The sequence below is a fragment of the Enterobacter cloacae complex sp. IR5422 genome (assembly GCF_049238165.1).
Classification (GTDB): Bacteria; Pseudomonadota; Gammaproteobacteria; order Enterobacterales; family Enterobacteriaceae; genus Enterobacter; species Enterobacter roggenkampii.
Genome location: NZ_JBMKHT010000007.1, coordinates 57370 through 114643, shown reverse-complemented (window position 1 = coordinate 114643; position 57274 = coordinate 57370). Strand labels below are relative to the sequence as shown.

Annotated in this window: 55 protein-coding genes and 2 tRNA genes (2 of these 57 running past the window's edge); 26 read left to right on the top strand and 31 right to left on the bottom strand. The window is 55.3% G+C overall.

Going from position 1 to position 57274, the window contains the following annotated elements; all coding sequences use genetic code 11:
* The 4 genes from infB to ACOTXT_RS05765 form a co-directional block, all read right to left on the bottom strand.
* On the bottom strand, nt 1-335 hold the start of the coding sequence (infB, locus tag ACOTXT_RS05780) for a translation initiation factor IF-2 (RefSeq protein WP_008501472.1). Its footprint begins 2353 nt before the window's first position; 335 of the gene's 2688 nt are visible here — the first part of the coding sequence; its start codon is at nt 333-335; its stop codon lies beyond the left edge, outside the window.
* 24 nt (nt 336-359) lie between these two features.
* Nucleotides 360-1862 (bottom strand): transcription termination factor NusA, encoded by a 1503-nt coding sequence (gene nusA / locus ACOTXT_RS05775; RefSeq protein ID WP_003861798.1) that lies wholly within the window; start codon nt 1860-1862, stop codon nt 360-362.
* A 28-nt stretch (nt 1863-1890) separates the two neighbouring features.
* Complete coding sequence (gene rimP / locus ACOTXT_RS05770; protein WP_014833432.1) at nt 1891-2343, bottom strand: ribosome maturation factor RimP; 453 nt, start codon at nt 2341-2343, stop codon at nt 1891-1893.
* 207 nt (nt 2344-2550) lie between these two features.
* Nucleotides 2551-2627: transfer RNA gene (locus tag ACOTXT_RS05765), tRNA-Met, on the bottom strand.
* A gap of 287 nt (nt 2628-2914) precedes the next feature.
* Between ACOTXT_RS05765 and argG the strand changes: the two genes are divergently transcribed.
* On the top strand, nt 2915-4261 hold the full coding sequence (gene argG / locus ACOTXT_RS05760; RefSeq protein ID WP_023294661.1) for an argininosuccinate synthase: 1347 nt from the start codon (nt 2915-2917) through the stop codon (nt 4259-4261).
* 179 nt (nt 4262-4440) lie between these two features.
* Here argG and ACOTXT_RS05755 read toward each other — a convergent pair.
* From ACOTXT_RS05755 to rlmE, 6 genes are all read right to left on the bottom strand, one after another.
* Nucleotides 4441-4527 (bottom strand) — tRNA-Leu (locus ACOTXT_RS05755).
* A 9-nt stretch (nt 4528-4536) separates the two neighbouring features.
* Entirely contained in the window at nt 4537-4869 is a 333-nt protein-coding gene (gene secG / locus ACOTXT_RS05750; RefSeq protein WP_021242256.1) for a preprotein translocase subunit SecG, read from the bottom strand.
* A gap of 223 nt (nt 4870-5092) precedes the next feature.
* On the bottom strand, nt 5093-6430 hold the full coding sequence (glmM, locus tag ACOTXT_RS05745) for a phosphoglucosamine mutase (RefSeq protein WP_008501469.1): 1338 nt from the start codon (nt 6428-6430) through the stop codon (nt 5093-5095).
* Nucleotides 6423-7271, bottom strand: coding sequence for a dihydropteroate synthase (gene folP / locus ACOTXT_RS05740; RefSeq protein WP_008501468.1), 849 nt, complete (start codon nt 7269-7271; stop codon nt 6423-6425). Before folP ends, glmM begins: the two co-directional genes overlap by 8 nt.
* Before the next feature lie 98 nt (nt 7272-7369).
* Entirely contained in the window at nt 7370-9304 is a 1935-nt protein-coding gene (gene ftsH, locus ACOTXT_RS05735; protein WP_013098921.1) for an ATP-dependent zinc metalloprotease FtsH, read from the bottom strand.
* A 102-nt stretch (nt 9305-9406) separates the two neighbouring features.
* The gene (gene rlmE, locus ACOTXT_RS05730) at nt 9407-10033 is read right to left on the bottom strand and encodes a 23S rRNA (uridine(2552)-2'-O)-methyltransferase RlmE (RefSeq protein WP_003861812.1); all 627 of its coding nucleotides are present in this window, start codon (nt 10031-10033) and stop codon (nt 9407-9409) included.
* Nucleotides 10034-10160: 127 nt separating this feature from the next.
* Here rlmE and yhbY point away from each other — a divergent pair, with 127 nt between their 5' ends.
* Nucleotides 10161-10454, top strand: coding sequence for a ribosome assembly RNA-binding protein YhbY (yhbY, locus tag ACOTXT_RS05725; protein ID WP_003861814.1), 294 nt, complete (start codon nt 10161-10163; stop codon nt 10452-10454).
* Between the two features lie 151 nt (nt 10455-10605).
* Here the strand turns inward: yhbY and greA are convergent, their stop codons facing one another.
* On the bottom strand, nt 10606-11082 hold the full coding sequence (gene greA / locus ACOTXT_RS05720; RefSeq protein ID WP_003861815.1) for a transcription elongation factor GreA: 477 nt from the start codon (nt 11080-11082) through the stop codon (nt 10606-10608).
* 228 nt (nt 11083-11310) lie between these two features.
* Between greA and dacB the strand changes: the two genes are divergently transcribed.
* From dacB to pmrB, 3 genes are read left to right on the top strand one after another with little or no spacing between them, the layout of a single operon-like run.
* Nucleotides 11311-12744 carry a serine-type D-Ala-D-Ala carboxypeptidase gene (dacB, locus tag ACOTXT_RS05715; protein WP_021242259.1) on the top strand — a complete coding sequence of 478 codons (1434 nt, stop codon included), beginning with the start codon at nt 11311-11313 and terminating at the stop codon, nt 12742-12744.
* Between the two features lie 2 nt (nt 12745-12746).
* Entirely contained in the window at nt 12747-13409 is a 663-nt protein-coding gene (gene pmrA / locus ACOTXT_RS05710; RefSeq protein ID WP_008501465.1) for a two-component system response regulator PmrA, read from the top strand.
* Complete coding sequence (gene pmrB, locus ACOTXT_RS05705; RefSeq protein ID WP_023326166.1) at nt 13406-14449, top strand: two-component system sensor histidine kinase PmrB; 1044 nt, start codon at nt 13406-13408, stop codon at nt 14447-14449. Before pmrA ends, pmrB begins: the two co-directional genes overlap by 4 nt.
* 34 nt (nt 14450-14483) lie before the next feature.
* On the opposite strand, the gene cgtA is transcribed toward pmrB, so the two are convergent.
* From cgtA to rplU, 4 genes are all read right to left on the bottom strand, one after another.
* On the bottom strand, nt 14484-15659 hold the full coding sequence (cgtA, locus tag ACOTXT_RS05700; protein ID WP_021242261.1) for an Obg family GTPase CgtA: 1176 nt from the start codon (nt 15657-15659) through the stop codon (nt 14484-14486).
* Between the two features lie 15 nt (nt 15660-15674).
* Nucleotides 15675-16640, bottom strand: coding sequence for a DMT family transporter (locus ACOTXT_RS05695; protein ID WP_014833443.1), 966 nt, complete (start codon nt 16638-16640; stop codon nt 15675-15677).
* Between the two features lie 96 nt (nt 16641-16736).
* Nucleotides 16737-16994: a 50S ribosomal protein L27 gene (gene rpmA / locus ACOTXT_RS05690; protein WP_004385076.1), complete on the bottom strand. Its 258-nt coding sequence runs from the start codon at nt 16992-16994 to the stop codon at nt 16737-16739.
* Nucleotides 16995-17013: 19 nt separating this feature from the next.
* The gene (rplU, locus tag ACOTXT_RS05685) at nt 17014-17325 is read right to left on the bottom strand and encodes a 50S ribosomal protein L21 (RefSeq protein ID WP_003025032.1); all 312 of its coding nucleotides are present in this window, start codon (nt 17323-17325) and stop codon (nt 17014-17016) included.
* A 257-nt stretch (nt 17326-17582) separates the two neighbouring features.
* Here rplU and ispB point away from each other — a divergent pair, with 257 nt between their 5' ends.
* Nucleotides 17583-18554, top strand: a complete 972-nt coding sequence (gene ispB / locus ACOTXT_RS05680) for an octaprenyl diphosphate synthase (RefSeq protein WP_008501461.1) — start codon at nt 17583-17585, stop codon at nt 18552-18554.
* A gap of 229 nt (nt 18555-18783) precedes the next feature.
* On the top strand, nt 18784-19071 hold the full coding sequence (gene sfsB / locus ACOTXT_RS05675; protein WP_008501460.1) for a DNA-binding transcriptional regulator SfsB: 288 nt from the start codon (nt 18784-18786) through the stop codon (nt 19069-19071).
* 60 nt (nt 19072-19131) lie between these two features.
* On the opposite strand, the gene murA is transcribed toward sfsB, so the two are convergent.
* The 7 genes from murA to mlaF all read right to left on the bottom strand — a co-directional run bounded on the left by murA (nt 19132) and on the right by mlaF (nt 23925).
* A complete protein-coding gene (gene murA, locus ACOTXT_RS05670) occupies nt 19132-20391 on the bottom strand; it encodes a UDP-N-acetylglucosamine 1-carboxyvinyltransferase (protein WP_008501459.1) in 1260 nt (419 codons plus the stop codon).
* 50 nt (nt 20392-20441) lie between these two features.
* Nucleotides 20442-20696 (bottom strand): BolA family iron metabolism protein IbaG, encoded by a 255-nt coding sequence (ibaG, locus tag ACOTXT_RS05665; protein ID WP_008501458.1) that lies wholly within the window; start codon nt 20694-20696, stop codon nt 20442-20444.
* 126 nt (nt 20697-20822) lie between these two features.
* Nucleotides 20823-21116 (bottom strand): lipid asymmetry maintenance protein MlaB, encoded by a 294-nt coding sequence (gene mlaB / locus ACOTXT_RS05660; protein WP_021242262.1) that lies wholly within the window; start codon nt 21114-21116, stop codon nt 20823-20825.
* Nucleotides 21116-21751, bottom strand: a complete 636-nt coding sequence (gene mlaC / locus ACOTXT_RS05655; protein ID WP_021242263.1) for a phospholipid-binding protein MlaC — start codon at nt 21749-21751, stop codon at nt 21116-21118. Before mlaC ends, mlaB begins: the two co-directional genes overlap by 1 nt.
* A gap of 18 nt (nt 21752-21769) precedes the next feature.
* Nucleotides 21770-22318: an outer membrane lipid asymmetry maintenance protein MlaD gene (gene mlaD, locus ACOTXT_RS05650; protein WP_008501455.1), complete on the bottom strand. Its 549-nt coding sequence runs from the start codon at nt 22316-22318 to the stop codon at nt 21770-21772.
* Nucleotides 22319-22322: 4 nt separating this feature from the next.
* Complete coding sequence (gene mlaE / locus ACOTXT_RS05645; protein ID WP_008501454.1) at nt 22323-23105, bottom strand: lipid asymmetry maintenance ABC transporter permease subunit MlaE; 783 nt, start codon at nt 23103-23105, stop codon at nt 22323-22325.
* A gap of 7 nt (nt 23106-23112) precedes the next feature.
* A complete protein-coding gene (gene mlaF / locus ACOTXT_RS05640) occupies nt 23113-23925 on the bottom strand; it encodes a phospholipid ABC transporter ATP-binding protein MlaF (protein WP_008501452.1) in 813 nt (270 codons plus the stop codon).
* 227 nt (nt 23926-24152) lie between these two features.
* Between mlaF and ACOTXT_RS05635 the strand changes: the two genes are divergently transcribed.
* From ACOTXT_RS05635 to npr, 11 genes are all read left to right on the top strand, one after another.
* A complete protein-coding gene (locus tag ACOTXT_RS05635; RefSeq protein WP_008501451.1) occupies nt 24153-25130 on the top strand; it encodes a calcium/sodium antiporter in 978 nt (325 codons plus the stop codon).
* Between the two features lie 13 nt (nt 25131-25143).
* Nucleotides 25144-26130: an arabinose-5-phosphate isomerase KdsD gene (gene kdsD / locus ACOTXT_RS05630; protein ID WP_021242265.1), complete on the top strand. Its 987-nt coding sequence runs from the start codon at nt 25144-25146 to the stop codon at nt 26128-26130.
* A 14-nt stretch (nt 26131-26144) separates the two neighbouring features.
* Nucleotides 26145-26711: a 3-deoxy-manno-octulosonate-8-phosphatase KdsC gene (kdsC, locus tag ACOTXT_RS05625; protein ID WP_008501449.1), complete on the top strand. Its 567-nt coding sequence runs from the start codon at nt 26145-26147 to the stop codon at nt 26709-26711.
* Nucleotides 26708-27283, top strand: coding sequence for an LPS export ABC transporter periplasmic protein LptC (lptC, locus tag ACOTXT_RS05620; RefSeq protein ID WP_021242266.1), 576 nt, complete (start codon nt 26708-26710; stop codon nt 27281-27283). Before kdsC ends, lptC begins: the two co-directional genes overlap by 4 nt.
* Complete coding sequence (gene lptA, locus ACOTXT_RS05615; RefSeq protein WP_008501447.1) at nt 27252-27806, top strand: lipopolysaccharide ABC transporter substrate-binding protein LptA; 555 nt, start codon at nt 27252-27254, stop codon at nt 27804-27806. The genes lptC and lptA overlap by 32 nt, the downstream gene beginning before the upstream one ends.
* Nucleotides 27807-27812: 6 nt before the next feature.
* Nucleotides 27813-28538, top strand: a complete 726-nt coding sequence (lptB, locus tag ACOTXT_RS05610) for an LPS export ABC transporter ATP-binding protein (protein ID WP_008501446.1) — start codon at nt 27813-27815, stop codon at nt 28536-28538.
* A 47-nt stretch (nt 28539-28585) separates the two neighbouring features.
* A complete protein-coding gene (rpoN, locus tag ACOTXT_RS05605) occupies nt 28586-30019 on the top strand; it encodes an RNA polymerase factor sigma-54 (protein WP_008501445.1) in 1434 nt (477 codons plus the stop codon).
* A gap of 22 nt (nt 30020-30041) precedes the next feature.
* Nucleotides 30042-30329 carry a ribosome hibernation promoting factor gene (gene hpf, locus ACOTXT_RS05600; protein WP_421625292.1) on the top strand — a complete coding sequence of 96 codons (288 nt, stop codon included), beginning with the start codon at nt 30042-30044 and terminating at the stop codon, nt 30327-30329.
* Nucleotides 30330-30411: 82 nt separating this feature from the next.
* Nucleotides 30412-30903 carry a PTS IIA-like nitrogen regulatory protein PtsN gene (ptsN, locus tag ACOTXT_RS05595; protein WP_008501443.1) on the top strand — a complete coding sequence of 164 codons (492 nt, stop codon included), beginning with the start codon at nt 30412-30414 and terminating at the stop codon, nt 30901-30903.
* Nucleotides 30904-30948: 45 nt separating this feature from the next.
* Nucleotides 30949-31803: an RNase adapter RapZ gene (gene rapZ, locus ACOTXT_RS05590; RefSeq protein WP_008501442.1), complete on the top strand. Its 855-nt coding sequence runs from the start codon at nt 30949-30951 to the stop codon at nt 31801-31803.
* Entirely contained in the window at nt 31800-32072 is a 273-nt protein-coding gene (gene npr / locus ACOTXT_RS05585) for a PTS phosphocarrier protein NPr (RefSeq protein ID WP_003861872.1), read from the top strand. Before rapZ ends, npr begins: the two co-directional genes overlap by 4 nt.
* Nucleotides 32073-32113: 41 nt before the next feature.
* On the opposite strand, the gene mtgA is transcribed toward npr, so the two are convergent.
* The 5 genes from mtgA to lptF form a co-directional block, all read right to left on the bottom strand.
* Complete coding sequence (gene mtgA / locus ACOTXT_RS05580) at nt 32114-32839, bottom strand: monofunctional biosynthetic peptidoglycan transglycosylase (RefSeq protein ID WP_008501440.1); 726 nt, start codon at nt 32837-32839, stop codon at nt 32114-32116.
* On the bottom strand, nt 32836-33489 hold the full coding sequence (gene elbB, locus ACOTXT_RS05575) for an isoprenoid biosynthesis glyoxalase ElbB (RefSeq protein WP_021242267.1): 654 nt from the start codon (nt 33487-33489) through the stop codon (nt 32836-32838). The genes mtgA and elbB overlap by 4 nt, the downstream gene beginning before the upstream one ends.
* Before the next feature lie 232 nt (nt 33490-33721).
* A complete protein-coding gene (gene arcB / locus ACOTXT_RS05570) occupies nt 33722-36055 on the bottom strand; it encodes an aerobic respiration two-component sensor histidine kinase ArcB (RefSeq protein WP_008501438.1) in 2334 nt (777 codons plus the stop codon).
* A 135-nt stretch (nt 36056-36190) separates the two neighbouring features.
* The gene (gene lptG, locus ACOTXT_RS05565) at nt 36191-37273 is read right to left on the bottom strand and encodes an LPS export ABC transporter permease LptG (protein WP_008501437.1); all 1083 of its coding nucleotides are present in this window, start codon (nt 37271-37273) and stop codon (nt 36191-36193) included.
* A complete protein-coding gene (gene lptF / locus ACOTXT_RS05560) occupies nt 37273-38373 on the bottom strand; it encodes an LPS export ABC transporter permease LptF (RefSeq protein WP_021242268.1) in 1101 nt (366 codons plus the stop codon). Before lptF ends, lptG begins: the two co-directional genes overlap by 1 nt.
* A gap of 266 nt (nt 38374-38639) precedes the next feature.
* Between lptF and pepA the strand changes: the two genes are divergently transcribed.
* From pepA to ahr, 5 genes are all read left to right on the top strand, one after another.
* On the top strand, nt 38640-40151 hold the full coding sequence (pepA, locus tag ACOTXT_RS05555) for a leucyl aminopeptidase (protein WP_008501434.1): 1512 nt from the start codon (nt 38640-38642) through the stop codon (nt 40149-40151).
* Nucleotides 40152-40268: 117 nt separating this feature from the next.
* Nucleotides 40269-40712 carry a DNA polymerase III subunit chi gene (gene holC, locus ACOTXT_RS05550; RefSeq protein ID WP_025912557.1) on the top strand — a complete coding sequence of 148 codons (444 nt, stop codon included), beginning with the start codon at nt 40269-40271 and terminating at the stop codon, nt 40710-40712.
* The gene (locus ACOTXT_RS05545) at nt 40712-43567 is read left to right on the top strand and encodes a valine--tRNA ligase (RefSeq protein ID WP_055321273.1); all 2856 of its coding nucleotides are present in this window, start codon (nt 40712-40714) and stop codon (nt 43565-43567) included. Before holC ends, ACOTXT_RS05545 begins: the two co-directional genes overlap by 1 nt.
* A gap of 123 nt (nt 43568-43690) precedes the next feature.
* On the top strand, nt 43691-44194 hold the full coding sequence (locus tag ACOTXT_RS05540; RefSeq protein WP_008502817.1) for a GNAT family N-acetyltransferase: 504 nt from the start codon (nt 43691-43693) through the stop codon (nt 44192-44194).
* An 83-nt stretch (nt 44195-44277) separates the two neighbouring features.
* On the top strand, nt 44278-45297 hold the full coding sequence (gene ahr, locus ACOTXT_RS05535; RefSeq protein ID WP_021242270.1) for an NADPH-dependent aldehyde reductase Ahr: 1020 nt from the start codon (nt 44278-44280) through the stop codon (nt 45295-45297).
* Between the two features lie 43 nt (nt 45298-45340).
* Here the strand turns inward: ahr and ACOTXT_RS05530 are convergent, their stop codons facing one another.
* A complete protein-coding gene (locus tag ACOTXT_RS05530) occupies nt 45341-46981 on the bottom strand; it encodes a dihydroxyacetone kinase subunit DhaK (protein ID WP_333164458.1) in 1641 nt (546 codons plus the stop codon).
* Between the two features lie 137 nt (nt 46982-47118).
* Here ACOTXT_RS05530 and ACOTXT_RS05525 point away from each other — a divergent pair, with 137 nt between their 5' ends.
* On the top strand, nt 47119-48621 hold the full coding sequence (locus tag ACOTXT_RS05525) for a helicase HerA-like C-terminal domain-containing protein (RefSeq protein ID WP_008502820.1): 1503 nt from the start codon (nt 47119-47121) through the stop codon (nt 48619-48621).
* Here the strand turns inward: ACOTXT_RS05525 and ACOTXT_RS05520 are convergent.
* Nucleotides 48601-49542 carry a TIGR01212 family radical SAM protein gene (locus ACOTXT_RS05520; protein ID WP_100245852.1) on the bottom strand — a complete coding sequence of 314 codons (942 nt, stop codon included), beginning with the start codon at nt 49540-49542 and terminating at the stop codon, nt 48601-48603. The two genes, ACOTXT_RS05525 and ACOTXT_RS05520, sit on opposite strands and share 21 nt — an antisense overlap.
* 687 nt (nt 49543-50229) lie before the next feature.
* Between ACOTXT_RS05520 and gltB the strand changes: the two genes are divergently transcribed.
* A complete protein-coding gene (gene gltB / locus ACOTXT_RS05515; RefSeq protein WP_023326177.1) occupies nt 50230-54690 on the top strand; it encodes a glutamate synthase large subunit in 4461 nt (1486 codons plus the stop codon).
* A gap of 9 nt (nt 54691-54699) precedes the next feature.
* Entirely contained in the window at nt 54700-56118 is a 1419-nt protein-coding gene (gene gltD, locus ACOTXT_RS05510) for a glutamate synthase subunit GltD (protein WP_055321271.1), read from the top strand.
* Nucleotides 56119-56299: 181 nt separating this feature from the next.
* Here the strand turns inward: gltD and ACOTXT_RS05505 are convergent, their stop codons facing one another.
* Nucleotides 56300-56860: an outer membrane protein gene (locus tag ACOTXT_RS05505; protein ID WP_023294675.1), complete on the bottom strand. Its 561-nt coding sequence runs from the start codon at nt 56858-56860 to the stop codon at nt 56300-56302.
* Nucleotides 56857-57274, bottom strand: the 3' portion of a protein-coding gene (locus tag ACOTXT_RS05500) for a fimbrial biogenesis usher protein (protein ID WP_241427012.1). The gene runs 1934 nt beyond the window's last position; 418 of the gene's 2352 nt are visible here — the last part of the coding sequence; the start codon falls outside the window, past its right edge; its stop codon occupies nt 56857-56859. Before ACOTXT_RS05500 ends, ACOTXT_RS05505 begins: the two co-directional genes overlap by 4 nt.

The following is a 57274-nucleotide window of genomic DNA, read 5'->3' as shown; positions in this document are numbered from 1 at the left end:
TCACGCTGTGCCTGCTCTTCCGCGGCAAGGCGTTCTGCCTCTTGCGGATCACGTTTTACAAAGGTGCGCGTCTTGCGGACTTCAATTTGTACCGATTTGCTTTTGCCACCGGTACCAGGGATGTTTAACGTGCTACGCGTTTTGCGCTGCAGCGTTAACTTGTCAGGCGTAGAGCCGTGTTCACGGTTCAGGTGCGTTAACAAGGTTTGTTTTTCTTGCGCGGTCACCGAGTCATCAGCGGACTTCGGGATCCCTGCATCAGCAAATTGCTGTACCAGGCGGTCCACGGAGGTCTGAATCTCAGCAGCCAGCGATTTTACAGTTACATCAGTCATGCTGTTCCTTCCTGCTACAGTTTATTACGCTTCGTCGCCGAACCAGCAAATATTACGTGCGGCCATGATGAGCTCGCCGGCTTTCTCGTCGGTTAAACCTTCGATATCAGCCAGGTCATCAACGCCTTGCTCAGCGAGATCTTCCAGCGTACAAACACCACGGGCAGCCAGCTTGAACGCAATCGCACGATCAAGACCTTCCAGATTCAGCAGGTCATCAGCCGGCTTCTTATCGCCAAGGCTTTCTTCCTGAGCCAGTGCCAGGGTGGTCAGTGCGTTTTTAGCGCGTTCACGCAGGGCTTCAACGGTTGGTTCATCCAGACCGTCAATTTCCAGCAGCTCTTTCATTGGCACATAGGCCAGTTCTTCCAGCGTAGAGAAACCTTCTTCAACCAGAACAGTGGCGAAATCTTCGTCAATATCCAGGTATTTGGTGAAGGTATCGATCGCCGCATGGGCTTCAGCCTGATGCTTAGCCTGCAGGTCATCAACGGTCATGACGTTGAGTTCCCAGCCGCTCAGCTGTGACGCCAGGCGTACGTTCTGACCGTTACGGCCGATTGCCTGCGCCAGGTTGCCCGCTTCAACAGCGATATCCATGGTGTGTTTGTCTTCGTCAACAACGATAGACGCCACATCAGCCGGAGCCATTGCGTTGATCACGAACTGCGCCGGGTTGTCATCCCACAGAACGATATCAATACGTTCGCCGCCCAGCTCAGTAGAAACTGCCTGGACACGCGCACCGCGCATACCGACGCAAGCACCGACCGGGTCGATACGCTTGTCGTTGGTTTTCACCGCAATTTTCGCACGGGAGCCCGGATCGCGAGCCGCCGCTTTAATTTCGATAACTTCTTCACCGATTTCCGGTACTTCGATACGGAACAGTTCTACCAGCATTTCTGGTTTAGAACGGGTCACGAACAGCTGCGCACCGCGAGCTTCTGGACGCACAGCGTACAGAACACCACGAATACGGTCGCCCGGACGGAAGTTTTCACGCGGCAGCATATCTTCACGCAGGATCACGGCTTCAGCGTTACCCGGCAACCCTTCGGATTTGATCTCCAGGGAGATGTTGTCGCGGTTCACTTTCTTCACCACGCCAGTGATGATTTCGCCTTCCTGATCGCGGAACTGATCGACAACCAGCGCGCGCTCGGCTTCGCGCACTTTCTGCACGATAACCTGTTTAGCGGTCTGGGTAGTGATACGGTCGAAGGTCACAGACTCAATCTGATCTTCAACGTAGTCACCCACGTTCAGACTTTCGTCTTCAAAACGGGCGGCTTCCAGCGTGATCTCTTTAGTCGGCTGGGTCACTTCTTCAACGATTACCCAACGACGGAATGTATCGAAGTCACCGCTTTTACGATCGATTTCTACGCGAACATCGATCTCTTGTTCGTATTTTTTCTTGGTTGCTGTAGCCAGTGCACTTTCCAGCGCTTCAAAAATCTTCTCACGCGGCAGTGATTTCTCGTTGGAGACGGCTTCAACAACAGCCAAAATTTCTTTGTTCATCGCGGGCTTTTCACCTCAATCCAGACTGTTAAAAGTGGGGAACCAGGTTCGCCTTCTGGATATTACTCAGCGCGAACACTTCATCTTTGCCTTCGACTGTCACCGTGATCATTTCACCATCAACGGCTTTGATAATTCCCTGCCATTTACGGCGGTTCTGTACGGCCATACGCAGAACGAGAGCCACTTCTTCACCGGTAAAGCGCACATAGTGCTCGGCCGTGAACATCGGGCGATCGAGGCCAGGTGAGGAAACTTCCAGGTTGTACGCAACGGTAATTGGGTCTTCAACATCAAGAACCGCACTCACCTGGTGGCTGACATCAGCGCAATCATCAACATTGATGCCATCTTCACTATCAATATAGATGCGCAGCGTCGATGTACGGCCGCGAACGAATTCGATGCCGACCAGTTCGTAGCCCAGTGCTTCGACCGGTGCAGTAATCATCTCTGTTAATTTTTGCTCTAATGTGGACAAGCCCACCCCCAAGACATAAAAAAAGGGCGTAAAGCCCAGTTATTCTGTAGTCAGATAACAAAAAACCCCGATAAATCGGGGCTTTAGATAACTGAACCCTATAGCCACAACTGTGGCCTGGAGCACTCTCCGAAAGAATTTTTTCAAATCCAGCTACGAAGGCTCTAAGTCTTCACAGTATATTTGAAAAAGAACTTTATGGGAAAGTGGTTGCGGGGGCCGGATTTGAACCGACGACCTTCGGGTTATGAGCCCGACGAGCTACCAGGCTGCTCCACCCCGCGCCTGAAACGTGGCAAATTCTACGCGTTTTGGACAGAATTTGCAAATAATGCTGGGATTTGGTACCGAAGACGGGACGTAAAATCGGCGTTTAGTATATTGATAGTTGACCCCACCTGTCAAGGCGACTTCCGCCAGATCGATCAGACCAAAATTTTTACAAAAAACGCACGAGTCTCTTCCGGTCTTCGCCAAAAGATGATTAAATGAATACTCACTTATTTTGCATAAAAATGCACAAGAGAGCGAAAGCGGTCTCTAATCAGTCAATCAAGCAGGGTTTTATTCTATGACGACGATTCTCAAGCATCTTCCGGTAGGACAACGTATTGGCATCGCTTTCTCAGGTGGCCTGGATACCAGCGCTGCACTGCTGTGGATGCGCCAGAAGGGAGCGGTTCCGTATGCTTATACTGCGAACCTGGGTCAGCCGGATGAGGACGACTATGATGCCATTCCTCGTCGCGCGAAAGAGTATGGTGCAGAGAACGCGCGCCTGATTGACTGCCGTAAGCAACTGGTCGCGGAAGGTATCGCGGCGATTCAGTGTGGTGCATTCCATAACACCACCGGCGGCCTGACCTATTTCAACACCACCCCGCTGGGCCGTGCGGTCACCGGTACCATGCTGGTTGCCGCCATGAAAGAAGACGGCGTCAACATCTGGGGTGATGGCAGCACCTATAAAGGAAACGATATTGAACGTTTCTATCGTTATGGCCTGCTGACCAACGCCGAATTGCAGATCTACAAACCGTGGCTGGATACCGACTTCATCGACGAGCTGGGTGGTCGTCATGAGATGTCCGAGTTTATGATCGCCTGCGGTTTTGACTATAAGATGTCCGTCGAGAAAGCCTACTCCACTGACTCCAACATGCTGGGTGCGACGCACGAAGCAAAAGACCTGGAATTCCTGAACTCCAGCGTGAAGATCGTTAACCCAATCATGGGCGTGAAGTTCTGGGATGAGAACGTGAAGATCCCGGCAGAAGAAGTGACCGTGCGTTTCGAACGTGGTCATCCGGTTGCGCTGAACGGCAAAACCTTCTCTGATGACGTTGAGCTGATGCTGGAAGCTAACCGTATTGGTGGTCGTCACGGCCTGGGCATGAGCGATCAGATTGAAAATCGTATCATCGAAGCGAAAAGCCGTGGCATCTATGAAGCTCCGGGAATGGCGCTGCTGCATATTGCTTACGAGCGTCTGCTGACTGGTATTCACAACGAAGACACCATTGAGCAGTATCACTCTCATGGCCGTCAGCTGGGCAAACTGCTGTATCAGGGCCGCTGGTTCGATCCGCAGGCGCTGATGCTGCGTGATGCGCTGCAGCGTTGGGTGGCGAGTGCAATTACCGGTGAAGTGACCCTGGAACTGCGTCGCGGTAACGACTACTCCATCCTGAACACCGTGTCTGATAACCTGACCTATAAAGCAGAGCGTCTGACCATGGAGAAAGGTGAGTCAGTGTTTTCACCGGACGATCGTATTGGCCAGCTGACCATGCGTAACCTGGACATCACCGATACCCGTGAGAAGCTGTTCAACTATGTTGAGAATGGCCTGCTCTCTGCGAATTCAGGTAACGGCCTGCCGCAGGTTGAAAACCTGGAACACAGCGATAAGAAGTAATCGATAATGAAACATGCAAAAGGCGCCCAATGGGCGCCTTTTTGTTCGGCTTTTGTAGGGCGGGTAAGCGCAGCGCCACCCGCCATTTTGCCCGGTGGCGCTGCGCTTACCGGGCCTACGAACGGCAAAAGCTACAGACGAAAAAAAAGACGTCTTTCGACGTCTTTCTTCTGGAATATTGGTACCGAGGATGGGACTCGAACCCACAAGCCCGTTAGGGCACTACCACCTCAAGGTAGCGTGTCTACCAATTCCACCACCTCGGTACGGAATACTTACTGCGGGATATCGCTGGTTGGCTTAGCCGGTGCAGCTGGCTGAGTCTGCTCAGTTTTTGCTGGCGCGCTCAGGTTTTCCCACTCGCTTCCTTTGCTGGTCTTGTTGCTGTTGATATTGCCAAGCACCAGACTGATGATGAAGAACAGCGTCGCCAGAATCGCCGTCGTGCGGGTCATGAAGTTCGCAGAACCACTTGAACCGAACAGCGTACCGGAAGCACCTGCTCCGAAGGAGGCTCCCATATCAGCGCCTTTACCTTGCTGCAGCATAATCAGCGCTACGAGAGCGATGGCTACAATAAGGAAAACAACTAAAAGAGCTTCGTACATAATCAACCTGTTCCTTGCGGATTTGCCGCATACCAATGCTTCGACCAATTAGCAGGATTTCTGTTTCCCACTGAAGCGGGTGTGAATACTAACCAAAGCGAATCACCTTCGCAAGGGCATTTTCGACGCATTGTATCAACTGCGGAAAAAAACAGCAAAAAGCCATTAATTGCTTAAAACAAAGGCGGCAAACGCCGCCTTTTTAAACATTTAGCGTGCAAGATTATGCAGCTTTAACAGCATCCGCAATACGGTGCGCAAATTCGGTTACCTGCGCTTCGTCTTCGCCTTCCACCATCACGCGGATCAGCGGTTCAGTACCAGACTTACGCAGCAGCACGCGTCCACGGCTGCCCAGGGCCGCTTCAACGTCAGCCATTACCGCTTTCACGTTCTCATTTTCCAGCGGATCGCCTTTGCCGGCAGTGAAACGTACGTTTACCAGGATCTGTGGGAACATTTTCATGCCGCTGCACAGATCGTGCAGGCTCATATGGTTTCGCGCCATGGCGGCAACCACCTGCAACGCGGCCACAATACCGTCACCGGTGGTGGTTTTGTCGAGCAGGATCACGTGACCTGAATTCTCAGCGCCGATACGCCAGCCTTTCTCCTGCAATTTTTCCAACACATAGCGGTCACCCACTTTCGCGCGAACGAACGGAATACCGAGCTGTTTCAGCGCCAGTTCCAGGCCCATGTTACTCATCAGCGTCCCGACCGCACCGCCGCGCAGCTGGCCCTGACGCAGACCTTCACGCGCAATAATGTAGAGGATCTGGTCGCCGTCGACCTTGTTACCTTCGTGATCAACCATGATCACGCGGTCACCGTCGCCGTCCAGCGCAATGCCCAGATCGGCTTTTTCTGCCAGCACGCGCGCCTGCAGGGCACGAACGTCAGTTGCCCCCACCTGCTCGTTAATGTTCAGACCATCCGGCTCGCAGCCAATGGTGATTACTTTCGCACCCAGCTCGCGGAAGACATTCGGGGCGATGTGATAGGTCGCGCCATTAGCACAGTCCACCACAATTTTGAGGTGGGCCAGGCTCAGCTCATTCGGGAAAGTGCCTTTACAGAATTCGATATAGCGACCCGCCGCATCAACGATACGGTTCGCTTTACCCAGCTCGGCGGAATCAACACAGGTGATCTCTTTTTCCATTTCAGCTTCAATGGCTTCTTCCACCTCATCCGGCAGCTTGGTGCCATCAATAGAGAAGAACTTAATGCCGTTGTCGTAGAACGGGTTGTGAGAGGCCGAGATGACAATCCCCGCTTCCGCACGGAAGGTGCGCGTCAGATACGCGACCGCAGGCGTTGGCATTGGGCCTGTAAAAGAGGCGGACAGTCCAGCCGCCGCCAGCCCCGCTTCCAGCGCGGACTCCAGCATATAGCCGGAAATACGGGTGTCTTTACCGATGATAATTTTACGTGAGCCATGACGCGCCAGAACCTTGCCGGCAGCCCAGCCGAGCTTCAGGACGAAATCAGGGGTGATGGGAGCATCGCCTACGCGCCCACGGATACCGTCGGTACCAAAATATTTACGATTACTCATAGCGTTTGTTTTCCTTCGCTGCCAGTGTGGCTTCCACCACACGCATGGCTTCTACTGTTTCTTTGACGTCATGGACACGAATGATGTGCGCACCCTGCATCGCCGCAATCACCGCGCAGGCCAGGCTGCCGCTCAGGCGTTCGCTCGGGCCTACATTCAGCAACTGGCCAATCATCGATTTCCTCGACATCCCCACCAGCAGCGGCAGGCCAAAGTGATGAAATTCCGATAAGCGCGCAAGCAGCGCATAGTTGTGTGAGAGATTTTTACCGAAACCGAACCCCGGGTCGAGCAGCAATTTCTCTTTTGGGATACCGGCACGTTCACAACGTTCGATATGCTCAATAAAGAAGCGATTTACGTCGGCAAAGACATCGTCATACTTCGGCGCGTCCTGCATGGTTTTCGGTTGCCCCTGCATATGCATCAGGCAAACCGGCAGCCCGGTTTCCGCAGCCGCCTCAATCGCCCCCGGCTCAGTAAGTGAACGAATATCATTGATAATGTGAGCGCCCACTTTCGCCACTTCTCGGATCACTTCCGGTTTGGAGGTATCTACAGAGATCCACACTTCAAACCGCTGCGCGATTGCTTCAACGACCGGCACCACGCGCGCCAGCTCTTCTTCCACAGACACGTCCGCCGCACCGGGACGCGTCGATTCGCCGCCAACGTCAATAATGGTGGCACCTGCATTAATCATTAAATTCGCATGCTTAACCGCCTCGATAAGCGTGTTATGCGTGCCGCCGTCAGAGAAGGAGTCAGGGGTAACATTCAGGATCCCCATCACATGGGGATGTGAAAGATCGAGATGCGAGTCCTGAGCGAATAATTTCATGGCGAAATCCCTGATATCTAAATGGTTAAACAGAAATGAAAAACCCCGGAGCAAGCTCCAGGGTTTGAGGTACAAACAAACGCTTCAACAGCAGTGACTTACTTATCGCCCAACTGTTCTGACATGGTGTTGCCCGGGTTTGGCGTACGCGGTTCATCAACCGGACGCGGCGCACGCGGGGTGCCATTGTTGTCAGAGTTATTGGAAGCGCCTGGGTCTTCCCAGCCTGCTGGCGGACGCACTTCGCGGCGCGCCATCAGGTCGTCAATCTGCGGTGCATCGATGGTCTCATATTTCATGAGCGCATCTTTCATGGAATGCAGAATGTCCATGTTGTCATTCAGGATCTGACGCGCGCGACCGTAGTTACGTTCAATCAGCGCTTTCACTTCCTGGTCGATGATACGAGCCGTTTCATCGGACATATGTTTCGCTTTCGCGACAGAGCGGCCCAGGAACACCTCACCCTCTTCCTCTGCATACAGCAGCGGACCGAGTTTGTCGGAGAAGCCCCACTGAGTCACCATGTTACGTGCCAGGTTTGTCGCCACTTTAATGTCGTTCGACGCACCGGTAGAAACATGTTCCGGACCGTAGATGATCTCTTCTGCCAGACGACCGCCGTACAGGGTTGAGATCTGGCTTTCCAGCTTCTGACGGCTGGCGCTGATCGCGTCGCCTTCAGGCAGGAAGAAGGTCACACCCAGCGCACGACCGCGCGGAATAATCGTCACTTTATGCACCGGATCGTGTTCCGGCACCAGGCGACCGATAATCGCGTGACCCGCTTCGTGGTAAGCCGTGGACTCTTTCTGCGCTTCCGTCATCACCATGGAGCGACGTTCCGCACCCATCATGATCTTGTCTTTCGCTTTCTCGAACTCCACCATCGACACGACGCGCTTGTTACCGCGAGCGGCAAACAGTGCAGCTTCGTTGACCAGGTTAGCGAGATCCGCACCGGAGAAGCCCGGAGTACCGCGCGCAATGATTGCCGCGTCGATATCTGGCGCCAGCGGTACGCGACGCATGTGGACTTTCAGAATCTGTTCACGACCGCGAACATCCGGCAGACCGACAACAACCTGACGGTCGAAACGGCCTGGACGCAGCAGCGCCGGGTCAAGTACGTCCGGACGGTTAGTTGCCGCGATAACGATGATACCTTCGTTACCTTCGAAGCCGTCCATCTCAACCAGCATCTGGTTCAGCGTCTGTTCACGTTCATCGTGACCACCGCCCAGGCCTGCGCCACGCTGGCGGCCTACGGCGTCGATTTCATCGATGAAGATAATGCACGGTGCTGCCTTCTTGGCCTGCTCGAACATGTCACGCACACGAGATGCACCAACACCCACGAACATTTCGACGAAGTCTGAACCTGAAATAGTAAAGAACGGCACCTTCGCTTCACCCGCGATGGCTTTCGCCAGCAGGGTTTTACCGGTACCCGGAGGGCCAACCATCAGCACGCCTTTCGGGATCTTACCGCCCAGTTTCTGGAAACGGCTCGGCTCGCGCAGGTATTCAACCAGTTCACCCACCTCTTCTTTCGCTTCGTCACACCCGGCAACGTCCGCAAAAGTGGTCTTGATCTGATCTTCCGTCAACATACGCGCCTTGCTCTTACCGAACGACATGGCGCCTTTGCCACCGCCGCCCTGCATCTGGCGCATAAAGAAGATCCAGACGCCGATAAGCAGCAGCATCGGGAACCAGGAAATGAAGATTGAAGCCAACAGGCTTGGTTCTTCTGGCGGCTCGCCTACCACTTTGACGTTTTTGGTCAGAAGGTTATCAAGCAGCTTAGGATCGTTCACCGGGATGTAAGTCGTGTAACGGTTACTATCTTTCTTGGTAACGTTGATCTCACGTCCGTTGATACGCGCTTCGCGAACCTGGTCCTGATTGACCTCCTGCAGGAAGGTAGAATAATCCACCTTGCGGCCATTCGACTCGCTGGGCCCAAAGCTCTGGAATACTGACATCAGCACAACGGCAATGACCAGCCAGAGTATTAGGTTTTTCGCCATGTCACTCAAGGGATTAACCTCATATTACAACTGTGTTAAAAACAGCGTCAGGATACTCTATATCCAGTTTCATTCAAACTTTCGTCTGAAATCTCCCGGTTATCATTTTCGCCCGGTCGCTACAATATACACTTCACGGGAACGGGCCCGGGAAGAGTCCGGCTTACGAACTTTGACCTTCGCAAACAGGGAGCGAATTTCCTTAAGATACTCCTCGAAACCTTCGCCCTGAAACACCTTCACAACAAAACTACCACCAGGCGCTAGTACATCACGACACATTTCTAACGCTAGCTCCACCAGATACATGGCGCGGGGGATATCCACCGCCGGTGTTCCGCACATATTTGGTGCCATATCTGACATGACAACCTGGACCTTACTGTCACCTACACGATCAAGTAACGCTTTCAGCACTAATTCATCACGAAAGTCGCCCTGAAGGAAGTCGACACCGACGATGGGATCCATTGGTAAAAGATCGCACGCGATGATTCGGCCCGTTCCGCCGATCTGCGTTACCGCATACTGGGACCATCCGCCAGGTGCCGCACCGAGGTCAACAACCGTCATCCCCGGCTTAAAAAGTTTGTCACTTTGCTGTATTTCATCAAGTTTAAACCAGGCACGGGAACGCAACCCCTTTTTCTGTGCCTGTTGAACATATTTATCGCTAAAGTGTTCCTGAAGCCAGCGGCTGGAGCTGGCAGAACGCTTTTTACCTGTCATTTAACATTTCCGTCCTGGTTCATCGTTACTTGCCTGTGACGTAAATTTCTACGCAGCTATTTGGCGATATTAGGGAGATGGCGGTAGAATGAACCGTTTTCAATCCCAACGTAAGCAAAAATATACGATGAATCTGAGTACTAAACAAAAACAGCACCTTAAAGGTCTGGCACATCCGCTCAAGCCTGTAGTGATGCTTGGCAACAATGGTTTGACCGAAGGGGTGCTTGCCGAGATTGAACAAGCGCTGGAACACCACGAGCTTATCAAGGTGAAAATCGCCTCTGAAGACAGAGACACTAAAAACCTGATCGTGGAAGCCATCGTGCGCGAAACCGGCGCCTGTAATGTACAGGTCATCGGTAAAACGCTGGTGCTCTACCGCCCATCTAAAGAGCGTAAAATCTCGCTGCCACGTTAAGGATATCCTGAATTAAACACATTTTCTGTGTGAAACGAGGGATTTCTGTCAGCAGGCGAGCAAAATGCCATGCTCCTTGAGTTGATAAAAGGCCGCTACGCGGCCTTTTTCTTTTCTTTACAATGTATCAACATCCTAGTAGAGAAGCGAATTACAGGTATTCAACCTTAATAATTTCGTATTCCACTTCACCGCCAGGGGTGCGGATGGTGACAACATCGTCCTGCTCTTTGCCAATCAGGCCGCGAGCAATCGGTGAGTTCACCGAAATCAGGTTCTGTTTGAAGTCAGCTTCATCATCACCCACGATGCGATAGGTCTGCTCTTCGTCATTGTCCAGGTTCAGCACGGTAACGGTAGAACCAAAGATCACACGGCCATTATTCGGCATTTTAGTGATATCGATAACCTGTGCATTGGACAGTTTTGCTTCGATATCTTTAATACGCCCTTCACAGAAGCCCTGCTGCTCACGCGCGGCGTGGTATTCAGCGTTCTCTTTCAGGTCGCCATGCTCACGCGCTTCCGCGATAGCGGCGATGATTTCAGGGCGACGTACGGATTTCAGAAAATCCAGCTCTTCGCGCAGTTTTTCGGCACCACGTAAGGTCATCGGAATAGCTTGCATTTGTTATACCTCTTAAACATTCCTGTTGGGAGCAGTGTTCCCTGCTCCAGCCCACCTGAACAGGCCAGAAGCAAAAAGAAAACCGACCCGGGAGCAACGCCCCAGGTCAGCAGCAATTTTTCAATTTGATACGCATTTTACCGCGAAGTTCACTATGGGTCATCGTTTACTTTGCAGTGCCATGCACCGTAGTATGACGGTTTGTTTTCGGGTTGTTAGCGCGAGATTATGCGATTTTCCAGTTTTATCATCGGATTGACTACCAGTATAACGTTCACCGCCCAGGCCGCGAATGTTGATGAGTACATTAATCAGCTTCCCGCAGGCGCGAACCTTGCCCTGATGGTGCAGAAGGTTGGCGCACAGGCTCCCGAGATTGACTATCACAGTCAACAGATGGCGCTGCCTGCCAGTACCCAAAAGGTGATCACCGCCCTCGCCGCTCTGCTCCAGCTCGGGCCTGACTTCCGTTTTACGACCACCCTTGAAACCAAAGGTAACGTCGAGGGTGGCGAACTGAAAGGCGATCTTATCGCCCGTTTTGGCGGCGATCCGACCTTTAAACGCCAGGATATCCGCAATATGGTTGCGGTGCTAAAAAAAACCGGCGTGCAGAAAATTGATGGCAATGTGCTGATCGACACGTCCATCTTTGCCAGCCACGACAAAGCTCCGGGCTGGCCGTGGAACGACATGACGCAGTGCTTTAGCGCCCCGCCCGCCGCCGCGATTGTTGACCGCAACTGCTTCTCGGTTTCGCTTTACAGTGCGCCAAAGCCGGATGATTTAGCATTTATCCGTATCGCGTCCTACTACCCGGTCACCATGTTTAGCCAGGTTCGCACGCTGGCCAAGGGTTCCCCCGATGCCCAGTATTGCGAACTGGATGTGGTGCCAGGCGACCTTAACCGCTTCACGCTCACCGGCTGCCTGACGCAGCGCGCCGATCCGCTGCCGCTGGCCTTTGCAATACAGGATGGCGCAAGCTATGCAGGCGCCATTCTGAAAGATGAGCTGAAACAAGCGGGAATAACCTATTCCGGTACCCTGCTTCGTCAGACGCAGGTCAACCAGCCCGGCACGGTCATCGCCAGCAAACAGTCTGCGCCGCTGCACGATTTACTGCGAATTATGCTGAAAAAGTCGGACAACATGATTGCCGATACGGTGTTCCGCATGATTGGCCACGCCCGTTTCGGCGTGCCGGGAACCTGGCGCGCGGGCTCAGACGCGGTGCGTCAGATTCTGCGCCAGCAGGCGGGGATCGATCTGGGTAATACCATCGCCGTCGATGGCTCCGGCCTGTCGCGCCATAATTTGATCTCTCCGGCCACGATGATGCAGGTGCTTCAGTACATTGCACAGCATGACACTGAGCTAAACTTTATTTCAATGCTGCCGCTGGCCGGACATGACGGTTCACTGCAGTACCGCGCAGGGCTTCACGCTGCAGGCGTGGATGGCAAAGTCTCCGCGAAAACAGGCTCACTGCAGGGGGTTTACAACCTTGCAGGCTTCATCACTACCGCCAGCGGACAGCGCATGGCATTCGTGCAGTATCTTTCCGGCTATGCCGTCGAACCGACCGATCAGCGCAATCGTCGTATTCCGCTGGTTCGCTTCGAAAGCAGGCTTTATAAGGACATCTACCAGAATAACTAGCGATGAAACTACTTATAGTTGAAGACGATCTGTTATTGCAGGAAGGGCTGGCGCTGGGGCTGGCCAATGAAGGGTATGCTCTCGACTGTGCAGGCACCGCAGCAGAGGCGGATGCCCTGATCCAGAGCGGCGAATACAGTCTGGTGATCCTCGATTTGGGCTTGCCGGATAAAGACGGCGCCACGCTGCTCAGCCAGTGGCGACGTCGCGGCATCAACAATCCCGTCCTGATCCTGACGGCACGTGATGCCATTGAAGATCGTATCACCGGCCTCGATGCAGGCGCAGATGATTATCTGGTGAAGCCTTTCGCGCTCGCGGAGCTGCAGGCACGGGTGCGAGCGTTGATTCGCCGTTATCAGGGCCATAGTGATAACTTACTGACCGACGGCGACATTACGCTGAATTTGCAAACCCAGCAGGTACTGCAACAGGATCAGGCCGTAGAGGTCACGCCAAAAGAGTTCGCCTTGCTTACGCGTCTGATCATGCGCAGCGGGCAAACGGTACACAGAGAAACGCTCCAGCAGGATATCTACTCCTGGCAGGACGATCCCGGGTCAAATACCCTTGAGGTCCACATCCATAATCTGCGGCGTAAGCTCGGCAAAGACAGGATCAAAACCGTTCGCGGCGTCGGCTATCGTCTGGAGAGCCAGAAATGAACAGCATGCGTCGGCGTCTGATGGTACTGCTGGCGGTCATTCTCCTGTTTTTCCAGCTGATAAGCGTCATCTGGCTATGGCATGAAAGCCGTGAACAGATTGGTTTTCTGGTCAACGAAACGCTGTCAGCGAAAGCGCGCAATAATCACGTTGAGAAAGAGATACGCGAAGCGATTGCCTCGCTGCTGGTCCCTTCCCTGGTGATGGTTGGCTTTACCCTGCTCTTCTCCTTCTGGGCGGTCACCTGGATAACCCGGCCGCTGAATAAACTCCGCGCCAGCCTCGCTAACCGTTCAGCCGATAACTTAACCCCGCTTCCCATGTTTTCCGACATGGAAGAAATTGGCGCGGTGACGACCTCACTGAACCAGCTGCTGGCCCGGCTGGATAGCACCATTAAGCAGGAACGTCTCTTCACTGCAGACGCCGCTCACGAGCTGAGAACGCCTCTTGCTGGCATCCGGCTCCATCTGGAGCTGATGTCGCAGTCAGGTGCGCCACAGGCCGCCACGCTGATTAGCCGTATCGATCAGCTCATGCATACCGTCGAACAGCTGCTGATGCTGGCCCGGGCCGGACAGGCCATGGCGAGCGGACACTACGAAACCGTGAACTGGACGGAAAATATCATTGAACCTCTCGGCCTGGGGCATGAAGCCAAAGAGCATACGGTGATTTGGCCCGCTAAAAGCGCGCTCACGGTTCAGGGAGACGCCGTTCTCCTGCGCCTCATGCTGCGCAACCTGCTGGAGAATGCCGGGCGCTACAGCCCGGCAGGGACAACGATTACAGTGACATTAACCGAGGTCGACGGCGGGACGCAGATTAGCGTTATCGATCAGGGTCCTGGAATTGATGAAGCGCACCGACAGTCAATTACCGAGCCATTCCGCCGTCTTGACCAGCGCTACGGAGGCAGTGGGCTGGGCCTGAGCATCGTGCAGCGCATCCTCCAGCTCCACCACGGCAGGCTAACGCTTGAGAATGGCGCTGAAGGTGGCTTAATCGCCAGCTGCTGGCTGCCCGCAACGCTGGAATAAAAAAAGCCCCCATAACGGGGGCTTTGAACAGCGATTAGTGCTTGTAGATGAACTCGACGCCTTCTTCGTCGTCTTCATCCCAGTCATCATCCCAGTCTTCATCGTCTTCTTCCGCTTCCAGCTCTTCGAGCTGCTGGCGGTGGTAGTCATCCCACATGAATTCGACTTTTTCAGGCTGTTTGACTTCTTCCGCCTGAACAATTGGGTTCTCAATGATGAAGGTCATCACATCCCAGCACAGATCTTTCACGCCAACCTGGCTTGCCGCAGAGATCAGGTAGTATTTATCTTCCCAACCCATCGCTTCAGCAATGGCTTTCGCTTTTGCTTCCGCTTCGGCTTTGTCCATCAGGTCGATCTTGTTGAAGACCAGCCAGCGTGGTTTGTTCGCCAGTTTCTCGCTGTATTTCTCCAGCTCGCCAACGATGATGCGGGCGTTTTCAACCGGATCGGAACCGTCGATAGGATCGATATCAATGAGGTGCAGCAGCACGCGGCAGCGCTCAAGGTGTTTCAGGAAGCGAATACCCAGACCCGCCCCTTCCGCGGCGCCTTCAATCAGGCCCGGAATATCGGCGACCACGAAGCTCTTCTCGTTATCCATACGGACAACGCCCAGGCTTGGTACCAGCGTGGTAAACGGATAGTCAGCCACTTTTGGCTTCGCCGCAGAAACCGCGCGAATAAACGTCGATTTACCTGCGTTTGGCATACCCAGCATGCCCACGTCAGCCAGAAGCATCAGTTCCAGCTGCAGGTCGCGCTTATCGCCCGGCGTACCCATCGTTTTCTGACGCGGCGTACGGTTAACGGAAGATTTGAAACGGCTGTTACCCAGACCGTGCCAGCCGCCTTTCGCCACCATCAGGCGCTGACCGTGTTTGGTCATGTCGCCCATGGTTTCACCCGTCCCCTGGTCAATCACACGCGTACCGACCGGAACTTTAATGGTGACGTCTTTACCGCGTTTCCCGGTACAGTCACGGCTCTGGCCGTTCTGGCCACGTTCAGCGCGGAAGGATTTTTCGAAACGGTAGTCGATCAGCGTGTTGAGGTTCTCATCCGCCTCCAGCCACACGTCACCACCATCCCCACCGTCGCCGCCATCAGGACCGCCACGAGGGATATACTTTTCACGGCGGAAGCTCACGCAACCGTTGCCGCCATCACCAGCCACGACCAGGATCGTCGCTTCATCAACAAACTTCATTTTACTCTCCGTAACTCATTCGCCTGAGCGGGGGACTACTACAACCGCTTCATTTTTGCGCCAACGTCCCCAAAGACGATGACCAATGGCGGAATACATCGCGCCCGCAACCACGACAAACGCACCGAGATAACCCAACAGGTTGAGCATCGGTCTGACGAAGACATCGGGCCAGGCCATTGATAACAAATCTGAAAATAACAGCGTAAACAGCGGGGTAAGCGTGATCAACGCGCTCACCTGTGCTGCCTGCCAGCGCGCCATCGCTTCGGCCAGCGCGCCATAACCGACCAGCGTGTTCAGCCCACAAAAAATGAGGCACGCCAGTTGCCAGTCGCTAAGCTGGGTAATCACGCCCGGCTTCGCTAATGGCAGCAATGCTATTGTACACAAAGTGTACAGCAAAAAGAGGATCTGCTGTGAGGCAAGCCGACGCAATAACACCTTTTGCGCGACGCCATAGCTCACCCAGACCGTTGCTGCCCCCACACCGAAAATGACACCCCATGTGTAATCCGTCAGGCGGGTAAAAATCTCGATCAGACTGGTGTTGAAGAACATCACCAGACCGCACAACAGCATGCTCGCCCCGATAATCTGGGTACCGCGCATCTTCTCCTTGAGGATAAAGACGCTGGCGACCATCATGCCCACCGGCGAAAGCTGACCAATCACCTGCGACGCCGTGGGGCTGAGATATTGCAGGGAAGAGCTGAACAGGATGAAGTTACCGAACAGACCGCCCGTCGCGATAGCCAGCAATACCAGCCAGCGCGGTTTACGGAAGAGCCGCAAGGGTGGAAGCTTACCTTTGACGGCCAGAATCGCCCCGAGGCCGATGCTTGCCATCAGAAAGCGATAAAAGACCACCGTAGGCGGCTCCATCACTTCCAGTACCTGCTTCATTGCAATTGGCAGCGCACCCCAGCACATTGCGGTTGTGAGCGCCAAAAGAATTCCTATGCCGGCCTGCTGCTTCATGCCCGTTTTCCCTACAGAAAAAATTACCGGGTTTCCAATGTAAAAAGCCCCGCGACAGGGTGCGGGGCTTTAATCCGTTACCGGACCGAGAAAACCTTACTCAGCAACGATGCTGATGTATTTACGGTTGTTCGGGCCTTTAACTTCAAATTTCACTTTACCGTCTGCTTTAGCAAACAGAGTGTGGTCACGACCGCAACCTACGTTGTTGCCAGCGTGGAATTTGGTACCACGTTGACGAACGATGATGCTACCCGCCAGAACGGATTCGCCACCGAAACGCTTAACGCCCAGGCGTTTAGCTTCTGAATCGCGACCGTTACGTGTGGAGCCGCCAGCCTTTTTATGTGCCATTTAAATCTCTCCTCAGGTCTTAGGCGCTGATGCCAGTAATTTTCACATCAGTGAACCACTGACGGTGGCCCTGCTGCTTACGGTAGTGCTTACGACGACGAAACTTAACGATTTTAACTTTCTCGCCACGACCGTGTGCAACAACTTCAGCTTTGATAACGCCGCCATCAACGAAAGGAACGCCGATTTTGACTTCTTCACCGTTTGCGATCATCAGAACTTCTGCGAACTCAACAGATTCGCCAGTTGCGATGTCCAGCTTTTCCAGGCGAACGGTCTGACCTTCGCTTACTCGGTGTTGTTTACCACCACTTTGGAAAACCGCGTACATATAAACTCCGCTTCCGCGCACGTCCTCGTATGAATCAGAGTGCGCTATAAATATTCACAATAGGGCGCGAATATTACGCAAAACGCGAGCCTTTGACAAGTGCTACCGTCAATACATGAAGAAAAAAAACACAACACGTACGGTAACGTTTATCTGAGCCGTTTTTTCAGTACAATCAGCACTAGTATTGATAAACCGAAACCCTTCGTTACCCCATTGAAGATGGGATCAACAGGATAAAAAGCCCGGCTTTTGCGATGAATTTAGAAAAAATCAACGAGTTAACCGCGCAAGATATGGCGGGTGTGAATGCAGCAATCCTGGAGCAACTCAACTCTGACGTTCAGCTGATCAATCAGTTGGGCTATTACATTGTCAGCGGCGGCGGTAAACGCATTCGTCCGATGATTGCTATTCTGGCTGCCAGAGCCGTTGGCTATCAGGGAAATGCCCACATCACTATCGCCGCGCTCATCGAATTTATCCACACGGCGACGCTTCTGCACGACGATGTGGTGGATGAATCGGATATGCGTCGTGGCAAAGCCACGGCTAACGCCGCGTTCGGGAACGCAGCCAGCGTCCTGGTGGGGGATTTTATCTATACCCGCGCCTTCCAGATGATGACCAGCCTGGGTTCCCTGAAAGTGCTGGAAGTGATGTCCGAAGCCGTTAACGTCATCGCTGAAGGCGAAGTGCTGCAGCTGATGAACGTCAACGACCCGGACATTACTGAAGAAAACTACATGCGCGTCATCTACAGCAAAACCGCGCGCCTGTTTGAAGCGGCGGCCCAGTGTTCCGGCATTTTGGCGGGCTGTACCGAAGCGCAGGAAAAAGGCCTGCAGGACTATGGCCGCTATCTGGGCACAGCCTTCCAGCTGATTGACGATCTGCTGGACTACAGTGCGGACGGCGAGACGCTCGGCAAAAACGTTGGCGATGACCTGAACGAAGGCAAACCGACCCTGCCGCTGCTCCACGCCATGCGTAACGGAACGGCCGACCAGGCGAAGATGATCCGTGAAGCGATTGAGCAGGGAAATGGCCGCCATCTTCTGGAACCTGTACTGGAAACCATGGCAATCTGCGGATCGCTGGAATGGACGCGTCAGCGTGCAGAAGAAGAAGCCGACAAGGCCATCGAGGCCCTTCAGGTCATTCCAGACAGCCCATGGCGCGAGGCACTGATTGGCCTTGCCCACATCGCCGTTCAGCGCGACCGTTAATCTCCCTTTTTCTCCCCGCGATCCTGGCGGGGAGATTCCAGTACACACCAGTAAATTCCGCGTTCATGTAAATTCATCGGTTTAGAGACCGCATGAATAAAGCCATGTCTTATTCTGAATATTCCTTCAAGTAACGCGAACTTTTTAGAACAAGAGTTCGAAATGGGTATAGTAAACCCGTCGTTTCAGAAGAAACGGCGTAGGTGAATCCGAACTTAAGGACGGCGTTATGGATACGAAATTTATCGACTGGCACACGGCTGATATTATTGCCGCACTGCGCAAAAAAGGCACTTCACTGGCAGCAGAGTCCCGCCGCCATGGACTGAGTTCTTCAACTCTGGCAAACGCCCTCACCCGCCCCTGGCCAAAAGGAGAATTAATTATCGCAACGGCGCTGGACACGCATCCGTGGGTGATTTGGCCTTCGCGCTACCACGATCCTGTCACCCATGAATTTATCGACAGATCGCGCATGATTCGCCAGAGAAAAGTAAAAAAAGAATCGCAGGAATAAGGTTTTTTTGACAGGAACAGCAACCCCCCGGTCATTTCTGGCAGGGGGCTGCCGGAACGATTACTCGCCCTTCACACGCTCGATATTGGCACCCAGCGCGCGCAGTTTATCTTCGATACGCTCATAGCCACGATCGATGTGATAAATACGATCCACGATCGTTGTGCCTTCCGCGATACAACCCGCCAACACCAGGCTGGCAGACGCACGCAGATCGGTTGCCATCACCTGAGCACCGGACAGTTTCTCAACGCCGTGGCAAATCACGGTATTACTTTCGATCTCGGCACGTGCCCCCATACGGATCAGCTCCGGTACGTGCATAAAGCGGTTCTCGAAAATGGTTTCCGTGATAAAGCCGGTCCCTTCGGCGACCAAGTTCAACAAGGTGAACTGTGCCTGCATGTCAGTTGGGAACGCCGGATGCGGTGCCGTACGCACATTGACCGCTTTTGGACGCTGTCCATGCATATCAAGGCTGATCCAGTCTTCACCGATTTCGATATCCGCACCCGCATCGCGCAGTTTCGCCAGCACCGCATCCAGGGTATCTGGCTGCGCGTTGCGACAAACAATTTTCCCGCCAGAGATCGCAGCAGCGATCAGGAAGGTACCGGTTTCGATACGGTCCGGCAGTACGCGATAGACACCCCCGCCCAGACGCTCAACGCCTTCGATGGTGATGCGGTCGGTACCCTGACCGGAGATCTTCGCACCCAGCGCCACGAGGAAGTTGGCAGTATCCACAATCTCCGGTTCACGCGCGGCGTTTTCGATGATCGTGGTCCCTTCTGCCAGCGTTGCCGCAGACATAATGGTCACCGTTGCGCCCACGCTCACTTTGTCCATAACAATGTGCGCGCCTTTCAGACGACCATTGACGGACGCTTTAACGTAGCCTTCTTCCAGCTTGATCTCTGCGCCCAGTTTTTCCAGGCCAAAGATGTGCAGGTCAACCGGACGCGCACCGATAGCGCAACCGCCCGGCAGCGAAACCTGGCCCTGACCGAAACGCGCCACCAGCGGGCCAAGCGCCCAGATGGAAGCACGCATGGTTTTCACCAGATCGTAAGGGGCAGAGAAGTTATTCACCTTGCTGGCGTCGATCCAGACGGAACCGTTACGCTCGACTTTCGTGCCCAACTGGGTGAGCAGCTTCATGGTGGTGTCGATATCTTTCAGCTTCGGTACGTTCTGAATCTCTACTGGCTCTTCCGCAAGCAGCGCAGCAAAGAGGATGGGCAGCGCGGCGTTTTTCGCGCCAGAAATTGTGACTTCGCCCTGGAGACGCGTTGGCCCCTGTACACGAAATTTATCCATGGTGTGCTCTCTTATAAATTCAACCGTGCTGCGGGCCTGTCGCCCTCAGCTCAAAAACCGTTTAGTTTGCGATCGCGTGCCCACTCTTGCGGGGTGAACGCTTTAATCGACAGGGCGTGGATGCGGTTATCCGCAATATATTCCATCAGCGGCGCGTACACAGCCTGCTGTTTCTTCACACGGCTCATACCGTCGAACATCTCACCCACAGCAATAACCTGGAAGTGACTGCCATCGCCTGTGACGTGGGCTTCCTGAAGGGAGAGTGCATTCATCAGCACTGTCTGGATTTCATGATTTTCCATGGGCTCTTAATCATCTGATAGTGAAAACAAGCCCAACATCTTAGAGCAAAGTGGCGTCGTCTTAAACAAGCAAAAAGCCCCGACGATGAAACTGTCAGGGCTTTCGGAAGTAACGCACTGAAAATATTAACGAGGCAGTACGTCCTGAGGGAGATTGTAGAGCTGCGCCAGGGTCACGACATTCTCGCTCGCGCCGCGAAGCGTGACGCTCGCCCCCTGCTTTTTCCCTACCGCAACCAGATGGGCAAGCAGTGCAACGCCTGCCGTATCTACCCGCGTGACGTCGGTTAAGTCAATAACCGTCACGCCCTGCATGGCCTCATGGCGTTTATCCCATAAGGGGTTCAGCAGATCCTGATCCAGCTCACCGGACAGCTTTAATGTCTCGCCTTCACGCGACCAGCTGAGTTGCTGTGACATTACTTCTTCTCGTCCAGACTAATTTTCTGACGAGCGATGGACTGCAGCTGCGCGGTCAGGCCATCAATCCCCTTGGTGCGCAGCAGGTCGCTCCACTCGTTCTGTTTGGTGGTGATCATGCTTACGCCTTCGGCGATCATGTCATACGCCTGCCAGTGGCCGGTCTGGCTGTTTTTACGCCACTGGAAATCCAGACGCACCGGCGGACGACCATTAGGATCGTTGATCGTTACGCGAATAGGGACGATGGTCGCATCACCCAGCGGCTGCTCCGGGGCGATCTGATAGGTCTGACCGTGGTACATCGCCAGCGCCTGACCATACGCCTGCTTCAGGTATTCACGGAAAGCGGCAAAATAGGCCTCACGCTGCGCCGGGGTTGCGTCTTTGTAATAGCGGCCCAGCACCAGTGCTCCCGCATATTTGATCTGCACGTACGGCAGCAGCTCCTGGTCAACCACGTCACGCAGGTAATCAGGATTAGCACGAATCTTAGGCTGCTCGTTTTTAAGACGATCGAAGGTTTTCTTCGCGGCTTCGTCCATCAGTTTGTACGGGTTACTCTGATCCGCCGCGTGCACCGCGGTGAGAGGGGCAATAACCAGCATGGCAACCATTAACAGTCGTTTAAACATGAATGACTTCTCCTGATATTAATTCGCAGCACCTGGGGTCGGCGCAGCATTGGTATGGTCTTCACTCTGCGCAGGGGCATTGTCAGACTTTTTATCATCCCCTTTACTGTTGTAAAGGAACTGACCAATCATATCTTCCAGCACCATGGCGGACTTGGTGTCCTGGATCACGCTCCCGTCCTTAAGGATAGTCGTTCCCAGCTCGGGGTCTTCAAAACCGACGTTAAGCGCCAGATATTGTTCGCCCAGCAGACCGGAAGTCCGGATAGAAAGGGAGCTGGTGTCCGGAATGTGGTTGTAACGCTCTTCGATATCCATCGCGACACGTGGCAGATAGGTCTTCTCATCCAGCGTAATGTCAGATACGCGTCCGATCACCACGCCGCCAATACGGACCGGTGAACGCGCCTTCAGCCCGCCGATGTTATCGAAGGTGGCATAGATGCGATACGTCGGCTCGGTGCGCACAGACGTGATATCCGCCGCTCTCAGGCAGATAAACAGCGCGGCCAGCAGCGCCAGCAGCAGGAATACACCGACCCAAATTTCATTTTTTCTCGTTTGCATGAACTCAATTCCCAAACATCAGTGCGGTGAGCACAAAATCCAGACCCAGTACGGCCAGCGACGAATGAACGACTGTACGTGTAGTTGCGCGGCTAATGCCCGCCGACGTCGGGATGGCATCGTAACCATTGAACAATGCAATCCAGGTGACCGTAATGGCAAATACCACGCTCTTAATCAGGCAGTTAATCAGATCCATTCGCAGATCAATGGCGTCCTGCATGGCAGACCAGAAGAAACCGGCATCAATGCCTTTCCAGTGCACGCCAACCAGCGAACCGCCCCAGATCCCCACGGCGACAAACAGAATCGTCAGCAGCGGTAAAGAGATGACCCCGGCCCAGAAACGCGGCGAGATCACGCGACGCAGCGGATCGACCGCCATCATCTCCATGCTGGAGAGCTGCTCGGTCGCGCGCATCAGGCCAATTTCAGCCGTTAAGGCCGACCCCGCACGCCCGGCGAAAAGCAGCGCCGCCACAACGGGCCCCAGTTCACGCAGCAGCGAGAGCGCCACCAGCATCCCGAGGCTGGTTTCCGCACTGTAGGTTGTCAGCACCAGGTAGCCCTGCAGACCCAGCACCATACCGATAAACAGACCGGAGACAATGATGATGAGCATCGACAGCACGCCAACGTTATAAAGCTGACGCACCAATAGCGGCGCGTGCTTACGGAATTCCGGCTTGCCGACCAGCGCGTTGAATAACATCAATCCGGCACGCCCGAACGTCCTGATGGTTTTTATGCCACGGTGTCCGAGAGCGGCCAACGCATTTAACAGCATGAGTGGCTTAACTCCCTATTCCCAGTAAATCGTCACGATAGTCGCCCGCCGGGTAGCGGAACGGCACAGGGCCATCGGCAATACCGTCGAGGAACTGCCGCACGCGCGGATCGCAATTTTCCTGCAGCGCCTGGGCGCTACCGTGTGCGACGATCTTTTTGTCCGCTACGATGTAGGCGTAATCGGCAATGCTCAACACTTCAGGTACATCGTGAGACACCACAATGCAGGTGACGCCAAGCGCGCTGTTCAGCTCAGAGATGAGCTTCACCAGCACGCCCATCGTGATGGGATCCTGCCCGACAAACGGTTCGTCGAACATGATTAAATCAGGTTCTAATGCGATGGCTCGCGCCAGCGCGGCACGACGCGCCATCCCGCCGGACAGCTCCGAAGGCATCAGCTTCGCGGCGCCCCGCAGCCCGACGGCTTCTAGCTTCATCATCACCGTGCTTTTCAGCAGCGCAGGCGGCAGGCTGGTATGCTCGCGCAGCGGATAGGCAACGTTATCAAAGACGTTCATGTCGGTGAACAAAGCCCCCGACTGAAAGAGCATGCTCATGCGTTTGCGAACAGTATACAGGCGCGAGCGCGACATCTCCGGGATGTTTTCGCCATCAAAGAGGATTTCACCGCTATCCGGTGGGATCTGCCCACCGATAAGGCGGAGCAGGGTCGTTTTACCGATCCCGGACGGCCCCATGATGGCAGTAATTTTGCCACGCGGCACGGTCAACGAAATATCATCAAATATCAATCTGTTGGCGCGAGAAAAACTCACCCCGCGGACATCGACTAAATTCGCCATGGTTTGGCTCATTTATGGTTCCTTTCTTATCCTGCTCACGTTAAGGCATGTAGCCTGAATCAGCCCTAAACTCCGCATTTTTACAGAATAATAACCGTAGAGGTTAGCGAAAGCTGGCATTTGTTTTACTTTTCCGGCGCATAAAGTCAAAATTAGGAATTCGTTACGCCTCAGACTGTATGCAGTCCAGCCATTCCCGAGCAATGGACCGACGAGTATACCTGAAGAAAGGACTTTTGATGCTTTTAGCAACAGCACTGTTAATAATTGGTTTACTGTTGGTGGTCTACAGTGCTGACCGTTTAGTGTTTGCTGCATCTATCCTGTGTCGCCTGAGTGGCGTACCGCCTGTTGTCATCGGCATGACCGTGGTCAGCGTAGGAACGTCGCTTCCTGAAATCATCGTCTCTGTCTCCGCCTCGCTGCATGGTCAGGTAGACCTGGCAGTCGGCACCGCCATTGGCTCTAACATCGTCAATATTTTATTGATTTTAGGCCTGGCCGCGCTGCTCCATCCTTTTCGCGTGCATTCTGATGTTCTGCGCCGTGAATTGCCGCTAATGTTACTCGTAAGCCTGCTGGCAGGGTGCGTATTTTACGATGGCGTACTGAGCTACAGCGACGGCATTTTCCTGCTGGCGCTGGCCGTTATTTGGCTGCTGTATAGTGTTAAGATCGCCCGTCTGGCTGAAAAGCAGGGTCAGGATAGCCTCACGCGCGAGCAGGTCGCCGAGCTTCCGCGAGAAGGCACGCTGCCTGTTGCCCTGCTCTGGCTGGGCGTCGCGCTGATCATCATGCCGATGGCAACGCGCATGGTCGTGGATAACGCGACGGTGCTGGCGAACTATTTTGCCATCAGCGAGCTGACTATAGGCCTGACGGTGATTGCCATCGGCACCAGCCTGCCGGAGCTGGCCACCGCCATTGCGGGGGCACGTAAAGGTGAGGATGACATTGCCATTGGTAATATCATTGGTTCTAACATTTTTAATATCGCCATTGTGATGGGCCTGCCGGCCCTTATTTCGCCTGGGCCCTTTAATCCTCTGGCGTTCTCACGTGATTACGGCGTGATGTTGCTGGTCAGCGTGATTTTTGCCCTGCTCTGCTGGCGGCGGCAACGACAGATCGGCAAAGGCGCAGGCGCGCTGCTGACGGGTGGATTTATCGTATGGATGGCGATGCTGTACTGGCTCTCGCCTCTTCTCTCTGGGTAAACGGAAACGCATTATGTCGCAAATAGAATTGCAGCCGGGTTTTGACTTTCAGAAAGCAGGCAAAGACGTTCTGGAGATTGAACGTGAAGGTCTGGCGCAGTTAGATCAGTACATTAATCAGGATTTTAGTCTGGCATGTGAGAAGATATTCAACTGCGCCGGCAAAGTCGTGGTGATGGGGATGGGCAAGTCCGGCCACATTGGACGCAAAATGGCGGCAACCTTTGCCAGTACCGGCACCTCTTCCTTCTTTGTCCACCCGGGGGAAGCCGCGCACGGGGACCTGGGTATGGTCACGCCGCAGGATATCGTCATCGCGCTCTCCAACTCCGGTGAGTCCAATGAAATCCTGGCGCTCATCCCGGTTCTGAAGCGACTGCAGGTGCCGCTGATTTGCATGACCAGCCGCCCGGAAAGCAGCATGGCGCGTGCAGCCGATATTCACCTGTGCGTGAAGGTTCCCAAGGAGGCCTGTCCGCTCGGTCTGGCGCCGACCTCCAGCACCACCGCTGCACTGGTCATGGGCGATGCGCTTGCCGTGGCGCTGCTTGAAGCCCGTGGCTTTACGCCGGAAGATTTCGCGCTTTCCCACCCGGGCGGCGCGCTGGGGCGCAAGCTCCTGCTGCGGGTAAACGATATTATGCACACCGGGGATGAGATCCCTCACGTCAGTAAAGAAGCCTCCCTGCGTGATGCGCTGCTGGAAATCACCCGCAAGAATCTGGGGATGACGGTCGTGTGCGACGATCTGATGAAAATTCAGGGGATCTTCACCGATGGCGACCTGCGTCGCGTGTTCGATATGGGTGTCGATGTCCGCACGCTCGGCATTGCCGACGTGATGACGCCGGGCGGTATCCGCGTGCGTCCGGGTACGCTGGCCGTGGATGTGCTGAACCTGATGCAGTCCCGCCATATCACCTCCGTTATGGTTGCCGATGGCGACCAGTTGCTGGGTGTGGTACATATGCATGATCTGCTGCGCGCAGGCGTAGTGTAATGAAGGATAAGACAATGAGTAATGCGGGTGCATCCCTTGCAACCTGTTATGGTCCGGTCAGTACGCAGATGATGGCAAAGGCGGAAAACATTCGTCTGCTCATCCTCGATGTGGATGGGGTTCTCTCCGACGGCCTGATTTACATGGGCAATAATGGTGAAGAGCTGAAGGCGTTTAACGTTCGCGACGGCTACGGTATCCGCTGTGCGCTCACCTCGGGGATTGAGGTGGCGATCATCACCGGACGAAACGCTAAACTGGTAGAAGACCGCTGTGAAACTTTAGGTATTACCCATCTGTATCAGGGTCAATCCGATAAGATGGCGGCGTTCAATGATTTACTGGGTAAACTGGCTATCGCACCGGAAAACGTGGCCTACGTCGGGGACGACCTGATTGACTGGCCGGTGATGGCTGAAGTTGGGCTGAGCATCGCCGTTGCCGATGCGCATCCGCTGCTGATCCCGCGCGCCGACTACGTTACCCACATCAACGGTGGCCGCGGCGCTGTCCGTGAAGTCTGCGATCTGCTTCTGCTGGCGCAGGGCAAGCTTGATGAGGCCAAAGGGCAATCGATATGAGTAAAACCAGACGTTGGATTATCATTTTGCTTTCGCTTGTCGCACTGGTATTGATTGGCGTGAACCTTGCCGATCGCGACGATACGCAAACGGAAGTGATCAACAATACCGATCCAACCTATAAAAGCGATCACAGCGACACCGTGGTCTACAGCCCGGAAGGCGCGCTGAACTATCGCCTGATTGCCCAGCATGTTGAATATTTTTCCGATGATGGCGTTTCATGGTTTACCCAACCTGTGATGACCACATTTGATAAAGACAAAGTGCCGACGTGGTCAATTAAGTCAGATCGGGCCAAACTGACAAATGACCGTATGCTTTATCTGTATGGCCACGTTGAAGTCAACGCCCTGACCGCTGACTCGCAACTGCGAAAAATTACGACGGATAATGCCCAGATCAACCTGGTAACCCAGGACGTGACGTCGCAGGATCTGGTCACACTGTATGGCACAACATTTAATTCCAGCGGTTTAAGAATGCGCGGGAACTTACGCAGCAAGAACGCCGAGCTGATTGAAAAGGTTAGAACCTCCTATGAAATTCAAAACAAACAAACTCAGCCTTAAAGTAATTATCGCCAGCGCGATGCTGGCAGCCAGTCTCCCCGCGCTTGCTGTAACGGGCGATACCGACCAGCCGATCCATATTGAGTCCGACACCCAGTCTCTCGATATGCAGGGTAACGTCGTCACCTTCACGGGTAACGTCGTCATGACCCAGGGCACCATCAAAATCAACGCCGACAAAGTGGTCGTGACCCGTCCGGGTGGCGAGCAGGGCAAAGAGATTATCGATGGCTATGGTAATCCGGCGACCTTCTACCAGATGCAGGACAACGGCAAGCCGGTAAAAGGCCGCGCTACGCACATGCACTATGAGCTGGCGAAGGATCTGGTCATCCTGACCGGAAACGCGTATCTGGAACAGCTGGACAGCAACATTACCGGCGACCAGATTACCTATCTGGTTAAAGAGCAAAAAATGCAGGCCTCCAGCGAGAAAGGCAAACGCGTGACCACCGTACTGGTTCCGTCGCAGCTGCAGGACAAAGGCAAGGGCCAGGCCCCGGCACAGAAGAAGAGTAACTAATTCGTTATGGCAACATTAACTGCAAAAAACCTCGCGAAGGCCTATAAGGGCCGCCGTGTCGTAGAAGATGTCAGTCTGACCGTCAACTCCGGCGAAATCGTGGGGCTGCTTGGCCCGAACGGTGCGGGTAAAACGACAACCTTCTACATGGTCGTGGGTATTGTGCCGCGCGATGCCGGCAACATTATCATTGACGATGAAGACATCAGTCTTCTGCCGCTGCACGCGCGCGCGCGTCGCGGGATCGGCTATCTGCCGCAGGAAGCCTCCATTTTCCGTCGTCTCAGCGTTTACGACAACCTGATGGCGGTCCTGCAAATTCGTAACGACCTGACCAACGAACAGCGTCAGGATCGTGCTAACGAGCTGATGGAAGAGTTCCACATTGAGCACCTGCGCGACAGCCTCGGTCAGGCACTCTCCGGGGGCGAACGCCGTCGCGTTGAGATTGCGCGTGCGCTGGCCGCAAACCCGAAATTTATCCTTCTGGATGAACCGTTTGCGGGCGTTGACCCCATCTCCGTTATCGACATTAAACGTATCATTGAGCACCTGCGCGACAGCGGGCTTGGCGTACTGATCACCGACCACAACGTGCGTGAAACGCTGGCCGTGTGTGAACGCGCCTATATTGTCAGCCAGGGCAATCTGATCGCCCACGGTACGCCACAGCAGATCCTCGAAGACGATCATGTTAAGCGCGTCTATCTTGGGGAAGACTTCAGACTCTGATAGGGTAGAGGTAACGTAACGCCGAACCGGAGAAAAATGCTCTGAACATGAAGCAAGGTTTGCAATTAAGGCTCAGCCAACAACTGGCGATGACGCCGCAGCTACAGCAGGCAATTCGCCTGTTGCAACTGTCCACGTTAGAACTTCAGCAGGAGCTCCAGCAGGCGCTGGACAGTAACCCCCTGCTGGAACAAACCGATCTTCATGACGAGGTAGATACCCAGCAATCGCAGGATACTGAAGCGCTCGATACCGCGGATGCACTCGAACAAAAAGAGATGCCCGACGAGCTTCCGCTTGATGCCAGCTGGGATGAAATCTACACCGCCGGAACCCCTTCCGGTACGCGTGCAGACTACCAGGACGATGAGCTACCGGTCTATCAGGGCGAAACCACCCAGTCGCTGCAGGATTACCTGATGTGGCAGGTGGAACTCACTCCCTTCTCCGATACCGACCGCGCGATTGCCACGTCCATTGTCGATGCCGTTGACGACACTGGCTATTTGACCGTCACCCTCGACGATATACTGGAAAGCATGGGCGACGACGAGATTGAGCTTGAGGAAGTCGAAGCCGTTCTGAAGCGCATCCAGCGTTTCGATCCGGTAGGCGTGGCCGCAAAAGATCTGCGCGACTGTCTGCTGATCCAGCTTTCTCAGTTCAGTAAAGAGACGCCATGGCTCGAGGAGGCGCGCGCGATCATCAGCGATCATCTGGATCTGCTGGCGAACCACGATTTCCGCACCCTGATGCGCGTCACGCGCCTGAAGGAAGAGGTGCTGAAAGAAGCGGTGAATCTGATCCAGTCGCTCGATCCGCGCCCCGGCCAGTCGATCCAGACCAGCGAGCCCGAGTACGTGATCCCGGATGTGCTGGTCAGAAAACACAACGGCCGCTGGGTCGTTGAACTGAATTCAGACAGCATCCCTCGCCTGCAAATCAACCAGCAGTATGCCTCCATGTGCACGAGCGTGCGTAACGACGCCGACAATCAATATATTCGTAGCAATTTGCAGGAAGCGCGATGGCTGATCAAAAGTCTGGAGAGCCGAAATGATACGCTGCTACGCGTCAGCCGCTGTATTGTCGAACAGCAGCAGGCTTTCTTTGAGCAGGGCGAAGAGTATATGAAACCGATGGTGCTGGCGGATATCGCCCAGGCCGTCGAGATGCATGAATCAACCATTTCCCGTGTCACCACGCAGAAGTATCTGCACAGTCCACGCGGTATTTTTGAGCTTAAGTATTTCTTCTCCAGCCATGTGAATACCGAGGGCGGCGGCGAAGCGTCGTCAACGGCCATTCGTGCTCTGGTGAAGAAGTTGATCGCCGCGGAGAATCCCGCGAAGCCACTAAGCGACAGTAAGTTAACCACCATGCTGTCCGATCAGGGTATTATGGTGGCACGTCGTACTGTTGCGAAGTATCGAGAGTCTTTATCCATTCCGCCGTCCAACCAGCGTAAACAGCTGGTCTGACACAACCGATAAGGAAGACACTATGCAGCTCAACATCACTGGACAAAACGTCGAAATTACTGAGGTTTTACGCGACTTTGTGAACGCGAAGTTTGCAAAACTCGAGCAGTATTTCGAAAGGATCAATCAGGTCTACATTGTGTTGAAAGTGGAGAAAGTGACTCATATCTCGGATGCCACCCTGCATGTTAACGGGGGGGAACTGCATGCCAGTGCGGAAGGGCAAGACATGTACGCTGCTATCGACGGCTTGATTGATAAGCTTGCGCGACAGCTCAATAAACATAAAGATAAACTGAAACAACACTAATTGTCCGGGCAGTTAACGGGTGCAGGACGGCCTGTTGTGAAACACAACAGGCCATTTGTACAGTTAGCGCTTAGGTGAAATTATGATGAACAACGATTCCGCTCTTCAACTGAGCAATGTCCTTAACCAGGAATGTACCCGCAGTGCGGTTCACTGCCAGAGCAAAAAACGTGCGCTGGAAATCATCAGTGAACTGGCCGCAAAACAGCTGGGCCTGCCGCCGCAGGTGGTGTTCGAAGCGATTCTGACTCGTGAAAAGATGGGCAGTACCGGTATCGGCAACGGCATCGCAATCCCGCACGGCAAGCTGGAAGAGGATACCCTGCGTGCCGTCGGTGTGTTTGTGCAGCTTGAAACACCGATCGCCTTTGATGCCATTGATAACCAGCCCGTCGATCTCCTCTTCGCGCTGCTGGTGCCTGCTGACCAGACGAAAACCCATCTGCATACGCTGTCGCTGGTCGCCAAACGTCTGGCTGATAAAACCATTTGCCGTCGACTGCGCTCGGCTCAAAGTGATGAAGAGCTTTATCAAATTATCACCGAAGCAGAAGGCAATCAGGATGATGCATAACCAGGAGATGGCCTTCACATCTGTTGTCCTGAGGAGAAACGGAACATGGTGCTGATGATTGTCAGCGGTCGTTCAGGGTCGGGGAAATCCGTGGCTCTGCGCGCGCTGGAAGACATGGGTTTTTACTGCGTCGATAACCTTCCGGTCGTGTTGTTGCCCGACCTGGCCCGTACGCTTGCCGAGAGACAGACCTCGGCTGCCGTCAGTATCGACGTTCGTAACATGCCGGAATCGCCAGAGATCTTCGAGCAGGCAATGAGTAACCTGCCTGATACGTTCTCGCCTCAGCTGCTGTTCCTCGATGCAGACCGTAATACTCTTATCCGCCGCTACAGCGACACCCGTCGTTTGCACCCGCTTTCCAGTAAGAACCTCTCCCTGGAGAGCGCAATCGATGAAGAGAGCGATCTGCTGGAGCCGCTGCGTTCTCGCGCCGACCTGATTGTCGACACCTCTGAGATGTCCGTTCACGAGCTGGCGGAAATGCTGCGTACCCGCTTGCTGGGAAAACGCGAACGCGAACTGACGATGGTGTTCGAATCCTTTGGCTTCAAGCACGGTATCCCGATTGATGCGGATTATGTTTTCGACGTACGCTTCCTGCCGAACCCACACTGGGATCCGAAACTGCGTCCCATGACCGGTCTGGATAAACCCGTTGCGGCCTTCCTCGACAGGCACACAGAAGTTCACAATTTTATCTACCAGACGCGAAGCTACCTTGAGCTATGGTTACCTATGCTGGAGACAAACAATCGTAGCTATCTGACGGTAGCGATTGGCTGTACCGGCGGTAAACATCGTTCGGTCTACATCGCCGAACAGCTGGCCGACTACTTCCGCTCACGCGGAAAGAACGTTCAGTCCCGTCATCGCACGCTGGAAAAACGTAAAACATGACCGTAAAACAGACCGTTGAGATCACCAATAAGCTGGGCATGCATGCGCGCCCGGCGATGAAGCTGTTTGAGCTGATGCAGGGTTTCGATGCAGAAGTTCTGCTGCGGAATGACGAAGGTACCGAAGCGGAGGCGAACAGCGTCATTGCGCTGCTGATGCTGGATTCCGCCAAAGGGCGTCAGATTGAAGTCGAAGCCACCGGCCCCCAGGAAGAGGAAGCGCTGGCGGCGGTGATTGCGCTGTTTAACGCAGGGTTCGACGAAGATTAAGGTCTCTGCCCTTCAGGCGGGTGGCGCTGCGCTTACCCGCCCTACATAAGTTTGTTGCTCTCCATAAACCCTTCTCCTCCCAACTGACGCATCTGGCGCATAATCCACGCCTGACGGCTTCGCACGTACCCTGAGGGGGCACTGGCTTTAAAACGGAGGGGATTAGGCAGAACAGCCGCGAGCAGCGCCGCCTCAGACATGCTCAGCTTGCTGGCGGGTTTATTAAAATAGCGTTGTGATGCAGCTTCGACACCAAATACCCCGTCGCCAAACTCGGCAACGTTGAGATACACGGTCAGAATGCGCTTTTTGCTCCAGACCGTTTCCATGCCCAGGGTGAGCCCCGCTTCCAGCCCCTTTCGCACCCAGCTACGGCCGTCCCACAGAAACAGATTTTTGGCCGTCTGCTGCGACAACGTTGACGCGCCGCGCACGCGGTTTTCATGGCGTTCATTATGCGCCAGCGCCTTCTCAATGGCCGCAACGTCGAACCCCCAGTGCTCCGGGAATTTCTGATCCTCCGCTGCGATGACCGCCAGCCCCATGAACGGAGAGATCTCGTCCATGCTTACCCAGTCAGAATGGGCAACATAGCCGAAATCGCCGCTGAGCCACGCGCCGAGCTGACGCTCAACCATCACGGCAGAGAACGGGACCGGCATAATGCTGAACACGGCCAGCCCGCCTCCCCAGAACACCGCCATGACGAGAACGATGCGTAGAAGAAGGCGTTTCACCCATGCGCCTGCGGAAAACGGACGCCTCATTCCGTCAGCACCAGCACGCGGGCGATCAGTTTTTCAATGCCCACAGCGGCTTCCGCGATATTCTTCGCCAGCATATACGCAGGCGTGGTGACAATCTTGTTATCTTCATCAACCACAATGTCATCCACCGGGCACGGAACGTGTTCGCCCCCCATTTCCTCGACGATCTCAGCGGTATCAATATCCGTCCCGATAGTCAGGCGCAGCGGGAAATCAAAAATTTTAGGCAACATCGCCGGTGCTATACAGATAAAGCCCAGCGGTTTTCCTGCCGCATGCATGGCCTGCGACAGCGCTTTGAGATGAGGATCGATCTGACACTCCGCGCCCTGCGCGGCAAAGGTACTGAGATTTTTGGCTGCGCCAAACCCACCTGGCACAATGAGCGCATCAAGCTCTGCAGGGTCTGCCTGAATAAGAGGATGGATGTCACCTCGCGCAATGCGCGCGGCTTCAATCAGCACGTTACGGGTTTCCGCCATCGGCTCACCGGTCAGATGGTTAATCACATCCACCTGATTTTTGTCCGGTGCAAAACAAATCACCTCGGCTCCCTGCTTAGCCAGGGCCAGCAGCGTGATGACGGCTTCATGTATCTCAGAGCCATCGTAAACACCGCATCCGCTTAGCACGACACCAATCTTTTTCATCATGACAATCCTTTTCTGCAACTTGCTGAAGCACATTAATAATTTTGATTAAAACGCTATGCTTCACACATTTCACTGATTCATGTAACAAACCATTTAAGATTTGCTATCTTATCTGCGTGCGGCCTAAATTTTTCAGGCAGCGCCCTTTCAAAAATAACGTTTAAAAACAGGCGCAGCCACGATTTCCCTGGTGTTGGCGCAGTATTCGCGCACCCCGGTTAATCCGGGGTCATTTTTTTCTGGCGTCAACCCAGGCTTTTAGCACCGCCACATCGTTTTGCCATTCCTGTTTCATCTCTTCAACCCAATCACCCACGTTATCTTCCCATGCAGGTAAATCAGGCGACTGAATCTGTTGCCCCAACTGCTGCAGATGGCGTAAGCCAACCGAGCCGGCGGCACCTTTGATTTTATGTCCTTCTTCCACGATCCCCTTCTGGTCACGGGCCGTCAGGTTGGATTCCAGCACGCTCAGATAGCCCGGCATCATTTTTTCGAACACCGCCAGACCGTCGGTAATCAGTTTCGGCCCCACCAGATCGATGTACTGCTCCAGCATCGCGGTATCGAGTATCGTTTGGGCTTTTGCGCTATCAACAGACGTCATGGTGCTCTCCTCTTCATCATGGGTATCCCAGAATTTTTTGATCATAGCGGTCAGAGCAGGCACCGCCAGCGGCTTGCTGAGTACATCGTCCATACCGGCATCGAGATACTCTTTTTTATCTTTCAGCACGTTCGCCGTCAGGGCAACCAGCGGCGGCAGTTCGTCGGCCGCGTACTGACGCGTCAACTCGCGCGAGATATCCAGCCCGGTCATATCCGGTAATTGAATATCCAGCAGAACAAGATCGTATTCGCCTGGTTTAAACATCTCCAGCGCGGCTTTGCCGGTCATCGCGACATCCACGCTGTTGCCCAGTTTTTCCAGTACAGAGCGCGCCACAATTACGTTCAGCTCAATATCTTCCACCAGCAGGACGTGCAGGGCAGGCAGCGGCATATCGTCATTTTCAAAGGTATCCTCTACCTCTTCCGCCACCGCAGGGGCATGGACCGTCAGCGTGAAGGTTGACCCTTTGCCCGGCTGGCTGGCAACGGTGATATCGCCGCCCATACTCTTCGCCAGACGTTTAGAGACCGCCAGGCCAATGCCCGTACCGGTGGCCGGTTTCCCACCGTTGCTGTCCTTCACCTGATAGTACATGGCGAAGATTTTGTCCTGCTCCTCCAGCGGAATACCCATCCCGGAGTCTTCCACCTCGAAGTGCAGCATGTCACCTTCGTCATAGCGGATACGCACCGCAACCTTTCCTTTCTGGGTAAATTTCACCGCGTTGCTGATCAGGTTCCACAGGATCTGGCGCAGTCGCGTGCCGTCCGTCACCACTTTATGCGGCAGCGGCAGGGTTGGCTCCATGACAAAGCTCAATCCCTTCTGCTGCGCCTGCAGGCCAGACAGGTTTTCCAGATCGGCAAGGAAGCTGGTGAAATCCACAGGCTGGTTGTCAAGCTGAACTTTACGGCGCTCCATCTTATCCATATCAATAATATCGTTGAAGATATTACCCAGCGTGACCGCTGAAACATGAATAGTCTTGAGGTATTTTTCCTGCTCTGCGGTCAGGTCGGTATCCAGCAGAATACGGCTCAAGCCGACGATGCCGTTAAGCGGCGTGCGCAGCTCGTGGCTGATGGTGGAGATAAAGGTGGTCTTGTCGCGGCTGGCGCGCTCCAGGGCATCCTGATAGCGCTTACGCTCGGTAATATCGCGGCCAAAGCCCATCAGGCCGTGGCGTTTCCCCACGCGGTCATAGTAGGGCACCTTACGGATCTCAAAGCAGGCTTTGCGCCCGTCCGGGTAATCCAGCCACTGTTCATAGGTCAGCGAGACGTTATGACGGAAGACTTTTTCGTCGGTCTCCATGACCTTGGCCGCCGCCTCTTCAGAGTAAACGTCCTGCGGCTTCAGGTGTATCAGCTGCTTCTCGCTTTTCCCAGTGAGCAACTCCATCGCCCGGTTACAGCCGGAAAACTCTTTATCTTCATTACGGTAGAACACCAGATCCGGCGACGCATCCAGGAACGATCGCAGGAAAGAAGATTGCTGCTCAAGCTGGATCTGCGTGACCTCGCGCTCTTTCATTTCGATTTTCAGCTGCTCCAGGGTGGCCTGACGCTCGGCTTCCGCTTTCTCACGATCTGAAATCTCCTGATTCAGCTGCGCAATGTTGTCTTTGAGCTGGACGTTGAGCTTCAGGTCGCGCTCGCGCATCTCTTCCAGCTTATCCACCAGCTTAGACAAACGCTGACGGGACTCTTCCAGCTGTTCAACCACCACGGAAAGGAAATAGACCGCCCAGGGAGTAATAAGCAAGCCAAAGAAGATGGAGCGGATGACGTCGATACTCTCGACCTGACCATGCAGAACCATGGTAACCGCCATTTGCACGACAATGGCCAGAACGACCAGCGCCAGCGCAAGCAGCATGGAAAAACGCACCAGCCCAAGCTTCATCATCAGGTCGACGTAATACTGGGCAAGCATTCGAATTTGCTTCATAGAGGATCCCTTCACGACGTTATCGCTCAATAATACTCAAATTCGCGGCGGGACGTTGAAGGTTGTGAGAAAAAGTGCGGGGTGAAACAGGAGATTAGCCTCGCTCCCGGGTAACCGGAAGCGAGGCGAGGTCAATCAGGAGCGTTTCAACAGCAGCCAGAGACTGATCAGGAGGAAGCTGGCGCTTGGCAGCAGCGCACCGATAATCGGCGGAATGCCATAAACCAGCGTCAGCGGACCGAAGATCTGATCGAGCACGTAGAACACAAAGCCGAAGCTGATGCCGGTCACGACGCGGACCCCCATCGGCACGCTGCGCAACGGGCCGAAGATAAACGACAGCGCCATCAGCATCATTACCGCCACGGACATCGGCTGGAAGATTTTGCTCCACATGTTGAGCTGATAGCGTCCCGCATCCTGTCCGCTCGACTTCAGGTATTTCACATAGTTGTGTAAACCGCTGATGGAGAGCGCGTCAGGATCCAGCGCCACGACGCCGAGCTTATCGGGCGTCAGGTTGGTTTTCCACGTACCGGTTACCGTCTGAGAACCCGTAATCTGTTTCGGATCGGTCAGGTCAGATTCATCAACCTGGGACAACCGCCACTGTTTATGTTCGGCGTCAAACTTCGCCGAAGAGGCGTGTCGAACGGACTGCAGACGGCGCTGGTCATCAAAAGCATAGATGCTCACCCCGCCCAGTTCATCATTCCCCTTCACCCGTTCGATGTAGACGAAGTTTTTACCGTCTTTCGCCCATAAACCTTGCTGAGTCGAGAGCAGTGAGCCGCCGTACATCGCCTGAGCACGATAGTTACGCGCCATCTGTTCGCCCTGCGGCGCGACCCACTCGCCAATCGCCATGGTCAACAGCACCAGGGGGATGGCGGTTTTCATTACCGACAGCGCGACCTGCATACGGGTAAAACCCGAAGCCTGCATAACGACCAGCTCACTGCGCTGCGCCAGCATCCCCAGCCCCAGCAGCGCCCCCAGCAGGGCCGCCATCGGGAAGAAGATCTGCACATCTTTCGGCACGCTGAGCAGGGTATACATCCCCGCGCCCAGCGCGTCATAGCTCCCCTGCCCGGCTTTTTTCAGCTGATCGACAAATTTGATAATGCCGGAGAGGGACACCAGCATGAACAACGTCATCATGATGGTGGTAAAAATGGTTTTACCGATATAGCGATCAAGAACGCCAAACGCCTGCATTAGATGGCTCCTTTACGCGAGAATCGGGCACGTATGCGGCGCACAGGCACCGTATCCCACAGGTTTAACCCCAGCGCCAGTAAGATGTACAGGCTGTTAACGAACCATGTCCAGACCATAGGGTCCAGCTTACCCTTCGCGCCGTTGGAACGAATCGAGGTTTGCAGCAGGAAATAGATCAGGTAAAGCAGCATCGCTGGCAGCATAGAGAGCACGCGTCCCTGACGCGGGTTCACCACGCTCAGCGGAACGACAATCAGCGCCATCATAAACACGGTGAAGACAAGCGTAATACGCCAGTGGAACTCAGCACGCGCTCGGTTGGTATCGGTATTCCAGAGGGTACGCATGTCCATTTGCTCGGTATCCGTTGGATCGAGCGCCACGGTCTGATGGCCGATAATGGCCTGATAGTTCTGGAAATCCGTAATGCGGAAGTCACGCAGCATCGCGGTGCCTTCGAAACGGGTGCCTTTGTTCAGCGTCACGACCTGAGAACCATCTTTGCGCTGAGCAAGCTGACCGGAGTCGGCAACCACCACAGAAGGACGCGCGTTACCTTTAGGACGCAGCTGCGCCAGGAAGACATCGTTGAATTTGCTGCCGTCAACGCTCTCAATAAACAGCACGGAGTTCCCGTCGGTTGCCTGCTGGAACTGCCCCTGGGCTAATGCCGCCATGCCGGGGTTGGCTTTCGCTTCGGCCAGCACTTCGTCCTGATGGCGAGAAGACAGAGGACCCGCCCACATCACATTCACCGCCGCAACAATACCCGTGAACAGCGCCAGTATCATGGCGGCTTTGACCAGCACCGCTTTGCTCAGGCCACAGGCATGCATCACCGTGATTTCACTCTCGGTGTAGAGTTTCCCAAGCGTCATGAGCAGGCCAAGGAAAAGACTTAGCGGCAGGATAAGCTGCGCCATTTCCGGGATCCCTAAACCAAGCAGGGAAAGCACCAGATTTGTTGGAATTTCGCCGTCAACGGCCGCACCGAGGATCTTAACCAGCTTCTGACAGAAAAAAATCAGCAGCAGGATGAAGAGGATCGCCAGTTGGCTTTTGAGCGTCTCCCGCACCAGATATCTTATGATTATCACTTTAAATACGCCCGTAAAAACCCGTCTCTTTGCTGGAAAATCGCTTGTTTCATGGCTTAAACGTCATTTATTCTCTTGAGTCGTCGAAATCATCGCTAAGATTAAAACATCCGGCGGATTCACGCTTCAGGACTTTTTCTGACGTGTCGAAACCGTAGTAACGTAAGATTAACACGAAGTCACCACAACAGCGGACATGAGTTACGAAAGGTTTCAATTCTATCCGTAGCCGCCGCCGTTGTCTTTAAGATTCAGGAGCGTAGTGCATGGAGTTCAGTGTAAAAAGCGGTAGCCCGGAGAAACAGCGGAGTGCCTGCATCGTTGTGGGCGTCTTTGAACCACGCCGACTCTCCCCGATCGCCGAACAACTCGATAAAATCAGTGACGGCTATATTAGCGCCCTGCTGCGCCGTGGCGAACTGGAAGGCAAACCTGGGCAGACGCTGTTACTGCACCATGTTCCGAACGTACTGTCAGAGCGCATTCTGCTGATTGGCTGCGGCAAAGAACGCGAGCTGGATGAACGTCAGTACAAGCAGGTGATTCAGAAAACCATCAATACGCTGAATGATACCGGTTCAATGGAAGCGGTATGCTTCCTGACCGAGCTGCACGTTAAAGGGCGTAACACCTACTGGAAAGTGCGTCAGGCAGTCGAAACGGCAAAAGAGAGCCTGTACAGCTTCGATCAGCTGAAGACCAATAAAAGCGAGCCGCGTCGTCCGCTGCGTAAAATGGTCTTTAACGTGCCAACCCGTCGCGAGCTGACCAGCGGCGAGCGCGCGATCCAGCACGGTCTGGCGATTGCCGCCGGTATTAAAGCGGCAAAAGATCTCGGCAACATGCCGCCGAACATCTGTAACGCCGCTTACCTCGCCTCTCAGGCGCGCCAGCTGGCCGACGCCTACAGCAAAAACGTGATTACCCGCGTCATCGGCGAACAGCAGATGAAAGAGCTGGGAATGCACTCTTACCTGGCGGTCGGTAACGGCTCGCAGAACGAATCCCTGATGTCGGTTATCGAGTACAAGGGCAACCCGGCCGAAGACGCGCGCCCTGTCGTGCTGGTCGGTAAAGGCCTGACCTTCGATTCCGGCGGTATCTCCATCAAGCCTGCCGAAGGCATGGATGAGATGAAATACGACATGTGCGGCGCGGCGGCGGTTTACGGCGTGATGCGCATGGTCGCGGAGCTTCAGCTGCCGATCAACGTGATCGGCGTCCTGGCGGGCTGCGAAAACATGCCCGGCGGTCGCGCGTATCGCCCGGGTGACGTCCTGACCACCATGTCTGGCCAGACGGTAGAAGTGCTGAACACCGACGCCGAAGGCCGTCTGGTACTCTGTGACGTGTTGACCTACGTTGAGCGCTTCGAGCCGGAAGCGGTCATTGACGTCGCCACGCTCACCGGTGCCTGCGTGATTGCCCTTGGCCACCACATTACCGGCCTGATGTCGAACCACAACCCGCTGGCGCACGAGCTGATTAGCGCCTCGGAGCAGGCCGGTGACCGCGCATGGCGTCTGCCGCTGGGTGACGAATATCAGGAGCAGCTGGAGTCTAACTTCGCGGATATGGCGAACATTGGCGGACGTCCTGGCGGGGCGATCACCGCGGGATGCTTCCTGGCGCGCTTCACCCGCAAGTACAACTGGGCGCACCTGGATATCGCGGGCACCGCATGGCGCTCCGGTAAGGCCAAAGGCGCAACCGGTCGTCCAGTGGCGCTGCTGTCGCAGTTCCTGCTCAATCGTGCGGGTTTTAACGGCGACGAGTGATATAAAGTGCCGGGTGGCGGCTTCGCCTTACCCGGCCTACACGCCACTCAACCGTAGGCCGGGTAAGCGAAGCGCCACCCGGCTTTGCATTTAAATCCACGACAAGAAGCCCCATATATGAAGAATGCAACGTTCTACCTTCTGGACAACGACACCCATCAGGAGGGCCTCAGCGCCGTCGAACAGCTGGTGTGTGAAATTGCCGCAGAACGTTGGCGCGCAGGCAAACGCGTGTTGATAGCCTGTGAAGATGAGCAGCAGGCGATTCGTCTCGATGAAGCGCTGTGGGCCCGCCCGCCGGAGAGCTTTGTTCCGCATAACCTGTCAGGCGAAGGGCCACGCGGCGGGGCGCCGGTGGAAATTGCCTGGCCGCAAAAGCGCAACAGCAGCGCGCGCGACATTCTGATTAGCCTGCGGATAGATTTTGCAGATTTTGCCACCGCTTTCACAGAAGTGGTAGACTTTGTCCCTTACGAAGAATCCTTGAAACAACTGGCGCGCGAACGCTATAAAGCGTACCGCCTGGCTGGTTTTAACCTGAATACGGCAACCTGGAAATAATGGAAAAGACATATAACCCACGCGATATCGAACAGCCGCTTTACGAGCACTGGGAACAGCAGGGCTATTTCAAGCCTAACGGCGACGAAAGCAAAGAGTCCTTCTGCATCATGATCCCGCCGCCGAACGTCACCGGCAGTTTGCATATGGGTCATGCTTTCCAGCAGACCATCATGGACACCATGATCCGCTACCAGCGCATGCAGGGCAAAAACACCCTGTGGCAGGCGGGGACTGACCACGCGGGTATCGCGACCCAGATGGTGGTTGAGCGTAAAATTGCCGCTGAAGAAGGGAAAACCCGCCACGACTACGGTCGCGACGCGTTCATCGACAAAATCTGGCAGTGGAAAGCGGAATCTGGCGGCACCATTACCCGTCAGATGCGCCGTCTCGGCAACTCCGTGGACTGGGAGCGCGAGCGCTTCACCATGGATGAAGGCCTTTCCAACGCCGTGAAAGAAGTCTTCGTCCGCCTGTACAAAGAAGACCTGATTTACCGCGGCAAGCGCCTGGTTAACTGGGATCCGAAACTGCGCACCGCGATTTCCGATCTGGAAGTGGAAAACCGCGAGTCTAAAGGCTCCATGTGGCACATCCGCTATCCGCTGGCCGACGGCGCAAAAACCGCTGACGGTAAAGATTACCTGGTGGTCGCGACTACCCGTCCGGAAACCCTGCTGGGCGATACCGGCGTGGCCGTTAACCCGGAAGATCCGCGTTATAAAGATCTGATTGGCAAATTCGTGGTGCTGCCGCTGGTAAACCGCCGTATTCCGATTGTGGGCGACGAACACGCCGACATGGAAAAAGGCACCGGCTGCGTGAAAATCACCCCGGCGCACGACTTCAACGACTATGAAGTGGGTCGTCGTCACGCCCTGCCGATGATCAACATTCTGACCTTCGACGGCGATATCCGCGAAAGCGCAGAAGTGTACGACACCAAAGGCAACGAATCCGACGTCTATTCCAGCGACATCCCGGCCGAGTTCCAGAAGCTGGAACGCTTTGCCGCGCGTAAAGCGATTGTGGCTGCCGTTGACGCACTCGGCCTGCTGGAAGAGATCAAGCCTCACGATCTGACCGTGCCATACGGCGACCGTGGCGGCGTGGTTATCGAGCCAATGCTGACTGACCAGTGGTACGTGCGTGCCGACGTGCTGGCGAAACCGGCTGTGGAAGCGGTTGAAAACGGCAGCATTCAGTTCGTGCCGAAGCAGTACGAAAACATGTACTTCTCCTGGATGCGCGATATTCAGGACTGGTGTATCTCCCGTCAGCTGTGGTGGGGTCACCGTATCCCGGCATGGTACGACAACGAAGGCAACGTGTACGTTGGCCGCAGCGAAGATGAAGTGCGCCAGGAAAACAACCTGAGCGCTGACGTTGCCCTGCGTCAGGACGAAGACGTGCTGGATACCTGGTTCTCCTCCGCGCTGTGGACCTTCTCCACCCTCGGCTGGCCAGAAAACACCGACGCGCTGCGTCAGTTCCACCCAACCAGCGTGATGGTGTCCGGCTTCGACATTATCTTCTTCTGGATCGCCCGCATGATCATGATGACCATGCACTTCATCAAAGATGAAGACGGCAAGCCGCAGGTTCCATTCCATACCGTCTACATGACCGGTCTGATCCGCGACGACGAAGGCCAGAAGATGTCCAAATCCAAGGGTAACGTCATTGACCCGCTGGATATGGTTGACGGTATTTCTCTGGAAGAGCTGCTGGAAAAACGCACCGGCAACATGATGCAGCCTCAGCTGGCGGAGAAAATCCGCAAGCGCACCGAGAAGCAGTTCCCGAACGGGATTGAGGCTCACGGTACCGACGCCCTGCGCTTCACCCTGGCAGCGCTGGCCTCGACCGGCCGTGACATCAACTGGGACATGAAGCGTCTGGAAGGTTACCGTAACTTCTGTAACAAGCTGTGGAACGCCAGCCGCTTCGTGCTGATGAACACCGAAGATCAGGATTGCGGCTTCAACGGCGGCGAGATGACCCTCTCCCTGGCCGACCGCTGGATCCTGGCGGAATTCAACCAGACCGTGAAAGCGTTCCGCGACGCGCTGGACAGCTACCGCTTCGATATCGCGGCGGGCATTCTGTATGAATTCACCTGGAACCAGTTCTGTGACTGGTATCTGGAGCTGGCGAAGCCGGTCATGAACGGCGGCACTGAGGCGGAACTGCGCGGCACGCGCAACACGCTGATTACCGTTCTGGAAGGCCTGCTGCGCCTGGCGCATCCGGTTATTCCATTCATCACCGAGACCATCTGGCAGCGCGTGAAGGTGATTGCAGGCATCAACGCCGACACCATCATGCTGCAGCCGTTCCCGGCGTTCGATGCGGCTAAGGTTGATGAAGCGGCGTCTGCGGATACCGAGTGGCTGAAGCAGGCGATCGTGGCGGTACGTAACATTCGTGCTGAAATGAACATCGCGCCGGGCAAACCGCTGGAGCTGCTGCTGCGCGGCTGCAGCGAAGCGGCCGTTCGTCGCGTCACCGAGAACAACACCTTCCTGAAAACCATGGCGCGTCTGGAAAGCATCACCGTGCTGCCTGCTGATGACAAAGGTCCGGTTTCCGTGACCAAAATCATCGATGGCGCCGAGCTGCTGATCCCGATGGCGGGTCTGATCGACAAAGACGCTGAGCTGGCTCGTCTGGCGAAAGAAGTGGCGAAAGTCGACGTGGAAATTGGCAAAATCGAAAGCAAGCTGGCGAACGAAGGCTTTGTTGCCCGCGCGCCGGAAGCGGTCATCGCGAAAGAGCGTGAGCGTCTGGTTGCCTTCGCCGATGCGAAGACCAAGCTGATTGAGCAGCAGGCGGTTATCGCCGCCCTGTAATGCTTTTACCCCTTACGCTTCAGGGCGTAAGGGGTAACCTTCCTGAAAACTCCTCGCTTGCACTCCCCTTTCTGCGGTGCTATTAACAGCAGTTATGTGTCAATTTTTGTAATGAGTAATGCTATGAGCGTGATTACCCCCGTCGCGACGACGATGCGCCGGATCGCTGAGCAGGATAACCCGGCTATCGCCGCCGTTATTCGCACCGTTTCTGCCGAATATGGACTGACGGCTGACAAGGGCTACACGGTTGCCGACCCGAATCTGGACGCGCTTTTCCAGCTCTACAGCCAGCCTGGTCATGCCTACTGGGTCATCGAGCAGAACGGTCAGGTCGTGGGCGGCGGCGGCGTGGCGCCCCTCAGCTGCAGCGAGCCGGATATCTGCGAACTGCAGAAAATGTATTTCCTGCCAACGGCACGCGGACAAGGACTGGCAAAAAAGCTGGCGCTGATGGCGCTGGACCACGCGCGCAAGCAGGGTTTTACCCGCTGCTACCTTGAAACGACCGCCTTCCTCAAAGAGGCCATCGGCCTGTATGAACATTTGGGCTTTGAGCATATCGATGCGCCGCTGGGCTGTACCGGCCACGTTGATTGCGAAGTCAGAATGCTGAAAAGTCTGTAACTTTCGTTCCTGCCCTCTTCTGTTAAGCGGCTGTAAACTGAATGCTCTACACTCTCAGTTCACACCACAACGGGGGAAACACGATGTCGAAGATAAAAAGCTACGCCGCACCGCAGGCGGGTGCAGAACTTGAGCTGTACGAGTACGATGCGGGCGAACTAAAAGCAGAAGACGTCGAAGTACAGGTTGATTACTGCGGGATCTGCCACTCGGATCTCTCGATGATCGACAACGAATGGGGCTTCTCCAGCTATCCGCTGGTTGCCGGGCACGAAGTTATTGGCCGCGTCGTGGCGCTCGGTAGCGCCGCGCAGGACAAAGGGCTCAAAGTGGGCCAGCGCGTGGGCATTGGCTGGACGGCACGCAGCTGCGGTCACTGCGATGCCTGTATCAGCGGCAATCAAATCAACTGCCTCGAAGGCGCCGTTCCCACCATTCTCAACAAAGGTGGTTTTGCCGATAAACTGCGCGCCGACTGGCAATGGGTCATCCCGCTACCGGACAGCATTGATATCGAATCCGCCGGTCCGCTGCTGTGTGGCGGCATCACCGTCTTCAAACCGCTGCTGATGCACCATATCACCGCCACCAGTCGCGTCGGCGTCATCGGTATCGGCGGACTGGGGCATATTGCCATTAAGCTGCTGCACGCGATGGGCTGTGAAGTCACGGCGTTCAGCTCGAACCCGGCGAAAGAGAAAGAAGTGCTGGCGATGGGGGCGGATAAAGTGGTGAACAGCCGCGATCCGCAGGCGCTGAACGCGCTGGCGGGCCAGTTTGACCTGATCATCAACACCGTTAACGTGGATCTCGACTGGCAGCCGTACTTTGAAGCGCTGGCCTACGGCGGTAACTTCCACACCGTGGGTGCGGTAATGAAGCCGCTGCCGGTTCCGGCGTTTACCCTGATCGGCGGGGATCGCAGCATCTCCGGTTCTGCAACCGGTACGCCTTACGAGCTGCGCAAACTAATGAAATTCGCCGGACGCACCAAAGTGGCGCCGACCACCGAACTGTATCCGATGTCAAAAATCAACGAAGCGATCCAGCACGTGCGCGACGGCAAAGCCCGCTACCGCGTGGTGCTGAAAGCAGATTTCTGATGTGAGTTTGCCGGGTGGCGGCTTCGCCTTACCCGGCCTACTTTCACTGCTGCGCCAATACGTTAAATACTTCCGCTACCGCGACCGCTCCCGGATCCATCACCCCATCCAGGTTATCTTTATTGACATACGACGAGCGTCCCGCGCCGGCTTTCGCCATCTTCGACGTTGCTTCTGCGCCCTGCTGCGCGGCCTGCGCTGCCGCCTGAATATTGCCTTTCTGTAACGCCTCCAGCGCCGGTTGCAGCGCATCGATCAGCGTGCGATCGCCGAGATCTGCCCCGCCGTACTGCTTCATCTGCGCAAGTCCACTGAGCAAGGCCTCCGGGAGCGTCTGACCATCGTGAAGCTTTTGCCCGGCCGCGGTAAAGAAGATCGACATCAGCACGCCGCTCGACCCGCCCATTACCGTAGCCAGCCGCTCGCCAACCAGTAACAGCAGCTTAGGCACGTCATTAAGCGGGAGCGCGTTCTCCTCCAGGCGCTGCGCAATATCCCGCGCCCCTTGCGCAAAGGTAGAGCCGGTATCGCCATCCCCCACTTTAGCATCCAGCGCGTTCAGGCGGTTTTCGAGCTGGAGCAGCGTTGTCGTCACGGAGGAGACAAACGCACGCACCTGTGGATTGTCAGACGGAGTGTACTCCACACGGTCATGAATGGCGCTATGCGCCACGGTGCGCAGTGGCGCAAACGCGACGGGCTTCTGCCAGCCCAGCGTCTCGACGTCGGCGTGAATCGCCTTTTCGAAGAAATCGTTGAGCTTCAGCAGCGTCAGAGAAAAGCCTTTCATATCCAGCGCGCTGACCAGCGGCGCAGGGCCAATCAGGTACGCGATACTCTCTTTCAGCGCAGAATGCGCCAGCTCTTTGGTCAGCAGCGCCATCTCCAGCGCCGATACGCCGCCAAGATTGTTAATCAGCACCGCAAAACGCCCCTTACCCGCCTGCGCGCTTAACGGCGTCACCAGAGTGTCGATAATGGCTTTGCTGTTTTGCGTATCCACCACGGAAGCCCCGGGCTCGCCGTGAATGCCCAGGCCCAGCTCGACATGGCCTTGTTTAATGCGCCCCTCTTCATCGTCGCTGCCCGGCAGGTTGCAGGTTTGCATCGCTACGCCCAGGCTCCAGAGGTTATCGCAGGCCTGTTGCGCAATATCCCGTACCTCGCTCAGCGATTTCCCCTGCTCCGCCGCATAGCCCGCAATCTTGTGCACCAGTGCCGTACCGGCAATACCGCGCGGCTGCTTATTATCCGGCAGCGCGATATCGTCCGCCACAATCACCATCTCCACCTTCAGGCCGTAGCGCTTGGCCTTTTCGGCCGCCAGACCGAAGTTCAGGCGGTCGCCGGTGTAGTTTTTGACGATCAGCAGACAGCCGCGATCGCCCGTGACCGCGACGATGGCATTCAGTACCGCATCCACGCTCGGCGAGGCAAACAGATCGCCGCATACAGCCGCCGTCAGCATCCCTTTCCCAACAAACCCGGCGTGTGCGGGTTCATGGCCTGAGCCGCCGCCGGAAATTACCGCCACGCGGCTTTTATCCCAGTCGCCGCGCGCGACGATCCTGATGGCCGGATCGATATCAAGCTTGACGAGATTGGCATGTGGCGCAGAGAGCAGTATGCCTTCAATGGCCTCGTTGACCAGCTGTTTGCGATCGTTAAAGAAGAATCTGGACATAGTTTCCCACTATTTTGTGAACCGTATGCAAAAGCATAGTCCGCGCTGGATAATGCGCCGCAAAGTCAGCAATTTACTCAGCCGTTTTACCGTCAGGTTGCCTATACTCCACCCAGGACTACGAGAGGAAGCGCATCATGAGTACACCATTGTTAATTGCCCGGACGCTGGAAAAAGAGCTCTATTTACTGCCCGCGATGGCGAACCGCCACGGTCTGATCACCGGCGCGACTGGGACGGGGAAAACCGTCACCCTGCAAAAGCTGGCGGAGTCGCTTTCAGAGATTGGCGTACCGGTCTTTATGGCTGACGTAAAAGGCGATTTAACCGGTGTGGCTCAGGAAGGGACGGCCTCTGAAAAACTGCTCGAACGGCTGAAGAATATTGGCATCACGGACTGGACGCCCCACGGTAACCCGGTGGTGGTGTGGGACATCTTCGGTGAAAAAGGCCACCCGGTGCGCGCCACCGTCTCCGATCTCGGTCCCTTGCTGCTGGCCCGTTTGCTTAACCTCAACGACGTGCAGTCCGGCGTGCTGAATATTATCTTCCGCATTGCCGATGACCAGGGGCTACTGCTGCTTGATTTCAAAGATCTGCGCGCCATTACGCAGTACATCGGCGATAACGCCAAATCCTTTCAGAACCAGTACGGCAACATCAGCAGCGCCTCGGTGGGCGCTATTCAGCGCGGGCTACTGACGCTTGAGCAACAGGGCGCTGAACATTTCTTTGGTGAACCCATGCTGGATATCAAAGACTGGATGCGCACCGACAGCAGTGGCAAAGGCATTATTAACATCCTGAGCTCAGAGAAGCTCTACCAGATGCCGAAACTCTACGCCGCCAGCCTGCTGTGGATGCTCTCTGAACTTTACGAACAGCTGCCAGAGGCGGGCGACCTTGAGAAGCCGAAGCTGGTGTTCTTCTTTGACGAAGCGCATCTGCTGTTTAACGATGCACCTCAGGTATTGCTGGATAAGATCGAACAGGTTATCCGCCTGATCCGTTCCAAAGGCGTCGGCGTTTGGTTTGTCTCGCAAAACCCGTCGGATATCCCCGATAACGTACTGGGACAACTCGGTAACCGCGTACAGCACGCCCTGCGCGCCTTCACGCCGAAAGATCAAAAAGCGGTAAAAGCCGCCGCGCAAACCATGCGCGCCAATCCGGCCTTTGATACCGAAGCCGCCATTCAGGCGCTGGGCACCGGTGAAGCGCTAATCTCGTTCCTGGATGCGAAGGGCAGCCCGTCCGTAGTGGAACGCGCCATGGTCATTGCGCCTTGCTCGCGCATGGGGCCGGTGACCGACGATGAACGCAACGGACTGATTAACCACTCACCGGTTTACGGGAAGTACGAAGACGAGGTGGATCGCGAATCTGCTTTCGAGATGCTGCAAAAAGGAGTCCAGGCGACAACGGAATCGCAGGATGCGCCTGCCGCTAAAGGGCAGTCTGTCGCCGTGGATGACGGCATTCTTGGTGGACTCAAAGACATCCTGTTCGGCAGCACCGGGCCGCGCGGCGGCAAACGCGACGGCGTAGTGCAGACCATGGCGAAAAGCGCCGCGCGACAGGTCACCAATCAGATCGTGCGCGGCATGCTGGGGAGTTTGTTAGGCGGCCGTCGCCGCTAGACGCGGAACCCACGGTCGGCCCAGCGCCGAACCCTGTACGCCGTTCTCCTGCAGGTAGCGGTCAATTTCCACCATCCCCGTCCAGCGGTTCTCACACCACAGCGGTGCCAGAAGCGTTGGACGGCGGGCGCTGGCCGAGATGCGGTGGTAGACAATCTCCGCTGGCGTGTGGCGAATCATCTCCCCCGCCGTCACCGTATAGTCCTCAAGCTCGATACCGCTTAACCGCCCGGCCTCCCAGGCTTTCGCCATAATGCTGCCCTTCACGATATGCAGCGGATGAAGCTTGATGCCGTCCACGCCGGTTTCAACGACTTTTTCCAGCGTTTCAAGGCCATGCTGTTGACCTTCACCGGGCAGACCGACAATCAGATGTGAACAGACCTTCAGCCCGCGCTCGCGTGCCAGCCGCGTGGTGCGCTGGTAGCAGGCGAAATCATGGCCACGGTTGATACGGTGCAGCGTTTTGTCATGTGCGGTTTGCAAGCCCAGCTCCAGCCAGATCTCGTAGCCTTGTTCTTTGTACTCGCTGAGCAGATCCAGCACCGCGTCCGGTACGCAGTCCGGGCGGGTTCCCACGCACAGCCCAACGATGTTGGCCTGGCTGACGGCCTGCTGATACATCGATCGCAATACCTGCACCTCCGCCCACGTGCTTGTGTAAGCCTGAAAATAGGCCAGATACTGCTTCGCACGGTTCACCAGGCTGGCCTGATGAGCAAGCTGTTCAGCGATAGAGTTATGTTGCTGCGCTTCATCGGCAAACGACGCAACGTTACAGAAGGTGCAGCCCCCGCGCCCGATGGTGCCGTCGCGATTCGGGCAGCTAAACCCGCCGTGCAGCGTCAGCTTATGAACCTTTTGCCCGTAGCGCTGCAAAAGATCCCCACCAAACATATTGACTAATTTCTGTAACTGCATAATCTGATAGACCGTCCCGGAGAAAGGGGACAAGCCTGCCATTTTTAGCCTCTGTCGGCGATGACCTGGATCAATCGCCCTGGACGGCCTTTATCTATATGAATAAATACTCAGGATTACTGCAATTTCATTCACGCCGCATGTGATTACTTTTCCTTATGTTCTGATTGTTTTTTTCATTTATAGCGCCATCACTGAAAAACAGTGTGTTTATGCGGTTTTGCGGCCAATGCCAGATTATTGTTCTGCTATAAAACCGCTATTCAGCACGCTACATGGATAATACCGCTTTCATATAGTGAGTCAGATCACACTCCGCTGCGCTCTTTCAGGGCGTTCATTTAATGTAAAATTAGTTAAATAACCTTAAAATACAAGCACATAAACTCTCTATAGCACATTTTTGTATAAATAAGATTGCCATTTGACCTGTGTACCAATTCCCGATAAGTTGGAAATCCGCTGGAAGCTTTCTGGATGAGCGGCCTGCTCATCATATTTATGCAGTAATTGAGATTCCCTCTGAAGCAAGTCCTCAAACTTGTTTACCTGCGCGAAAGGATGAAAAAGAGGGCGAATGCGAGGTCCGCGTATGAAACGCAAACCCCGTCGCCATGCTCTTTCTGTGCCTGTGCGCCACGGTAAAGTTCAGTGGGAAGCCCGACGAGCCTGGGGAGGTTCACTGATATGTTGTACGATAAATCCCTTGAGAAGGATAACTGTGGTTTCGGCCTGATCGCCCACATAGAAGGCGAACCTAGCCACAAGGTGGTGCGTACCGCTATTCACGCACTGGCCCGTATGCAGCACCGTGGCGCCATCCTTGCCGATGGTAAAACCGGCGACGGTTGCGGCCTGCTGCTGCAAAAACCGGATCGTTTCTTCCGCATCGTGGCGGAAGAGCGCGGCTGGCGTTTAGCCAAAAACTACGCTGTCGGCATGCTGTTCCTGAACCAGGATCCTGAAAAAGCTGCCGCCTCACGCCGCATCGTCGAAGAAGAACTTCAGCGTGAAACCCTGTCGATTGTCGGCTGGCGCGATGTGCCAACCAACGAAGGGGTGCTCGGTGAAATCGCCCTCTCCTCGCTGCCTCGTATTGAACAGATTTTCGTCAACGCGCCTGCGGGCTGGCGTCCGCGTGATATGGAACGCCGCCTGTTTATCGCCCGCCGTCGCATTGAAAAACGTCTCCAGGACGATAAAGAGTTCTACGTCTGTAGCCTCTCTAACCTGGTGAACATCTATAAAGGTCTGTGTATGCCGGCTGACCTGCCGCGCTTCTACCTGGACCTGGCGGACCTGCGTCTGGAATCGGCCATTTGCCTGTTCCACCAGCGCTTCTCCACCAACACCGTTCCACGCTGGCCGCTGGCGCAGCCGTTCCGCTACCTGGCACACAACGGTGAGATCAACACTATTACCGGTAACCGCCAGTGGGCCCGCGCCCGTACCTACAAGTTCCAGACGCCATTGATCCCTGACCTGCATGATGCCGCGCCGTTCGTGAACGAAACCGGCTCGGACTCCAGCTCGATGGATAACATGCTGGAACTGCTGCTGGCGGGCGGGATGGATATCGTGCGCGCCATGCGTCTGCTCGTGCCGCCGGCCTGGCAGAACAACCCGGATATGGACCCTGAGCTGCGCGCGTTCTTCGACTTTAACTCCATGCACATGGAGCCGTGGGACGGCCCGGCGGGCATCGTCATGTCCGACGGTCGTTTCGCTGCGTGTAACCTGGACCGTAACGGCCTGCGTCCGGCGCGCTACGTCATCACCAAAGATAAGCTCATCACCTGCGCCTCTGAAGTCGGCATCTGGGATTACCAGCCTGACGAAGTGGTCGAGAAAGGCCGCGTCGGTCCGGGCGAGCTGATGGTGATCGACACCCGCAGTGGACGCATCCTGCACTCCGCCGAAACCGACAACGATCTGAAGAGCCGCCATCCGTACAAAGAGTGGATGGAGAAAAACGTGCGTCGTCTGGTGCCGTTTGAAGATCTGTCGGATGAAGAAGTGGGCAGCCGCGAGCTGGACGATGACACCCTCGCCAGCTACCAGAAGCAGTTTAACTACAGCGCGGAAGAGCTGGACTCCGTCATCCGCGTGCTCGGTGAGAACGGCCAGGAAGCGGTCGGCTCGATGGGTGACGATACCCCGTTTGCCGTGCTCTCCAGCCAGCCGCGCATCATTTACGACTACTTCCGCCAGCAGTTTGCGCAGGTCACCAACCCGCCAATCGATCCGCTGCGTGAAGCCCACGTGATGTCGCTGGCCACCAGCATCGGTCGCGAGATGAACGTCTTCTGCGAGGCCGAAGGCCAGGCGCACCGTCTGACCTTTAAATCGCCGATCCTGCTGTACTCCGATTTCAAACAGCTCACCACCATGAAAGAGGAGCACTATCGCGCCGACACGCTCGATATTACCTTCGACGTGAACGACGCGAGCCTCGAAGAGACGGTGAATGCGCTGTGCGACAAAGCCGAACAGATGGTGCGTAACGGTACCGTGCTGCTGGTATTGTCCGACCGCAACATCGCGAAAAACCGTCTGCCGGTGCCTGCACCAATGGCGGTGGGCGCTATCCAGACGCGTCTGGTGGATAAGAGCCTGCGCTGCGACGCCAACATCATTGTTGAAACCGCCAGCGCGCGCGACCCGCACCACTTTGCCGTGCTGTTAGGCTTTGGCGCGACGGCGATCTACCCGTACCTGGCCTATGAAACGCTGGCCCGTCTGGTGGATACCCGCGCGATCGACAAAGATTACCGCGCGGTGATGCTGAACTACCGTAACGGCATCAACAAAGGTCTGTACAAGATCATGTCCAAAATGGGCATCTCGACCATTGCCTCCTACCGCTGCTCGAAGCTGTTTGAAGCGGTTGGCCTGCACGATGAGGTCGCCAACCTTTGCTTCCAGGGCGTGGTCAGCCGCATCGGCGGCGCCGGTTTTGCTGACTTCCAGCAGGATCTGGTGAACCTGTCCAAGCGCGCCTGGCTGGCACGTAAGCCGCTGGATCAGGGCGGTCTGCTGAAATACGTTCACGGCGGCGAGTATCATGCCTACAACCCTGACGTGGTGCGCACGCTGCAGCAGGCGGTTCAGAGCGGCGAATACCGTGATTATCAGCAGTACGCTGAGCTGGTGAACAACCGTCCGGCGGCGACGCTGCGCGACCTCATTGCCCTGAATCCGGGTGATGAAGCGGTCAGCATTGACGAAGTCGAACCGGCATCCGAACTGTTCAAACGCTTCGATACCGCGGCGATGTCCATCGGCGCGCTGAGCCCGGAAGCCCACGAGGCGCTGGCGGAAGCCATGAACAGCATCGGTGGCAACTCTAACTCCGGCGAAGGCGGTGAAGATCCTGCCCGTTACGGCACCAACAAGGTGTCCCGTATCAAGCAGGTGGCATCCGGCCGCTTTGGCGTGACGCCAGCGTACCTGGTCAACGCCGACGTGATTCAGATTAAAGTCGCTCAGGGTGCGAAACCGGGCGAAGGCGGTCAGCTGCCGGGTGATAAAGTTACCCCGTACATCGCCAAACTGCGCTACTCGGTACCGGGCGTGACGCTGATCTCCCCGCCGCCGCACCACGATATCTACTCTATCGAGGACCTGGCGCAGCTGATTTTCGACCTGAAGCAGGTCAACCCGAAAGCGATGATCTCCGTGAAGCTGGTTTCCGAACCGGGCGTCGGCACCATTGCCACCGGCGTGGCGAAGGCCTATGCGGACCTTATCACCATCGCCGGTTATGACGGTGGTACCGGCGCAAGCCCGCTCTCCTCCGTGAAATATGCGGGCTGCCCGTGGGAACTTGGCCTGGTGGAAACCCAGCAGGCGCTGGTGGCTAACGGTCTGCGTCACAAGATCCGTCTGCAGGTGGACGGTGGCCTGAAAACCGGCCTCGACATCATCAAGGCGGCGATTCTGGGTGCGGAAAGCTTTGGCTTCGGTACCGGCCCAATGGTTGCGCTCGGCTGTAAATACCTGCGTATTTGCCACCTGAACAACTGCGCAACCGGTGTTGCAACCCAGGATGAGAAGCTGCGTAAGAATCACTATCACGGCCTGCCGTTCAAAGTGACCAACTACTTTGAGTTCATCGCCCGTGAAACCCGCGAGCTGATGGCGCAGCTGGGCGTGAAGCGCCTGGTAGACCTGATTGGCCGTACCGACCTGCTGAAAGAGCTGGAAGGTTTCACGGCCAAGCAGCAGAAGCTCGAGCTGAGCAAGCTGCTGGAAACCGCGCAGCCGCATCCTGGCAAAGCGGTCTACTGCACCGAGAACAACCCGCCGTTCGACAACGGCGTGCTGAACGCGCAGCTGCTGCAGCAGGCGAAACCGTATGTGGACGACAAGCAGAGCAAAACGTTCTGGTTTGATATCCGCAACACCGACCGTTCCGTGGGTGCCTCCCTCTCCGGCTACATCGCGCAGACGCACGGTGACCAGGGGCTGGCGGCCGATCCGATTACCGCGCACTTCAGCGGTACTGCGGGTCAGAGCTTCGGCGTGTGGAACGCAGGCGGCGTTGAGCTGTACCTGACCGGCGATGCCAACGACTACGTCGGCAAAGGCATGGCGGGCGGTCTTCTGGCGGTACGTCCTCCGGTCGGCTCAGCCTTCCGCAGCCATGAAGCCAGCATTATCGGTAACACCTGTCTGTACGGCGCAACCGGCGGTCGTCTGTTTGCCGCGGGTCGTGCGGGCGAGCGTTTTGCGGTGCGTAACTCCGGTGCTATCACCGTGGTGGAAGGCATTGGCGATAACGGTTGTGAATACATGACGGGCGGGATTGTTTGCGTTCTGGGTAAAACCGGCGTGAACTTCGGCGCAGGCATGACGGGCGGTTTTGCCTACGTCCTGGATGAAGACGGTGAGTTCCGTAAACGCGTGAACCCTGAACTGGTAGAAGTGCTGGACGTTGATACGCTGGCCATTCACGAAGAACACCTGCGCGGTTTGATTACCGAACACGTGCAGCATACCGGTTCTTCGCGCGGCGAAGAGATCCTGGCTAACTGGCCGGCGTTCTCTGCGAAATTCGCGCTGGTTAAGCCGAAGTCCAGCGATGTTAAAGCCCTGTTGGGTCACCGTAGTCGTAGCGCAGCAGAGCTGCGCGTGCAGGCGCAGTAAGGAATTCAGATGAGCCAGAACGTATACCAGTTTATCGACCTGCAGCGTGTTGATCCGCCAAAGAAACCGCTGAAGATCCGCAAAATTGAATTTGTTGAAATCTACGAGCCGTTTTCAGAAGGCCAGGCCAAAGCACAGGCAGACCGCTGCCTGTCCTGCGGTAACCCTTACTGCGAATGGAAATGTCCGGTACACAACTACATCCCGAACTGGCTGAAGCTGGCCAACGAAGGGCGTATTTTTGAAGCCGCCGAGCTGTCTCACCAGACCAACACCCTGCCGGAAGTGTGCGGCCGCGTGTGTCCTCAGGATCGTCTGTGCGAAGGTTCCTGTACGCTGAACGACGAGTTTGGCGCGGTGACCATCGGCAACATCGAGCGCTATATCAACGATAAAGCGTTTGAGATGGGCTGGCGTCCGGACATGACCGGCGTGAAGCAAACCGACAAGCGCGTGGCGATCATCGGCGCGGGCCCGGCGGGCCTGGCCTGCGCGGACGTGCTGACCCGCAACGGCGTGAAGGCGGTGGTCTTTGACCGTCATCCGGAGATCGGCGGTCTGCTGACCTTCGGTATCCCGGCCTTCAAGCTGGAAAAAGAGGTCATGACCCGTCGCCGTGAAATCTTCGCCGGCATGGGCATTGAGTTCAAACTGAACACAGAAGTGGGCCGCGACGTACAGCTCGACGATCTGCTGAAGGATTACGACGCCGTGTTCCTGGGCGTGGGTACCTATCAGTCCATGCGCGGTGGTCTGGAAAACGAAGACGCGCCGGGCGTTTATGACGCGCTGCCGTTCCTGATTGCCAACACCAAGCAGATTATGGGTTATGGTGAAACCGCCGATGAGCCGTTCGTCAGCATGGAAGGCAAACGCGTGGTGGTGCTGGGCGGCGGTGATACCGCGATGGACTGCGTGCGAACCTCCATTCGTCAGAATGCGGCACACGTGATCTGTGCTTACCGTCGTGACGAAGAGAACATGCCGGGCTCTAAGCGTGAAGTGAAAAACGCACGTGAAGAGGGCGTGGAATTCCAGTTCAACATCCAGCCTCTGGGTATTGAAGTGAATGCCAACGGTAAAGTGAGCGGCGTGAAGATGGCGCGCACTGAGATGGGCGCACCGGATGCAAAAGGCCGTCGTCGCGCCGAGATCGTGGCCGATTCTGAACACGTGATCCCGGCCGACGCCGTGGTGATGGCGTTCGGTTTCCGCCCTCACAGCATGGAATGGCTGGCGAAGCACAGCGTTGAGCTGGACTCGCAGGGCCGTATTATTGCGCCAGAAGGCAGCGATAATGCCTTCCAGACCAGCAACCCAAAAATCTTCGCCGGTGGCGATATCGTTCGCGGTTCCGACCTGGTGGTGACGGCGATTGCCGAAGGGCGCAAAGCGGCTGACGGGATACTGAACTACCTGGAAGTGTAAGAAAAAAGGGAATAAACCTTCCGGTTTATTCCCTTTGTTACCTACAGCGTAATCAAAAAAATTTCAGATATTTTAGCATGAAGGTTGCCAGCCTATCATTGCTTGAGTCAGCTGCAAGAAAAAAACAGGCATTTCATTGGCGATAGAAATAATGAAGAGCTATTTTTTACTCTCCGAAATGCTACCTCGTCAGCAGAGTCCAGGTTAAGTCACTTTCCAGTACGGTTTGATCGGTGATGCGGCTAAACGCATTGTCATCCAGCACAGGTGATAGCGTGACACGGAAATTCATCTGCTGGCCTGAAGGCACCTGATTATTATCAACCGCAATAACCGCTTCATTATTACGCACATAAAACGGCGAAGGCGTGCCGCTTTGCGGAGTAAAACCGAGCTGATCGACCGTTTTGCCGACGGTGTAATTTTTACCGTCGATGGTCATATCATCGATTTTAACCGCCATCCCGCCAGACTGGCCGAATGTGAAGCGCCCTTTATCGCCTGCCGTCCCCTGTAACAACACCGCCATTTGCTGCGGCTGCGGGCAGTAAACATTAACGTTGAGGGTACGGTCCGCCATTTTGTGCCAGTTCTGCTGGGTTTTATCGATATTATCTCGACGCATTTCATGGTAATCCACCACCGGCTGCGAAAGCGATATTTGGCAATCTTCCGCATTTGCAGTCGCCACGAAGAAAAGTATCCCCAGCGCTGTTAATCCTACTGTTTGTTGATAATTCATCGGCATACTCCGTTTACTTCTTCATAGAAGGCGTCTTCATTGCGTTTCTCAGGAAGAGCGAAATCGAGTTTGCACAAACGATTGTTGTTGGCGTCCATGGCGTACAGCGCCGGTAACTGATCCGCATCGTTGATAAAGACATGACCATCATCAACGACCGTCACAATGTAGTTGTCCTTCTCATCCACGATTGCCAGCCCTTTTCTCAGCGGCCGACCATCGGTTTGCTTCATACGCAGCATCACACGTCGGCTGTTCAGCACCTTGAAATCAAGCTCGCTGACTGAAGCGTGACCTGCGGCGATATATCGGGTGCCGTTTGCCAGCGTCATATTCTGCGGCAGCTTGTTGGCATCCACTTCTATACGCGAATTGCGCCACTCGTTTAGCGAAGGTACAACCGCCTGTCCCCAG

Bases quoted from the DNA above. Each gene is read 5' to 3' on its own strand.
- nusA (WP_003861798.1), bottom strand. From the start codon at position 1,862: ATGAACAAAGAAATTTTGGCTGTTGTTGAAGCCGTCTCCAACGAGAAA.
- argG (WP_023294661.1), top strand. From the start codon at position 2,915: ATGACGACGATTCTCAAGCATCTTCCGGTAGGACAACGTATTGGCATC.
- secG (WP_021242256.1), bottom strand. From the start codon at position 4,869: ATGTACGAAGCTCTTTTAGTTGTTTTCCTTATTGTAGCCATCGCTCTC.
- glmM (WP_008501469.1), bottom strand. From the start codon at position 6,430: ATGAGTAATCGTAAATATTTTGGTACCGACGGTATCCGTGGGCGCGTA.
- folP (WP_008501468.1), bottom strand. From the start codon at position 7,271: ATGAAATTATTCGCTCAGGACTCGCATCTCGATCTTTCACATCCCCAT.
- ftsH (WP_013098921.1), bottom strand. From the start codon at position 9,304: ATGGCGAAAAACCTAATACTCTGGCTGGTCATTGCCGTTGTGCTGATG.
- rlmE (WP_003861812.1), bottom strand. From the start codon at position 10,033: ATGACAGGTAAAAAGCGTTCTGCCAGCTCCAGCCGCTGGCTTCAGGAA.
- yhbY (WP_003861814.1), top strand. From the start codon at position 10,161: ATGAATCTGAGTACTAAACAAAAACAGCACCTTAAAGGTCTGGCACAT.
- greA (WP_003861815.1), bottom strand. From the start codon at position 11,082: ATGCAAGCTATTCCGATGACCTTACGTGGTGCCGAAAAACTGCGCGAA.
- dacB (WP_021242259.1), top strand. From the start codon at position 11,311: ATGCGATTTTCCAGTTTTATCATCGGATTGACTACCAGTATAACGTTC.
- pmrA (WP_008501465.1), top strand. From the start codon at position 12,747: ATGAAACTACTTATAGTTGAAGACGATCTGTTATTGCAGGAAGGGCTG.
- pmrB (WP_023326166.1), top strand. From the start codon at position 13,406: ATGAACAGCATGCGTCGGCGTCTGATGGTACTGCTGGCGGTCATTCTC.
- cgtA (WP_021242261.1), bottom strand. From the start codon at position 15,659: ATGAAGTTTGTTGATGAAGCGACGATCCTGGTCGTGGCTGGTGATGGC.
- ACOTXT_RS05695 (WP_014833443.1), bottom strand. From the start codon at position 16,640: ATGAAGCAGCAGGCCGGCATAGGAATTCTTTTGGCGCTCACAACCGCA.
- rpmA (WP_004385076.1), bottom strand. From the start codon at position 16,994: ATGGCACATAAAAAGGCTGGCGGCTCCACACGTAACGGTCGCGATTCA.
- rplU (WP_003025032.1), bottom strand. From the start codon at position 17,325: ATGTACGCGGTTTTCCAAAGTGGTGGTAAACAACACCGAGTAAGCGAA.
- ispB (WP_008501461.1), top strand. From the start codon at position 17,583: ATGAATTTAGAAAAAATCAACGAGTTAACCGCGCAAGATATGGCGGGT.
- sfsB (WP_008501460.1), top strand. From the start codon at position 18,784: ATGGATACGAAATTTATCGACTGGCACACGGCTGATATTATTGCCGCA.
- murA (WP_008501459.1), bottom strand. From the start codon at position 20,391: ATGGATAAATTTCGTGTACAGGGGCCAACGCGTCTCCAGGGCGAAGTC.
- ibaG (WP_008501458.1), bottom strand. From the start codon at position 20,696: ATGGAAAATCATGAAATCCAGACAGTGCTGATGAATGCACTCTCCCTT.
- mlaB (WP_021242262.1), bottom strand. From the start codon at position 21,116: ATGTCACAGCAACTCAGCTGGTCGCGTGAAGGCGAGACATTAAAGCTG.
- mlaC (WP_021242263.1), bottom strand. From the start codon at position 21,751: ATGTTTAAACGACTGTTAATGGTTGCCATGCTGGTTATTGCCCCTCTC.
- mlaD (WP_008501455.1), bottom strand. From the start codon at position 22,318: ATGCAAACGAGAAAAAATGAAATTTGGGTCGGTGTATTCCTGCTGCTG.
- mlaE (WP_008501454.1), bottom strand. From the start codon at position 23,105: ATGCTGTTAAATGCGTTGGCCGCTCTCGGACACCGTGGCATAAAAACC.
- mlaF (WP_008501452.1), bottom strand. From the start codon at position 23,925: ATGAGCCAAACCATGGCGAATTTAGTCGATGTCCGCGGGGTGAGTTTT.
- ACOTXT_RS05635 (WP_008501451.1), top strand. From the start codon at position 24,153: ATGCTTTTAGCAACAGCACTGTTAATAATTGGTTTACTGTTGGTGGTC.
- kdsD (WP_021242265.1), top strand. From the start codon at position 25,144: ATGTCGCAAATAGAATTGCAGCCGGGTTTTGACTTTCAGAAAGCAGGC.
- kdsC (WP_008501449.1), top strand. From the start codon at position 26,145: ATGAGTAATGCGGGTGCATCCCTTGCAACCTGTTATGGTCCGGTCAGT.
- lptC (WP_021242266.1), top strand. From the start codon at position 26,708: ATGAGTAAAACCAGACGTTGGATTATCATTTTGCTTTCGCTTGTCGCA.
- lptA (WP_008501447.1), top strand. From the start codon at position 27,252: ATGAAATTCAAAACAAACAAACTCAGCCTTAAAGTAATTATCGCCAGC.
- lptB (WP_008501446.1), top strand. From the start codon at position 27,813: ATGGCAACATTAACTGCAAAAAACCTCGCGAAGGCCTATAAGGGCCGC.
- rpoN (WP_008501445.1), top strand. From the start codon at position 28,586: ATGAAGCAAGGTTTGCAATTAAGGCTCAGCCAACAACTGGCGATGACG.
- hpf (WP_421625292.1), top strand. From the start codon at position 30,042: ATGCAGCTCAACATCACTGGACAAAACGTCGAAATTACTGAGGTTTTA.
- ptsN (WP_008501443.1), top strand. From the start codon at position 30,412: ATGATGAACAACGATTCCGCTCTTCAACTGAGCAATGTCCTTAACCAG.
- rapZ (WP_008501442.1), top strand. From the start codon at position 30,949: ATGGTGCTGATGATTGTCAGCGGTCGTTCAGGGTCGGGGAAATCCGTG.
- npr (WP_003861872.1), top strand. From the start codon at position 31,800: ATGACCGTAAAACAGACCGTTGAGATCACCAATAAGCTGGGCATGCAT.
- mtgA (WP_008501440.1), bottom strand. From the start codon at position 32,839: ATGAGGCGTCCGTTTTCCGCAGGCGCATGGGTGAAACGCCTTCTTCTA.
- elbB (WP_021242267.1), bottom strand. From the start codon at position 33,489: ATGAAAAAGATTGGTGTCGTGCTAAGCGGATGCGGTGTTTACGATGGC.
- arcB (WP_008501438.1), bottom strand. From the start codon at position 36,055: ATGAAGCAAATTCGAATGCTTGCCCAGTATTACGTCGACCTGATGATG.
- lptG (WP_008501437.1), bottom strand. From the start codon at position 37,273: ATGCAGGCGTTTGGCGTTCTTGATCGCTATATCGGTAAAACCATTTTT.
- pepA (WP_008501434.1), top strand. From the start codon at position 38,640: ATGGAGTTCAGTGTAAAAAGCGGTAGCCCGGAGAAACAGCGGAGTGCC.
- holC (WP_025912557.1), top strand. From the start codon at position 40,269: ATGAAGAATGCAACGTTCTACCTTCTGGACAACGACACCCATCAGGAG.
- ACOTXT_RS05545 (WP_055321273.1), top strand. From the start codon at position 40,712: ATGGAAAAGACATATAACCCACGCGATATCGAACAGCCGCTTTACGAG.
- ACOTXT_RS05540 (WP_008502817.1), top strand. From the start codon at position 43,691: ATGAGCGTGATTACCCCCGTCGCGACGACGATGCGCCGGATCGCTGAG.
- ahr (WP_021242270.1), top strand. From the start codon at position 44,278: ATGTCGAAGATAAAAAGCTACGCCGCACCGCAGGCGGGTGCAGAACTT.
- ACOTXT_RS05530 (WP_333164458.1), bottom strand. From the start codon at position 46,981: ATGTCCAGATTCTTCTTTAACGATCGCAAACAGCTGGTCAACGAGGCC.
- ACOTXT_RS05525 (WP_008502820.1), top strand. From the start codon at position 47,119: ATGAGTACACCATTGTTAATTGCCCGGACGCTGGAAAAAGAGCTCTAT.
- ACOTXT_RS05520 (WP_100245852.1), bottom strand. From the start codon at position 49,542: ATGCAGTTACAGAAATTAGTCAATATGTTTGGTGGGGATCTTTTGCAG.
- gltB (WP_023326177.1), top strand. From the start codon at position 50,230: ATGTTGTACGATAAATCCCTTGAGAAGGATAACTGTGGTTTCGGCCTG.
- gltD (WP_055321271.1), top strand. From the start codon at position 54,700: ATGAGCCAGAACGTATACCAGTTTATCGACCTGCAGCGTGTTGATCCG.
- ACOTXT_RS05505 (WP_023294675.1), bottom strand. From the start codon at position 56,860: ATGAATTATCAACAAACAGTAGGATTAACAGCGCTGGGGATACTTTTC.